Origin of the sequence: Tumebacillus flagellatus, from assembly GCF_000714935.1 — a bacterium.
GTDB lineage: Bacteria > Bacillota > Bacilli > Tumebacillales > Tumebacillaceae > Tumebacillus > Tumebacillus flagellatus.
Map to the genome: position 1 here is coordinate 113,776 of NZ_JMIR01000001.1, position 57,280 is coordinate 171,055.

At 54.3% G+C, this 57,280-nt stretch carries 54 protein-coding genes (1 of these 54 cut by a window edge); 11 read left to right on the forward strand and 43 right to left on the reverse strand.

Annotation, left to right across the window (positions count from 1 at the left end):
* Positions 1–67: 67 nt before the first annotated feature.
* The 4 genes from EL26_RS00565 to EL26_RS00575 all read right to left on the reverse strand — a co-directional run bounded on the left by EL26_RS00565 (position 68) and on the right by EL26_RS00575 (position 3,032).
* Positions 68–1,495, reverse strand: coding sequence for a WD40/YVTN/BNR-like repeat-containing protein (locus EL26_RS00565; RefSeq protein ID WP_038083298.1), 1,428 nt, complete (start codon positions 1,493–1,495; stop codon positions 68–70).
* A 162-nt stretch (positions 1,496–1,657) separates the two neighbouring features.
* The gene (locus tag EL26_RS25215; RefSeq protein ID WP_161780630.1) at positions 1,658–1,822 is read right to left on the reverse strand and encodes a hypothetical protein; all 165 of its coding nucleotides are present in this window, start codon (positions 1,820–1,822) and stop codon (positions 1,658–1,660) included.
* A gap of 85 nt (positions 1,823–1,907) precedes the next feature.
* Positions 1,908–2,585 carry a sulfite oxidase-like oxidoreductase gene (locus tag EL26_RS00570; RefSeq protein ID WP_038083300.1) on the reverse strand — a complete coding sequence of 226 codons (678 nt, stop codon included), beginning with the start codon at positions 2,583–2,585 and terminating at the stop codon, positions 1,908–1,910.
* 57 nt (positions 2,586–2,642) lie between these two features.
* Positions 2,643–3,032, reverse strand: a complete 390-nt coding sequence (locus tag EL26_RS00575; RefSeq protein WP_038083303.1) for a VOC family protein — start codon at positions 3,030–3,032, stop codon at positions 2,643–2,645.
* A 128-nt stretch (positions 3,033–3,160) separates the two neighbouring features.
* Here EL26_RS00575 and EL26_RS00580 point away from each other — a divergent pair, with 128 nt between their 5' ends.
* Positions 3,161–4,237: an undecaprenyldiphospho-muramoylpentapeptide beta-N-acetylglucosaminyltransferase gene (locus tag EL26_RS00580; RefSeq protein WP_038083306.1), complete on the forward strand. Its 1,077-nt coding sequence runs from the start codon at positions 3,161–3,163 to the stop codon at positions 4,235–4,237.
* 206 nt (positions 4,238–4,443) lie between these two features.
* Here the strand turns inward: EL26_RS00580 and EL26_RS00585 are convergent, their stop codons facing one another.
* The 4 genes from EL26_RS00585 to EL26_RS00600 all read right to left on the reverse strand — a co-directional run bounded on the left by EL26_RS00585 (position 4,444) and on the right by EL26_RS00600 (position 8,819).
* A complete protein-coding gene (locus EL26_RS00585; RefSeq protein WP_038083308.1) occupies positions 4,444–6,240 on the reverse strand; it encodes an ABC transporter ATP-binding protein in 1,797 nt (598 codons plus the stop codon).
* Complete coding sequence (locus tag EL26_RS00590) at positions 6,237–7,478, reverse strand: sigma 54-interacting transcriptional regulator (RefSeq protein WP_052035813.1); 1,242 nt, start codon at positions 7,476–7,478, stop codon at positions 6,237–6,239. Before EL26_RS00590 ends, EL26_RS00585 begins: the two co-directional genes overlap by 4 nt.
* Before the next feature lie 72 nt (positions 7,479–7,550).
* A complete protein-coding gene (locus tag EL26_RS00595) occupies positions 7,551–8,111 on the reverse strand; it encodes a GNAT family N-acetyltransferase (RefSeq protein WP_052035814.1) in 561 nt (186 codons plus the stop codon).
* Between the two features lie 105 nt (positions 8,112–8,216).
* Entirely contained in the window at positions 8,217–8,819 is a 603-nt protein-coding gene (locus tag EL26_RS00600; protein ID WP_038083311.1) for a TetR/AcrR family transcriptional regulator, read from the reverse strand.
* Between the two features lie 170 nt (positions 8,820–8,989).
* Here EL26_RS00600 and EL26_RS00605 point away from each other — a divergent pair, with 170 nt between their 5' ends.
* Positions 8,990–10,198, forward strand: a complete 1,209-nt coding sequence (locus tag EL26_RS00605; protein ID WP_038083314.1) for a YhgE/Pip domain-containing protein — start codon at positions 8,990–8,992, stop codon at positions 10,196–10,198.
* A gap of 61 nt (positions 10,199–10,259) precedes the next feature.
* Here the strand turns inward: EL26_RS00605 and EL26_RS00610 are convergent, their stop codons facing one another.
* The gene (locus EL26_RS00610) at positions 10,260–13,319 is read right to left on the reverse strand and encodes a DUF5704 domain-containing protein (RefSeq protein ID WP_052035815.1); all 3,060 of its coding nucleotides are present in this window, start codon (positions 13,317–13,319) and stop codon (positions 10,260–10,262) included.
* A 578-nt stretch (positions 13,320–13,897) separates the two neighbouring features.
* Positions 13,898–15,100, reverse strand: a complete 1,203-nt coding sequence (locus tag EL26_RS23215) for a copper amine oxidase N-terminal domain-containing protein (protein WP_052035816.1) — start codon at positions 15,098–15,100, stop codon at positions 13,898–13,900.
* Positions 15,101–15,294: 194 nt separating this feature from the next.
* On the opposite strand from EL26_RS23215, the gene EL26_RS00620 reads away from it, so the two are divergent.
* Positions 15,295–15,966 (forward strand): hypothetical protein, encoded by a 672-nt coding sequence (locus tag EL26_RS00620; RefSeq protein ID WP_038083317.1) that lies wholly within the window; start codon positions 15,295–15,297, stop codon positions 15,964–15,966.
* A gap of 39 nt (positions 15,967–16,005) precedes the next feature.
* Here the strand turns inward: EL26_RS00620 and EL26_RS00625 are convergent, their stop codons facing one another.
* The 6 genes from EL26_RS00625 to EL26_RS00655 all read right to left on the reverse strand — a co-directional run bounded on the left by EL26_RS00625 (position 16,006) and on the right by EL26_RS00655 (position 21,511).
* The gene (locus EL26_RS00625; RefSeq protein ID WP_038083319.1) at positions 16,006–16,404 is read right to left on the reverse strand and encodes a hypothetical protein; all 399 of its coding nucleotides are present in this window, start codon (positions 16,402–16,404) and stop codon (positions 16,006–16,008) included.
* 17 nt (positions 16,405–16,421) lie between these two features.
* On the reverse strand, positions 16,422–17,900 hold the full coding sequence (locus tag EL26_RS00630; RefSeq protein ID WP_152559129.1) for a WXG100 family type VII secretion target: 1,479 nt from the start codon (positions 17,898–17,900) through the stop codon (positions 16,422–16,424).
* Between the two features lie 831 nt (positions 17,901–18,731).
* On the reverse strand, positions 18,732–19,979 hold the full coding sequence (gene megL / locus EL26_RS00640) for a methionine gamma-lyase (RefSeq protein ID WP_052035817.1): 1,248 nt from the start codon (positions 19,977–19,979) through the stop codon (positions 18,732–18,734).
* A 288-nt stretch (positions 19,980–20,267) separates the two neighbouring features.
* On the reverse strand, positions 20,268–20,726 hold the full coding sequence (locus EL26_RS00645) for an SRPBCC family protein (RefSeq protein ID WP_038083328.1): 459 nt from the start codon (positions 20,724–20,726) through the stop codon (positions 20,268–20,270).
* On the reverse strand, positions 20,727–21,137 hold the full coding sequence (locus EL26_RS00650; RefSeq protein WP_038083329.1) for a hypothetical protein: 411 nt from the start codon (positions 21,135–21,137) through the stop codon (positions 20,727–20,729).
* 68 nt (positions 21,138–21,205) lie between these two features.
* Positions 21,206–21,511, reverse strand: coding sequence for a 2Fe-2S iron-sulfur cluster-binding protein (locus EL26_RS00655; protein WP_038083331.1), 306 nt, complete (start codon positions 21,509–21,511; stop codon positions 21,206–21,208).
* Positions 21,512–21,690: 179 nt separating this feature from the next.
* On the opposite strand from EL26_RS00655, the gene EL26_RS00660 reads away from it, so the two are divergent.
* On the forward strand, positions 21,691–22,632 hold the full coding sequence (locus EL26_RS00660) for an alpha/beta hydrolase (protein ID WP_052035818.1): 942 nt from the start codon (positions 21,691–21,693) through the stop codon (positions 22,630–22,632).
* 105 nt (positions 22,633–22,737) lie between these two features.
* Here the strand turns inward: EL26_RS00660 and EL26_RS00665 are convergent, their stop codons facing one another.
* The gene (locus EL26_RS00665; RefSeq protein ID WP_038083334.1) at positions 22,738–23,709 is read right to left on the reverse strand and encodes an S-layer homology domain-containing protein; all 972 of its coding nucleotides are present in this window, start codon (positions 23,707–23,709) and stop codon (positions 22,738–22,740) included.
* Positions 23,710–23,836: 127 nt separating this feature from the next.
* Here EL26_RS00665 and EL26_RS00670 point away from each other — a divergent pair, with 127 nt between their 5' ends.
* Positions 23,837–24,277 carry a peptidylprolyl isomerase gene (locus EL26_RS00670; protein WP_038083335.1) on the forward strand — a complete coding sequence of 147 codons (441 nt, stop codon included), beginning with the start codon at positions 23,837–23,839 and terminating at the stop codon, positions 24,275–24,277.
* A 186-nt stretch (positions 24,278–24,463) separates the two neighbouring features.
* A complete protein-coding gene (gene dcm / locus EL26_RS00675; RefSeq protein WP_052035819.1) occupies positions 24,464–25,663 on the forward strand; it encodes a DNA cytosine methyltransferase in 1,200 nt (399 codons plus the stop codon).
* 22 nt (positions 25,664–25,685) lie between these two features.
* Here the strand turns inward: dcm and EL26_RS00680 are convergent, their stop codons facing one another.
* From EL26_RS00680 to EL26_RS00705, 6 genes are all read right to left on the reverse strand, one after another.
* Complete coding sequence (locus EL26_RS00680) at positions 25,686–26,645, reverse strand: type II restriction endonuclease (protein WP_052035820.1); 960 nt, start codon at positions 26,643–26,645, stop codon at positions 25,686–25,688.
* 53 nt (positions 26,646–26,698) lie between these two features.
* Positions 26,699–27,967, reverse strand: coding sequence for an LlaJI family restriction endonuclease (locus EL26_RS00685; RefSeq protein WP_038083337.1), 1,269 nt, complete (start codon positions 27,965–27,967; stop codon positions 26,699–26,701).
* A gap of 27 nt (positions 27,968–27,994) precedes the next feature.
* On the reverse strand, positions 27,995–29,593 hold the full coding sequence (locus EL26_RS23220; RefSeq protein WP_052035821.1) for an AAA family ATPase: 1,599 nt from the start codon (positions 29,591–29,593) through the stop codon (positions 27,995–27,997).
* Positions 29,594–29,941: 348 nt separating this feature from the next.
* Complete coding sequence (locus EL26_RS00695) at positions 29,942–30,397, reverse strand: very short patch repair endonuclease (RefSeq protein ID WP_038083339.1); 456 nt, start codon at positions 30,395–30,397, stop codon at positions 29,942–29,944.
* Positions 30,398–30,462: 65 nt separating this feature from the next.
* Positions 30,463–31,755 carry a helix-turn-helix domain-containing protein gene (locus EL26_RS00700; protein WP_038083340.1) on the reverse strand — a complete coding sequence of 431 codons (1,293 nt, stop codon included), beginning with the start codon at positions 31,753–31,755 and terminating at the stop codon, positions 30,463–30,465.
* Between the two features lie 327 nt (positions 31,756–32,082).
* On the reverse strand, positions 32,083–33,270 hold the full coding sequence (locus EL26_RS00705) for a helix-turn-helix domain-containing protein (RefSeq protein WP_038083343.1): 1,188 nt from the start codon (positions 33,268–33,270) through the stop codon (positions 32,083–32,085).
* Between the two features lie 275 nt (positions 33,271–33,545).
* On the opposite strand from EL26_RS00705, the gene EL26_RS00710 reads away from it, so the two are divergent.
* Positions 33,546–34,202, forward strand: coding sequence for an oxidoreductase (locus EL26_RS00710; protein WP_238546025.1), 657 nt, complete (start codon positions 33,546–33,548; stop codon positions 34,200–34,202).
* A gap of 105 nt (positions 34,203–34,307) precedes the next feature.
* Here the strand turns inward: EL26_RS00710 and EL26_RS00715 are convergent, their stop codons facing one another.
* The 3 genes from EL26_RS00715 to EL26_RS23225 form a co-directional block, all read right to left on the reverse strand.
* A complete protein-coding gene (locus tag EL26_RS00715; protein WP_081856882.1) occupies positions 34,308–35,483 on the reverse strand; it encodes an acyltransferase in 1,176 nt (391 codons plus the stop codon).
* Positions 35,484–35,704: 221 nt separating this feature from the next.
* Positions 35,705–36,079 (reverse strand): DUF6864 domain-containing function, encoded by a 375-nt coding sequence (locus tag EL26_RS00720; RefSeq protein ID WP_038083351.1) that lies wholly within the window; start codon positions 36,077–36,079, stop codon positions 35,705–35,707.
* Between the two features lie 34 nt (positions 36,080–36,113).
* Complete coding sequence (locus EL26_RS23225; RefSeq protein WP_052035822.1) at positions 36,114–37,310, reverse strand: acyltransferase; 1,197 nt, start codon at positions 37,308–37,310, stop codon at positions 36,114–36,116.
* Positions 37,311–37,466: 156 nt separating this feature from the next.
* Here EL26_RS23225 and EL26_RS23230 point away from each other — a divergent pair, with 156 nt between their 5' ends.
* Positions 37,467–37,925 (forward strand): hypothetical protein, encoded by a 459-nt coding sequence (locus EL26_RS23230; RefSeq protein WP_052035823.1) that lies wholly within the window; start codon positions 37,467–37,469, stop codon positions 37,923–37,925.
* 68 nt (positions 37,926–37,993) lie between these two features.
* The gene (locus EL26_RS00735) at positions 37,994–38,791 is read left to right on the forward strand and encodes a carbon-nitrogen family hydrolase (RefSeq protein ID WP_038083354.1); all 798 of its coding nucleotides are present in this window, start codon (positions 37,994–37,996) and stop codon (positions 38,789–38,791) included.
* Positions 38,792–39,081: 290 nt separating this feature from the next.
* Here EL26_RS00735 and EL26_RS25220 read toward each other — a convergent pair whose 3' ends face one another.
* From EL26_RS25220 to EL26_RS00760, 6 genes are all read right to left on the reverse strand, one after another.
* Positions 39,082–39,246 carry a hypothetical protein gene (locus tag EL26_RS25220; protein ID WP_161780631.1) on the reverse strand — a complete coding sequence of 55 codons (165 nt, stop codon included), beginning with the start codon at positions 39,244–39,246 and terminating at the stop codon, positions 39,082–39,084.
* Between the two features lie 465 nt (positions 39,247–39,711).
* Entirely contained in the window at positions 39,712–41,172 is a 1,461-nt protein-coding gene (gene hemG, locus EL26_RS00740) for a protoporphyrinogen oxidase (protein ID WP_038083355.1), read from the reverse strand.
* 5 nt (positions 41,173–41,177) lie between these two features.
* The gene (hemH, locus tag EL26_RS00745) at positions 41,178–42,116 is read right to left on the reverse strand and encodes a ferrochelatase (protein WP_038083359.1); all 939 of its coding nucleotides are present in this window, start codon (positions 42,114–42,116) and stop codon (positions 41,178–41,180) included.
* Positions 42,113–43,156 carry a uroporphyrinogen decarboxylase gene (gene hemE / locus EL26_RS00750; RefSeq protein WP_038083362.1) on the reverse strand — a complete coding sequence of 348 codons (1,044 nt, stop codon included), beginning with the start codon at positions 43,154–43,156 and terminating at the stop codon, positions 42,113–42,115. Before hemE ends, hemH begins: the two co-directional genes overlap by 4 nt.
* Before the next feature lie 150 nt (positions 43,157–43,306).
* Positions 43,307–44,824: an L-glutamate gamma-semialdehyde dehydrogenase gene (gene pruA, locus EL26_RS00755; protein ID WP_238546030.1), complete on the reverse strand. Its 1,518-nt coding sequence runs from the start codon at positions 44,822–44,824 to the stop codon at positions 43,307–43,309.
* Between the two features lie 147 nt (positions 44,825–44,971).
* Complete coding sequence (locus tag EL26_RS00760; protein WP_038083367.1) at positions 44,972–45,295, reverse strand: hypothetical protein; 324 nt, start codon at positions 45,293–45,295, stop codon at positions 44,972–44,974.
* A gap of 185 nt (positions 45,296–45,480) precedes the next feature.
* On the opposite strand from EL26_RS00760, the gene EL26_RS00765 reads away from it, so the two are divergent.
* Complete coding sequence (locus tag EL26_RS00765) at positions 45,481–46,404, forward strand: proline dehydrogenase family protein (RefSeq protein ID WP_038083371.1); 924 nt, start codon at positions 45,481–45,483, stop codon at positions 46,402–46,404.
* Positions 46,405–46,515: 111 nt separating this feature from the next.
* On the opposite strand, the gene EL26_RS00770 is transcribed toward EL26_RS00765, so the two are convergent.
* On the reverse strand, positions 46,516–47,049 hold the full coding sequence (locus EL26_RS00770; RefSeq protein WP_038083373.1) for a D-glycero-alpha-D-manno-heptose-1,7-bisphosphate 7-phosphatase: 534 nt from the start codon (positions 47,047–47,049) through the stop codon (positions 46,516–46,518).
* Positions 47,050–47,156: 107 nt separating this feature from the next.
* Here EL26_RS00770 and EL26_RS00775 point away from each other — a divergent pair, with 107 nt between their 5' ends.
* Positions 47,157–47,918: a PepSY domain-containing protein gene (locus tag EL26_RS00775; protein WP_038083375.1), complete on the forward strand. Its 762-nt coding sequence runs from the start codon at positions 47,157–47,159 to the stop codon at positions 47,916–47,918.
* Between the two features lie 178 nt (positions 47,919–48,096).
* On the opposite strand, the gene EL26_RS00780 is transcribed toward EL26_RS00775, so the two are convergent.
* The 10 genes from EL26_RS00780 to EL26_RS23235 form a co-directional block, all read right to left on the reverse strand.
* A complete protein-coding gene (locus tag EL26_RS00780; RefSeq protein WP_038083377.1) occupies positions 48,097–49,275 on the reverse strand; it encodes a thiolase family protein in 1,179 nt (392 codons plus the stop codon).
* Between the two features lie 94 nt (positions 49,276–49,369).
* Positions 49,370–50,461 carry a hypothetical protein gene (locus EL26_RS00785; protein ID WP_038083380.1) on the reverse strand — a complete coding sequence of 364 codons (1,092 nt, stop codon included), beginning with the start codon at positions 50,459–50,461 and terminating at the stop codon, positions 49,370–49,372.
* Between the two features lie 141 nt (positions 50,462–50,602).
* Positions 50,603–51,790 (reverse strand): alpha/beta hydrolase family protein, encoded by a 1,188-nt coding sequence (locus EL26_RS00790; RefSeq protein WP_038083381.1) that lies wholly within the window; start codon positions 51,788–51,790, stop codon positions 50,603–50,605.
* Positions 51,791–51,950: 160 nt separating this feature from the next.
* Positions 51,951–52,832: an NAD(P)-dependent oxidoreductase gene (locus EL26_RS00795; RefSeq protein ID WP_038083383.1), complete on the reverse strand. Its 882-nt coding sequence runs from the start codon at positions 52,830–52,832 to the stop codon at positions 51,951–51,953.
* Between the two features lie 149 nt (positions 52,833–52,981).
* Positions 52,982–53,773, reverse strand: a complete 792-nt coding sequence (locus tag EL26_RS00800) for a DUF881 domain-containing protein (protein WP_038083384.1) — start codon at positions 53,771–53,773, stop codon at positions 52,982–52,984.
* Positions 53,770–54,345, reverse strand: a complete 576-nt coding sequence (locus tag EL26_RS00805) for an RNA polymerase sigma factor (protein ID WP_052035824.1) — start codon at positions 54,343–54,345, stop codon at positions 53,770–53,772. The genes EL26_RS00800 and EL26_RS00805 overlap by 4 nt, the downstream gene beginning before the upstream one ends.
* Positions 54,346–54,573: 228 nt before the next feature.
* Entirely contained in the window at positions 54,574–54,789 is a 216-nt protein-coding gene (locus EL26_RS00810) for a ferredoxin (protein WP_038083387.1), read from the reverse strand.
* A gap of 243 nt (positions 54,790–55,032) precedes the next feature.
* Positions 55,033–55,653 (reverse strand): hypothetical protein, encoded by a 621-nt coding sequence (locus EL26_RS00815; protein ID WP_038083388.1) that lies wholly within the window; start codon positions 55,651–55,653, stop codon positions 55,033–55,035.
* 101 nt (positions 55,654–55,754) lie between these two features.
* Positions 55,755–55,922, reverse strand: a complete 168-nt coding sequence (locus tag EL26_RS25225) for a hypothetical protein (RefSeq protein WP_161780632.1) — start codon at positions 55,920–55,922, stop codon at positions 55,755–55,757.
* 85 nt (positions 55,923–56,007) lie between these two features.
* Positions 56,008–57,280, reverse strand: partial view of an anti-sigma factor family protein gene (locus tag EL26_RS23235; protein WP_052035825.1) — the 3' portion only. 380 nt of this gene lie beyond the right edge of the window; 1,273 of the gene's 1,653 nt are visible here — the last part of the coding sequence; its start codon lies off the right edge, out of view; the stop codon is at positions 56,008–56,010.

A 57,280-nucleotide genomic window follows, 5' to 3' on the forward strand; every position in this document is an offset into this window, starting at 1 on the left:
GAAGCAGGGTCGCATTGTGATGCAAGTTTCACATCGATGATGCTTTTTTCAACGCGCAGTTTTGGTGTTACGATTGCTCTTTCCAGACGAGCCTCGGGGCGAATGCGTAGTAGAGTTCTCCGTGCGGGCCGACGGCGAGGTCGAGCAGGAGCCCGTCGTCGGGAAGCGGGAGCGGCTGCCAAGTGTCTCCGGTCTGGAGCGTGCGCGTGTAGAGTTTGTTTTTGCAGACGGCATAGAGGCGGTCCTGAGCGCAGAAGACTGCTTCCGCGTACAGACAGCCCTCCGGATTGGCGAACGTTTTTCGACCGTCCGTTTTGGAACTCTCTTGAACTGTGAGGGAGAAGTCTCTCTCCTTGGAGGTGATCACGCGTCCGCCGCTTTTGGTCATGAATTTGCCGGGCACTTTCTCCCAGTTGCCGCCCCGCTGGCGGAAGATCCCCTTGGCTCCCCGGACATAGAGCGTGCCATCCGTGTCGAACAGAACTTGTTTCGCTTCGGCGGGAACTTCCACGCGGTTCCACGTCCGCCCTTCGTCGCGGGAGACCTGCACGCCGTCGTCGGAGAGGAACGCGATTTTGGAGCTGTGCGTGTCGGCGTTGATCTTGATTTGGTGCTCCTGCGCGAGAACGGCTTCCCACGATTGGCCTTCGTCGCGCGACCGCCACAGCGTGCCAACGCCGCCGGCGTAGAGACAGCCGGGGCTTTGCCACCACATGCGGCTGACGATGCCCGGCAACTGGATCGGCGTCCAATGCGCGCCGAGGTCGCGGGACAGTTTTGCGAATGGATGCGTGTCTTGCGCCACGCTGAAGTCCCCCCAAGCGAGAATCGTTCGGCTGTCGTCCGGAGAGAACTCCACGCCGTAGATCGTCGGGAGCTGGCCCCTCGTGCTTCCAAGGCTCAGTTTGTCTCCCGCATAGAGCCCGCCGCCGATCAACTCTTTGCGGTAGACAGTCAGTTTGCGACCGTCCTGCAGGCGAAAGTGCACTTGCACCGGCCTGCCTTGCTTATCGGAGCCGGAGACGGCAAGCCGCGCTTGCTTTTGATCGTCCGCGTACAACTTATAGTGATAGCCGACTTCCACACCGGTGCCCGGTTTCAAATGATCTTCCGCGCGGGCGCGGTTCCAAGCTTCCGGCGAATCGTGACCGCCGACGTCGTCCACGTAGGAGTCCTCGCCTTCCGTTTCATGCACCGCTTTGATTTCGCCGTCCTCCACCGTCAAGCGCAAGTGCCGCGTCGTGCCCGGCACGCCGAACTCCTCGTTCCAGAGCCTGCGTTTGCCTCCTTCGCCGCTCTCCCGCTCCATCGGGAAGTCGGAGCTCTGGGCATGCGCCAATTTTGCTTTGGGACTCCATTGCACGGCGCGTTTCATCCCGATCTCCACCGCTTGCTGCAGGGTCAGCGGTTTTTTGACAGGACCGGCTCCTGCGTCGGAAGCGGGCAAGATCAGCAAGCAGAGCCCGAGCAGACAGGCGGATTTCCATCGTCTCATCGTGCTTGCCTCCTCTCTCGTCGTGTACTACAATAACGATGATCGAAAGGAGTCCTGTCCCTGATGAAGAAATCGACCATTCGCGTCATTTCGCTGGTCCTCGCCATCGTGATGATCGTCTCTTTGCTGTATTCGTTGGTGTACTCGCTGTCGTAAGCGAGCTTATGATTTGTACAACATCGCGTAGGAGATCCCGATCAGCACGCCGAACCCGATCAGATCAGCAACATCCAAACCCCATTGGCGGTAGACGAGCAACAGCCCCGCCGACGCGAAAATGGAAGCGATGACGCTGATGTAGTGATGTTTGCGCGTTTTTCCGTTCACCTCGGACTCTCCTCCCTTTCTTCGGGTTAGTATCCAAAAAAAGACTCGTCCCCATACAGGCGGACGAGTCTTTCTTTCAAGCGGGTTACTTCCCTTGCTCTTGCTGTTTTTTCTGTTCGTGCTGGCGAATGCGGCGGGCGACGCGCTCGTAGTATTCATCGGTGTTTTTCTCGCCCTCGTGCCATTCGGGGTCGTCCCGATAGCGTTGCTCCAGCCACGGATCGGCGTAGAGATGGTAGCCGCGCTCTTCCCAGAAACCGGGCTTGTCCTCGGCGACGAACTCGATGCCGCGCACCCACTTCGCCGATTTCCAGAAGTAGAGTTGCGGCACGACGAGGCGCAGCGGCCAGCCGTGATTCGGGGTGAGCGGCTGTCCGTCGTGCGAGTGCGCGAACAGCACGTCGTCCATCAGCAGATCACGCAGCGGCAAGTTGGTCGTCCAGCCCTCTTCGGCGTGGATGACGACGAACTTCGCTTCCGGTTTGACGTTGACTTGTGCCATCACATCTCGAAACGAGACGCCGTCCCACGTGTTGTCGAGGCGCGACCATGTGGTCACGCAGTGGATGTCGGACGTGGAGCGGTACGCCGGAAGCGCGTTGAACTGTTCCCACGTGAACACTTTCTCTTCGTCCACGAGGCCGAAGATTCGGAAGTTCCACGTCGCCAACTCGATGCGCGGCACGGTTCCGGCGTGGAGCACCGGCCATTTGTCGGTCAAGTACTGACCGGGCGGAACGCGGTCTTTGACATTGTCGCTCATGGGTTGCCTCCTTGATTCCTACGCGGATATGTACGCAAAGCCTGCCGGGAAGAACTCCTAGCGGGTGGATTCAAACAGCTCGATCCACTCGCCGTCCGGGCCTGCGAAGAAATAGTAGCGGGAGCCGTTGGGCAGCGTGGTGATTTCGGAGTCGATTTCCGTGACGCCAAGGGACTTCAGACGCTCGACTTCCGGCTCAAGTTTGTCTACGGTGAACGCGATGTGGTGGACTTTGCCCTCGGTCGGGAGGTCCGGGTTGTAGCCGGAAATCAGTTCGAGTTCCGTTTCGTCGGCGCCGGGGAAGCCGAGAAACGCCAATTTGATCACGCCGTTCGTATGGTCGAGGGTGCCTTTGAGGTCCATCCCGATCACATCGCGGTAGAAGTTGATAGAAGTTTCGATGTCGCGGACTTGGACACCGACGTGTTCGATTTTTTTGATGGTCATGGTACGGGTTCCTCCTGCCTGATGGGTAACATAGAAGTTCTCTCCCTATAGTACCATAAACAGGAGCGCATCAGCCGCAGTTGTGGTATCATGACTGTACTCAACACGGGAAACCAGAGGTGTATGCAATGAAGAAAAAAATCGTCCTGACAGGCGGTGGCTCAGCCGGCCACGTCACAGGGAACTTGGCGTTGCTTCCGAAGCTGGAAGCGGCGGGCTGGGAGATGGAGTACATCGGCTCGCACGACGGGATTGAACGCGAGATGATTCAGCGTGTCAACATGCCGTATCACCCGATTGCCGTCGGCAAACTGCGCCGCTACTTCGACCTGAAGAACCTCAAAGACCCGTTCAAAGTCATGCAGGGCGTGTTGCAAGCGTACTCTGTGCTTCGCAAAACCAAGCCGAACGTCGTGTTCTCCAAGGGCGGCTTCGTGGCGGTGCCGGTCGTGATGGGCGCGTGGCTGAACCGCATCCCGGTCGTCATCCACGAGTCGGACCTGACGCCGGGTCTCGCCAACAAACTCTGCGCTCCGTTTGCGCAAAAAGTCTGCGTGACGTTCGCCGAGACGCTCAAGCACATCGACAGCGGCAAAGCGGTGCACACGGGCTCGCCGATTCGCGAAGAGGTGCTGCGCGGCGACGCCAAGCGCGGGTTTGCGTTTACGGGTTTGAAGCAGGGTGATCCGGTGCTGATGATCATCGGCGGGTCGCTCGGCTCGGAGAAGATCAACCAAGCGATTCGCGCCAACCTGGAACCGTTGCTCAAGACGTACCAGATCGTCCACATCTGCGGCAAAGGCCATCTCGACCCGGCGCTGGACGGGAACCCGCGCTACCGCCAGTACGAGTTCGTGAGCGAAGAATTGCCGGACTTGTTTGCGATGACCGATTTATTTGTTTCGCGGGCGGGATCGAACGCGATCTTTGAGTTCCTCGCGCTGAAGAAACCGCATGTGCTGATTCCGCTCTCCCGCGCTGCTTCGCGGGGGGATCAGATTCTGAATGCGAAGTCTTTTGAGAAAGCGGGCTACTCCCGCGTGTTGTTTGAAGAAGACCTCACGACGGAAACCCTGCTGCAAGCGATCGAAGAGACGCAGGCGAAGAAGCGCGAGTACGTGGCAGCGATGGAAACGTCGACCGTCCGCGATGCGGTCGGCACGATCATGAAGCTGATTGAGAAACATGCGAAGAAACGCAACTAACATACGCCATCCAAAAAGACGACCTCCAGGCAGGTCGTCTTTCTCATAACGCGATCAGGTCAGCTTCAGGAGAGGTTAGCTCTGAAAGCGCCCCCTAAAAGTTGGCGACCCTGAGGGGGTCGTTTCTGCACATCAAACAGCCCTCCCTAAAAGATGCGCAATACTACGCTTCGAGGGGCCACCTCGCGATAGGGTCGCTTTTTTCCTCATGCCTCTCCCTCGAATTGCTGGCGGTAGAGGCTCGCGTACAGCCCGCCGAGCTCCAACAACTGCACATGCGTGCCTTGCTCGACCAGCCTGCCTTCCTCAATCACGAGAATCTGATCGGCGTGGAGGATGGTGGACAGCCGATGCGCGATCACCACCGACGTTCGCGACTTCATCAGCTCTTCCAACACTTGCTGGATATACGCCTCCGAGTGCGAATCGAGCGCCGACGTCGCTTCGTCGAGGATCAGAATCTTCGGGTCCTTCAGAATCACGCGGGCGATCGCCATCCGCTGCTTCTCGCCGCCGGACAGCTTGTGCCCGCGCTCGCCGACGACCGTGTCGTACCCCTCCGGCAAACTCTCGATCAAGTCGTGGATGTACGCCGCCTTCGCCGCCGCCACGATCTCTTCCTCCGTGGCATGCGGCCGCCCATACCGCAAGTTCTCCCGAATCGTCGCATGAAACAGAAACGTCTCCTGCGTCACGATCCCGATCTGCTCGCCCAGCGACTTCACTTGCAAATCGCGCAAATCCACGCCGTCCAGCCGCACCGCACCAACGGATGGGTCGTACAAGCGCGGAATCAAATTCGAGATTGTCGTCTTGCCCGAGCCGCTCGGCCCGACCAACGCCACGATCTGCCCCGGCTCAATCGTGAAATTCAGCCCCTGCAACACCGGACGCTCCTTATGATACCAGAACGACACACCCTCAAACTCGATCCGCCCCGCCGCCTCGCGCAATTCCAGAGCACCCGGACGGTCTTGAATCTCCACCGGCAAATCCAGATACTCGAACAAACGATCAAACAGCGCCGCCGACCCGAGCACGTTCACTTGGATGTTCGCAAGCGACGACACCGGCCCGTAGAGACGCGTCAGAAACGCCGTGAACGCAATCACCGTCCCGAGCGTAATCGACTGGTCGATCACCAGATGCCCGCCGTACCAATAGATGATCGCCGGCCCCGCCGTGGAAATCACGTTGATGAACATAAAAAACCAACGCCCGATCAAGCTCTGCCGAATCTGCAACCGCTTCAGCTCTGTCGTCTTGCCCGTAAAGCGGCGCAACTCGTCTTCCTCGCGCCCGAACGACTTCACCAACAGCGCCCCGCTGACCGACAGCGTCTCTTGCATCAGCGACGAAAGCTCGCCCATCTTGGCCTGCGTTTCTTTGCGCACTTTGTAATTCATCTTGCCGACCCGCCGCGTCGGAAGCACGAACAACGGCAACAGAATCAACGACAACAACGCCAACCGCCAATCCAGCCAAAACATCGTCACCAGTGTCGTCGACGCCAGCAGCACATTGTTGATCGACTGCGACATCGTATCGGTCACGACCTGCTGCAAGCCGTTGACGTCGTTGTTGACGCGGGACATGATGTCGCCCGTCTTGGTCGAAGTAAAAAACCGAATCGACATCCGGTGCAAGTGCTGATACATCTGGTTGCGGATGTCGTTCATCACGCCCTGCCCGATCACGGAGTTCAAAAACGCCTGCGCCACCGAAACCAGCCCTGATAGAATCGCCGCCGCCACCATCGCGAGCACCAGCCCGTTCAACAGCGACGTGCGCCCTTGCGGAATCGCCGTGTCCACGACGCCGCGAATCAACAGCGGCTGCAACAGCCCGAAACCGGACGTGAGCAAGATGCACAGCACCACTCCGACCCCTTGTTTCCAGTAGGGGAGGAAGTAGCGGTAGATGCGCTGGAGAGTTTCTTTTTTTAACTCCGGTTTCTCTTGGCCGTCTGCGCCCCAATCCCGATACGCGGAAAATCTGCTCACTCCCGTTCCCCCTCGCGCCCGCGCACCAAACCGTAACGGTGCGCTTTGTTCAAAATCGTCGTGTGCGACGTGCCGAGCTGCTTCGCGACGGTGCGAAACGACCCGTATCGCTCCAGAGCGTCGGCGATCAACGTGCGCTCAAAGTCCTCCACGAGCTCCCTGAGCGACCCGTGCCCCGCCGTCCATCCGCCGCCCGACACGCGCACGTCGGGGAACATCATGTGATACGGCTCGATCAAATCGCCGTCGACGAGATGCACCGAGCGCTCGACCATGTTCTCCAACTCCCGCACGTTGCCCGGAAAGTCGTACTGCATCATCCGCTCTTGGCAGGCGCTCGACAACTCCAACCCGCTCTTGCCGGTCTTCTGCCGCCAATTTTGCAAAAAATGCTCTGCCAACAGCACCACATCTTCGCGCCGCGAGCGCAGCGGCGGAATCTGCACGGGGATGACGTGCAAGCGGTAATACAAATCCTCGCGAAACTGCCCGCTGCGCACCATCTGCAACAAATCGCGGTTCGTCGCCGCAATCACGCGGACGTTGGCGTGCTGCTCCCGCGTCCCGCCGACGCGGCGAAACGTGCCCGCCTGAATCGTGCGGAGCAATTTCGCTTGCAGCGGCAACGGCATCTCTCCCACTTCGTCGAGGAAGATCGTGCCCTTATCCGCCGTTTCGTACAGCCCCGGTTTCCCGCCGCGCTTCGTTCCGGTGAACGCGCCCTCTTCGTAGCCGAACAGTTCGCTCTCCAAGAGATGCTCCGGCAACGTCGCGCAGTTGATCGCGACAAACGCATACTGCTTGCGCTGCGACGCGTTGTGGATGGCGCGGGCGAACAGCTCCTTGCCCGTGCCGCTCTCGCCGAGCAACAGCACGGTCGATTCTGTCTGCGCCACCATCCGCGCCGTCTGGATGCAACGGCGCATCAGGTCGCTTTCGTGCACGATGTCGTCAAACGTGATGTCTTCGCGCCGGCTCTTGAACGATTCGCGCAGCAGCTGCGACTCCCGTTCTTCGGCGGGGAGTTTCTGCACTTGCGTCACCGCCCGCACGCCGTCGATGCCGAGCAATTCGCCGTATACTAGCTCCACTTCGCCCGGCGGATGCTCCAGCCGCACGTAGATGTAATGGCGCATCACTTCCATCGCTTCAATGTTGCATCCGTGCGCCGTCAACACGCGCACCACATCGAGCGTCATCCCGATGCGATCGTTCGTTTCCACCATCCAGCGGATCAAAGACATGCCACCTGCCGTTTCGTATTGGAAAGATTTCCTTCCATTATACCAAAACGCAGTCCAAAAAAATCTCTATTCGTACTTCGGTTGCAACTGCACGCGTTCTTCCCACTCTTCGCGCAGGAGGCCCATGAGAATTTGGTCTTGGTAGCCGTTGATCGTGAAGCGGCGCTTGCGGCGCACGCCCTCGATGACGAACCCGGCTTTTTCATAGCAGCGAATCGCCCGCTTGTTGGCTTCGTGCGTGTCGAGATCCACGCGTCGCAAGTTCAAGCGGCGGAAGAGGAAATACAGAAACTGCTCCAACGCCTCCGTCCCGTAGCCGCCGCCCCAATACGCCCGATCGCCGATCAGCATCCCGATCGTGGCGACGCGTTCAAACTGATCGAGGCCGCTGTAGGAAACCGTGCCGATCATCCGCCACGCGCCCTCCGTTTCCTCAACTTCGATGGCGAACGTCTGCCCTTCTTTCGGGCTTTGGTTGCGCATGCGGTCCACCAACTGATCGCGCGTCGGGATGATGTCGCCGCGCGCTCCGTTGCCCCAATACATCACTTCTTCGTCCAATCGGTATCCGTACAGTACATCCACATCGCCGACTTCCGCCGGACGCAAACGAACTGGTTTTCTCATGTGTCATTCCTCCTTTGTATCTTGGTTGAATTGGCCACTCGACCAACCATTCCCTGCTCATTCATTAAATTTTTTGAGAATTCTACAAAACTCGCAAGACCAGCATCAAGAAAACGCCGACACCGCCAGCGGCCCGCGGTGCAAGATGCGGGCAAGAATCAGCGCCACTTCCTCCACCGGCAAGTCCATGCCGGACTGAATCCAATGCGTGAGCAGCCCGATATTAGCGGAAGCGATGAACGCGATCAAGTAGTCGCGCGGGACGGGAGCGCTCGCGTCCTCCGGCAGATCGTCGAACAGGTGCAGATACAGCCGCTCCTTCATAAACGCCTTGATCTGCATCGGAAACCCGAAGTCCCCGTTCGGCCCGAACATCACGTGAAAAAAATCACCGTTCGACTTGAAGTACGACAGCAATTGCACCATCGGCGGATACACGAGGTCTTGCTCGGCATGCTTTTGCAACTCGCTTGGCTGGAGCTTCACCGCCACCTGCGTCAACCCCTCGAAGATCTCTTGCTTCAACTGTTCCATCAAGTCGGGCACATCCCGATAATGAAGATAAAACGTCCCCCGGTTGATCTCCGCCCGCTCCGTCAAATCGCGGACGGTGATTCGGTCGAGCCCTCTCTCCTCGATCAAGTCAAGCAACGCTTTGCGAAGCAACTGCCGCGTTCGCTTCTTGCGGCGATCCGTTCCTTCCGCCATGCGCGATCCCTCCGTTTTTTTTTCGAAAAAAATCAACACTCATGCCCGCATGTGCCGATTACACGACACAGCAGACGACATTGATCATTGAATGCGAAATCGTTCTCCATATAATGAACAGTGTGCACAGTAATGAACACAATGTCAATTATTGAAGGAGGCATTCCGCCATGACAAACGCAGGCAAGATGCTTCGCAACAAAACCGTCTGGCTTGGCATGATCTTGGTACTCATCGTGATACTGATCCTAGGATTGGCTCAAATCGGGTCGTCCTCCAACCCCGCTCCGAAAAACATGCCCGTCGCGCTGGTCGTGCTCGACCAAGGGGCTCAGCTTCCCAACGGGCAGACGCTGAACATCGGCAAATTAATCCTCGACAACGTGACGAAGCCTCCCGCCGACGGCGAAGAACCGCCGCTGAAGTGGGAGGTGCTTCAAGATGTGAACCAAGCAACATCCGGGCTCGACGAAGAAAAGTATTACGCCACGCTCGTCCTCCCCGCCGATCTCAGCCGCAACGTGGCGTCGCTGTTCAGCCCGCAGCCGCAAGCGGCGGAAATCCAAGTGTCGATCAACCAAGGGATGAACGCGACCGGCGCGAACTTGGTGTCGCAAATCGTAAGCAAGATCGGCGAAGGCGTCAACGCCAACCTGCGCACGCAAATGCTCGGAAACCTCAAAGCGCAAGGCGACAAACTGAACACCGCACAAGCCGCCGCGCTGGCCGCTCCGATTTCGTTCAAGATCGACAACGTCAACCCCGTTCCGTCGCACAGCGCCAACGGCAATGCGCCCGTTGCGTTTACCGTGCTGGCTTGGTTTGGCGCGATCGTCACGTCGGTGCTCTTGATGCTTGCGTCGAACAAAGCGCGTTCCACGGGACGGCTTGGCAACGTCGGCGTGATCGTGACGCAACTGGTGCTCGGTCTGCTGTACGCAGGCGCGGCGGCAGGTTCCACTCTGTTGCTTGCCAAAGGGATGCTGGGGATGACGATTCCCGATGCAGGGGCGTTTTTCTGGACGTTTGCGTTGATCAGCTACTGTTTCTTCCTGATGCAATCGTGTTTGCTGAACTGGTTGGGCATGGCGGGAATGCCGTTGCTCGTGCTGGTGTTTTTCTTCGGGTCCCCGATTCTCGCACTTCCGCCGCAGATGTTGCCGAGCTTCTCGCACGATTGGCTGTACTCGTGGATTCCGCTTCACTTCGGAGCCGACGTGTTGCGCGATCTGCTGTACTTCGGCAAAGGGTTGAACACGGGATCGCCGCTCACCGTTCTCACCGTCACCGCGGGGATAGCGCTGGTTTTGTCCCTGCTCTCGGCGGTTGTGAAGTCGTATGGAGGCAAAGTTGAGGTGCAACAGAACACGCACGCCTAAGTAAAACAAAAAGCGCATCCGGCGAGGGATGCGCTTTTTGTTTTGGATAGCGGGTTCTGAGCTAGTGAGGAACATACGTGCCGAAGTCGTCGTACGAAGACTTGTCGGCGTGGTAGTACAGCACGTCGCCGTCGCGAATTTCAAACACGTGACCTTCCGCGTCGGTGAAACTCGACCGCATCCCTTCCATGCGCCATTGGTTGTCCCACGGGCCGTGGAGGTATTGCAGGTGCGGGTGGTCAGTGTCGCCGTTTTGGATGGTTTCGATGTTGAAGTTGACGATGAGGTAGCCGTTTTTGAGCCAGACGTCCTTCGAGTGGTCGTCAAGGACGTGGGTTCGGGCATATCCTGCCAAGTCGAAGTTCTTCGGCACCGCTTTGACGGCGGCGGGCAAGCTGTATTCGCCGTACCACTTCTGCACGGCGGCATTGGCGAGCGCGGGGTCTCCGGCGTCGTTGTTGTGCACGCCGATAAATGTGCGGGTGCCGCTGGAGAGCAGTTCCCACGCATACGCCGAGCCGATCGGGACGGGCTTTTCGGCTTTGTAGGAATAGTTGTTGATGTAGAGCGTGCGGTTCCCCGCGGTTGCGCGGTCTTGGTTGTTGAAGACGCGGTCGTAGAGGAACGTCGCCGTGTCGGTGAACTCTGCGTTTGTCACGTTGCGCAGCGGCGTGTTCAACACGAATTGACGCTTCAAGGTGTCTTCTTGCGACCCGATTTTGACAAAGGGCTTCGTGTTCGTGCTGTAGTAGAGATCGACATCTTGGCGGCCGGTGCCGTCTTTTTTTATAAACGTGAAGCTCGGCGTGATCCGAATGCCGTCATAGAGGCCGTACATGTTGCCGACCGTTTTGAGGTCGAACTTGAAATGGTAGCCGGTTTTGACGGCGACGTTCGAGTAGCCCGCAAGCGGCGAAGATTTCGGACCGAGCGGCAGTTCAAACGGCGGCGCGACCGTCGGGTTGCGCTTGTCGCCGTTGAAATCGCGGTCGCCGACCCAGTAGCTGCGGTTGGGCAAGATGTCGCGGCTTCCCTTGTACGGACGGAAGACCAGTTCCCAGTTGTAATCGGCGACGTCGGTGACTTTGAAGTCGAAGAGGCGGCCGATCACTTTGACGGGGATGATTTTGGTGGCGATGTGATGCGCGAGATTGAGGTTGGCTTGGTTTTCTTCTTGCGATGCGTTGGTGTAATAGGGATCCCCTTCTTGCACGGGACTGTTTTCGGCGACGGCGCGGAACTTCACATCGTAGTCGCCCTCGTTGACCCAGACCGGAAGAGCAAAGGTGTATGCCTTGTAGGCTTTGGGGATCGTCAGCCATTGACCGGATTTTTTCCATTCGCCGTCCATGTAGACATCGAACGGGAACCAGACTTGGCGCGTTTGGATGTATTCGGCGTAGTCGCGGGTTCCATAGTTCAGGTAGTTTTGGTGCGGGCCGTCTGTCGGGACGGAGACGGTGAAATTCCGGGTCAAAATCAGGGAACGACGGGCCGGGTCCGGCACGGTCATCTGGTTGTGGTCCCGGTCGTCGGAGATGTCACAGTAGCACACGGTCGGCGTATGGACGGTGACGTAGTTGATGTTGTGAATGTCATCGACCACTTCTGCTGCCTGGCTCGGGATCGTCGTGCCGGTCGGAACGTAGTGCACCTTGCCGGAGGAGGAAGTTTGGTATTGGTTGATCTTGCTCGGGTCGATGTAGAGATGATTTTGGTAAAACACCCGGTCGGAGTCTTGGTACTGTTGCGGAGCCGGGATGTCGAGCGGGTTTTGGGTTTTTTCGTCTTGCCAAGAGCTGTCCATCCGCGCTTGCGGCAAGTTGTCGAAGGAAAACGGATCGTTGCGGACTTTGATTTTGGGAATTTGCTGTTCCGCTTCGCTGCGCCAATCTTCGGAAGGCGGATTGGGGCGGCCGTTCTGTCCACCGGAGACTTCTTCAACGCCTGGGATCATGTAGGGGTTCGGGTACTTCGGTTCTTGGAGATGCCACGCTTCGTCCGAGTGGTGGTCCGCGTAGACATCTGGAGCGGCGTAGTTGCGCGGGCTCATCGTGACGATGCCGGGCAGCGCGTAGTTTTGCATGGTGGCATAGGACATTTTGTAGACGTTCAGAGAGTCGACCATCCAGTAGGAATAGTTGCGTTTGACGGTGTAGGGCTGCGGAATCACGACGGTGTCTTCGCGGGGTTGCCACTCATAAACCGGGTTGCCCTGTTCATCGGTGCCGGTTTGGACTTGCTCTTCCCAAGTGAGATGGAATGATTTTTGCACGGTGATCGGGTATTCCTTGAACTTGCTGACTTGTTGGTAGTGATAGTTGTAGAGATAGCGTTTGCCGCCGGCTTGCGTGTAGAGATACTCGTGTGTCGGGACGCCCTGGGTGACGTTGAATTTGTCGGACGACGAACCGGGAGCGGGATCGGCGCCGATCTTGCCGTTGGAGTTCGGGTCGAGGTCTTGTCCGCCGACTGATTGAGCGGGAGGCGGTGCGTTGTAGACGACGACGGTGTGCTCGGCGGTGGCAAGATCGGAACCGCCGTTGACATCGTAGGCTTTGACCGTGACGGACGCTTTGGTGCTTGGCCCGCCGCTCAATTGAATTTTGATCGGCAACCCGCTTCGCCCGTCCGCTTTGCCTGAGAGCGAGCCGGTTTTGTCGCCGGGTTTTACGAATGTGCAGTTGACGGTGTTGGTGATTTCGTACTTGCTCAAGTCCGCTCCCTTGGAGAGCGCGTCAAAACTGAACGTTCCGTCCACTTCTGTTGCGGTGCTGTCCGCCTCTGTCGGGCCGTCGATGGTGGCGGTGACGGAGACGGTGGATTTGGGCTTGTACATCCCCATGATTTTGTTGCCGCCGGGGTCGGCTGTGATCGTTCGAGTGAGCGGGTCGTTGCCGTCGACGACGTTGTCGTGCTGGCTCCAGTCGTCAAACGGGGTGATGTAGCTTTGGTAGAGGACGTAGTCTTGGCCCTTCCATGTGATTTGGTTTTGGAACGAGAAGGAAGCGGTGCTTCCGACGAACAACTCCCCCGGTTTGATATGGTTGACATAGTAGCCATTTACGACGGTGCTGTTGTTGTTGCAAGGGATCGTCGTGCCGTCGGAGAGAAAGCACATGCCGTCGACGGGGACGAAGGGGATGGGAGTTTCTAGGTCGTAGTATTGTGGAAATCCCGAATCGTCACTCCAATTTGCGGATGGATTGACATCTTGAGGTGTGTAAAATATTTTAGTTGACCCATCCGGATAATAGACATGAAAGATAGAGTTCAAATAAACATGATGTTGGTACACCCATCCCCCCTTCCCGATCTTTTTTAACTGTTCATCTACTGCCGCAATGTTGACTTTAAATGTTGTTGTTACGTACCCATTTACAATTTCGGGGTTTGGTTCCTCAACTTTGTGACCCTGATCCCAAACAACATACTCACCGGTTTTTGGATTACAGACTGTATGAGTACCGTTGCAAGTTGGGGACAAATTGATCGTCCAACCTTCTGTGACATAAATTGTTGAGGTTGTATGATATTCGTCTCTCGTTTGGAACTTCCAATTTTCAGGGTCACCGGGTACTAATTGCACTCTTGGCCACGCCTGCGCAATTGTGGGTGAAAAAAGGGAAAACCATAGAATGCCAAAAAGAAAAAGAATTAAGATAGATGCATTTCGTTTTGTAAACATTCAAGGGTCTCCTATTCAAGGCGATCCCATAGTGGCCCATGTTCAAAGACAAACATCGACCCAGCGGAGTCTACCCCTCCAGGGTCTACCTCCCAACTGATTGCGTTTGGATCACTAGCAGAATACATAGTATCGTGGAGGCCTCCATACCACACATTTGGTTCAAATTGTGCTGCCTTATTTGCAGGATCAAGGAAAACGTTTTTCTTTTCTTTATAGTGGTCTACTCGAAACTTGATGTAGTTTCTCATATGAAATGTTCCATTATAGGGATCGTAGTACAACATGGAAGGTTCTACTTGAACACTACCTTCGATCTTAATCTCATTTTCTTTAACCCAGTTTGCGTACTTCGTAACCTGGTAAGACATACTTTCGTATCCCCCGGCATACGTGTCGCAAACTTTTTGCACCCAATCATCCGGCATGTTTTGATAATCTACATTTAGGAGCAAATCGAAGTGAGCTTGGATTTTTTGCGCCCAAGTATTTATGTTCTTCTTGTTAAACTGATCGAACATTTTGAAGGTATCTACGTTGGGTTTTGCTGCTTGGTGTCCAGATACTCGATAAGGCTCCTCATACATCCAGTTCGGCACATCCTCCAAGATGTACAAGTAATCCGACGCATTCTTCGGCAGGTTCGTATGGCGGATCTTGCGGCCCCAGGGGTCGGTGTCGGTGAGTTTGAGGTCGGTGATGTGGACTTTGTCCAGGTCTTGGGGCGGAGGGGTGAACGTGCCGCCGTTGTTGGTGGTGTTTTTGTAGGTGATCTTCACGGCGTTGTTCGCCGCATCCCACTTGACATCGGCACCCAAGTTTTCGCTGACGAAACGCAGCGGCACATACGTGCGGTCGTTCGTCATGACAGACTTGGTGTCGAGCATCACGGAGATGCCGTTGACGGTGGCTTTGTTCTCGCCGACGCGCATGCGAATGTCTCTGCCGGGCAGTTTGATGATCACATACTGCGTGTTCGGCATCCAATCCACAGACGCACCCATGCTTTCCGCTACGAAACGCACCGGCACCATCGTGCGGTCGTTTTCATCGACGAACGGCTTGGCGTCCGGGAAAGCGATCTCTCTGTCATTCATCAAAACATGTATTGCTTGCTCTTGTATTGCATCAGCGTGAGAAGCGGGAACAGGCGTTGCGCCGAGCAACAAACCCGTTGCCGCAAGGGTTGTGAGGGGAAGCATCCATTTTTTCACGAGGTTCAATTCTCCTTATCGTTGCTTTGTAAATAACCGTTACTAACCATAATTTAGTATACATGAAAGCTTCAGACAGTTCGAGAAAAAATCCTCTGTTCACTTTTCATGACAGTTAGTTTTTAGAAGCTCGATGGTCGCTTTATGAGCGCTTTTCCGATGCGGCAGTTGACTTTCGATACAAAGCCTCCCGAATGGAAGCACATGCGAACGCGCTCACGTTCACATGGAAAGGGGCTGCTTCGGAGCGTTTCGTTCAACAAATTGAAGAAAAAATAATCATCCCCGCACTAGGAGCGGCTCTTGAAGATATCGAGGAGCACCCAGAAAAGTACCTGAAAAAATTCGGCAACCTCTTGCTCGACGGAATGGAGGAGTTTTTAGGCATCCCGGAGATTGAGGAGTCTTGGAAGAAACTGACCGACCCAAAAAGTTCGTGGGGAGATCGCATCCAAGCGGGCAGTTCGTTGGTGACGAACATCGGCACGGATTTGCTGATGGTGATCGGCGTCGGCGAAGAGGTCCGAGCAGCGGAACTGCTCGCCAAAGCTGGTGAGAAGTTCGGCCCAGCAATCTTGAATCTGCAACGCTCACTGGCGTACAAGACGCTGGTTGACACAAATGGCACGAACTTCTTCAAGAAGCTCTCCAACGGCAAAACCCTTCTCCGCGGTTTCAACGTCGGTCCGCGCCTCGCGCCAGCCGGAGCTTCACTGGAAGCTGCGGGAGAAGGACGGACGCTGACCGAGTGGTACTCCCAAACCAAGGATACTCTCTACCGTTTCATAGAGAGTGAGATGGTACAACTAAATTCTTTTTGCGATGAGACAATAAAACAGGTCAATTATGGTGGTATCAATCCATAATTGACCTGTTTTTATTTCGTAGCGGTATCCCTCTTTTGGCTACAGTTCCTCATGAATGCCTTTTTCTAAAAACTCTATGCTGATTCGATCAACTTCCATCTCAACATATTTCCCTATCAAATCAGGATAGTCAGCAAAATACTCATCTTCGTCAAGAATAATAATTCCCGCATTAATTGAGTTCTCATCTAAAAGACCCCGAATACAGTACCCAAACCCTTGATCAAGACGTTCTAATTCCTTCTCGTTCTCATAAATTTCACGAACCTTAAACTCATCAAGAATCGTGAATCCTATTGACACAGGATATTTTTGCCCTACTTCTATTTCGTAGGGACAGATGAAAGCAAATCCTGTAAATTCAACACCTTCAATTTCAACAGTTACTTCCTCCTCAACATGAGGATCTAATCTTTTTACTAAAGCCATATATTCCATCTGCTACACCTCATTTCTTATTCTATATCCACAGGATTAATGATAGGGATATTTTTGCCATTGATGGTCTTCCAGAACTTTTTACCGCTCTGAGTATGATAAGTAGTAATTTCACCGTTATTGTTAGTTCCAACAAATTCAAATTTTGCGTAACCGTCCTTGTTAGTTCCCATAAACCTAACATATCCTGTACGCTTTTCACCCTTATATTCGTACTCTACTTTAATTCCGTTTTTTATTACCTCCCTAGCTCCATCTAAGTATACATCTGCATTTTTGTACAGATCACCAAATTCTTTTCCATGCTTGTCAAAATGTCCTTCAAGCTTTGCACGGTCAGCAAAATCAGACGGAATTTTACCTACCCTCTCAACACCACTCGTCACTGGCTTGTTAGGCTCAAGTTGACCCATTTCAGGCGGACGTTCATCTGGAATTTTTTCCAACTTGGAGCCTCGAACATCCAACGTAGATTCAATATTAGGAAGTTCAGATTTCCTGCTCATGATATAGGAGTAATACGTCTCAGCTCCGTTTGGCACCTTTTTCGGCCATAAGACTTTTTTGGAAACCTTCTTTTCTTGTCCATCCTTGAGTGGAAGAAAATCCTCTGGATTCGACATCATCAGAAAGTAAGTTGGGTAATCAGGTTCTTGAGTAATGTCTTTCCCCTGTTGCTTCAAGGTTTCGAATTTGTTCATTATGTCCATGACCTGAAAATAATGGGTCACGGAGCGCTCAATTTGATCGTCCGTTGCATCGCCAAAACGATCCTTTATATAATAGTCAATAATATCGTCTTCAGCTTTCGTCCCCCGTAACTGATCGGGAACATCTAGATTGTACACCATCACCCGCGCCAGAGCCATGAGGTTCTTGTGACGTTCTTGCGGTGAGTAGACTTTCTCTTCCGGCTTGATGTAATCTTGAAGCTGTTCAGGATGGCGCATGTAATAGCCCCGCAAGGAATCCGGAAGTCCGTCAAGCGCAACGCTGGCGGCACTTCCAAATCCCGTCACATGCTGAAAGTGCAACCGATTCTGAAAGTACATGAGTTTCTCAATAGCCTGTGCCGCTTGACCGTCTATAAGATTAGCCTCTGACTCCGCTTGTTGACGAAGAGAATTCGCTTGGTATTGTTGTTCGCGGTAACTGTCCCACTGTTCTTCCGTCTCGGGTCTCATGTGTGCTAAGTATTGACTGATTTGATTGGCCTGTTGACGCAAGCGAATGACTGTCTCCATCCGAACCGCTAACTGATTTAGGATCCCTGCCGCCGAATCTAGTGTGTTGCTTACGGTATGGTAGTCCTCGTGGAGATGCTCTGCACTTATTCCAAATGCCCTCGCTGCATCCCCTTTCCAACCTCCCTGTCCCTGCGCCAATTCTTGGGCTCCAGAAGCAAATCGGCGGGCTGAGTACCTCAGATTAAAACTAGCCCCTGAAAGAGAACGAGCAAGTGATCGCAAGTTTTCTGGATCAGCAAATAAGCTCAATCAAGATTCCACCTTTTTACACAAATTGAATCCCCTCTTTATTGTAAATCATGATTTTATCACTCTCAATATTTCTACAAGAACTACTACAAAGTAAAATCCCATTGGGATACTCCCAACAGGTCATAGCGGAGACGGATATACAAATCAAATTTGGTGGGTCTTCTACCGCGACCCTTTTCTGTAATGTGAAGGTCTACTCCGTCGAAAACGCGGTTTAACAGGACGTTTTTTCACGTTTTGCTGTTCAATCGCTTGTAGGCATCAATGACGTTGGAAATGTTGGTTTGGATTCGGGCATGATCCACAACCAGTTTTGGTTGTTTCTCTTCGTGCCGATCAAGGTATGCAACGCGACGCTCCAAATCCTCCAACTCCGCTTGATACTTCGCGCGACGATCCTCGAATTCTGCTTTGCTGAATGTACCATCCAATACCAACTCGTAGGCACGTTCCAGTTTCCGTTGAATACTCTCTCGTTGTTGTTCGACTTGTTGCAGCTTCCCTCTTCACGCGGTTGGTTTTGTCACGAAAAGCGGAAGCCCCTTGCAAAAACATGGAACTCACCAAACGCAGAGTCATTGGGTCCACTTGGAACATGAGAGCAACTCCTCGAACACTAATAAAAATACCCAACAATTATATATGAAAATTACAAAATTTCACAAGAAACCACACTCCGTAACAACTCCACTGGCCCCATGCCACATCATTCGCCCTTTCATCACACTTACCGCCTTTGTTTTTTGGCAGAAAAAAGAACCTCGCCCGCACCGAGGAGGTTCTTGTGTTACTTGTGCAGCTCTCCTGTCTGCCCCACATCCGAGAAAATCACGCCGCGCTGTGCGGCCCTTTACCCTTATCGGAACCAGTGGCGACCGGCTCCGAAATTTTCGCCAACGCCTGCTCCAAGTCGGCGATGATGTCTTGCGGATGCTCCAGCCCCACCGACAAGCGCACCAGACCGTCGGCGATGCCCATCTCGTCGCGGCGCACGTCCGCCGGAACGACGGCGTGCGTCATCGAAGCCGGGTGCTGGATCAACGTCGTCGCTTCGCCCAGCGACACCGCCAATTGCGCGAGGCGCACGGAGTTCATCAGCGTGCGTCCGCCTTCGAGAGTCTCCACTTCAAACGCGATCATCCCGCCGGAGCCGCGCATCTGACGCGCGATCAGGTCTTTTTGCGGATGGTTTTCATCACCCGGGAAATAGACGTTCGTGACTTTGGGGTGTTGGTGCAGGAATTCGGCGACTTTCTTCGCGTTCTCGCAATGGCGTTCCATGCGCAGCGAGAGCGTCTTGATTCCGCGCAGGATCAGCCACGCTTCCATCGGAGCCATCACTGCGCCGATGTCTTTGAGCGTGGAGAAGCGCAGTTCGTCGAGGAACGCCTTGCGCCCGACCGCGACGCCGGCGATCAAGTCGCCGTGTCCGCCGAGATACTTCGTCGCGCTGTGCACCACGACGTCCGCGCCGTGCTGCAGCGGTTGTTGCAAGTACGGCGTCATGAACGTGTTGTCCACGACGAGTTGCGCTCCCCCCGCGTGCGCGATGTCGGCGACCGCCTGCAGATCGACCACTTTCAGCGTGGGGTTGATCGGGGTTTCCACGTAGACCACTTTGGTCTCCGGGCGCATGGCGGCACGAACTCGTTCCATGTCCGCCATGTCGACGAGATCGAATTGCACGCCGAATTTTTCCTTGAGCATCGTGAGCAGGCCGTACGTGCAGCCGTAGAGACCGTCGGAGCAGAGGATGTGGTCGCCCGATTTGATCATCGCGATCAACACCGCCGAAATCGCGCCCATGCCGGAGCCGAACGCCAGCCCTGCTTCGGCGCCTTCGAGTTCCGCCATCGCTTTCTCCAGCACCTCGACCGTCGGGTTGGCGATGCGCGAATAGATCATGCCCGGCTCTTCTCCCGCAAACCGCGCCCCGCCCGTTTCGGCGTTCGGGAATACGTAGGTGGACGTCATATAGAGCGGAACCGTCAACGACCCGAATACTTCAGATCGCGGATCGGCCGTATGGATGCTTTTCGTTTCGAACCCTTGGATCTCTTGGAACTCTCGTGCCATTCGAATCTCCCCCTTGGAGTTTTCGTTTTTATTCTTGTATGTAAGCGGTTGCAAGGATCGTGCCAACGTGCGGAATGGCGCAGCAGTGCGGTTTTTTCAAGGGGGAAAGGGCTGAGAGTGGCACGATTTTATTCCAGCGGCACGATTTCGTTCCGTTTTTTCAGAAGGCGAGGGTAAAAAAAGACCCGACTCTGCGGGGAGCCGGGTTTTTCAGCGGTCAGGCGGGATTTGTGTTTCGTGTTTGTTACGTTTTTCATACGTTACGTTGGAGTGGTTCGTTGAAGACCTTCATCGACTCTCCCGCTCCACCAACTTTTTGAGCCGTGAGAGGCTGCGCTTCGTGACGGCATACATAACGGGCGTCATCAGCCACGGATCGAACGCCCACCGCCACGGCTTTTTCAGTTCAAAGCGAAACACGGACCGCACAACCGTCCGCTCCGCCCCGTCGCGCAGATACGTCCATGATCCCGCTCCGCTTTCGATCGGGAGTCCGTGCGCTTGCACCAGGCGCACCACCGTTTGGCGCAGGGGCTGCACCGCCAGATATTCCATGTCGAAGCGATACCCCCACAGCATCCGGCCGCCGACGGTAAACGTCGCGCCCTTGGTCGGATGTCCGTCCTTGGTGAAGCGGCCGCCTGTCACGCGGAAATCCCACTCGCCCCGGCGGGTCGGGTCCTGCATGAGCGCCCAGACTTCTTCCACGGGCGCGTGAATTTCAATTTCACAAGTGACGCGCGCCATCTAGCGGTGCTCCTGCAACGCCTGCCGGAGTTGTTCCGCATCTTCGCGGGACAGACCCTTCCACGGCAAGAAATACACGTTCCCCGTCTCCTTGCTCGTCAGCATCCATCCGCCGGCGGCACGAGTTTTCGCCTCGCGCTCTTCGACTTGAAGTTCGTTCCAGCGGAACTGGACTTTCGGCAGCATCGCCCGCTCAATCGTCAGCCCCTGCGCGTCGGTGCGCACGGCGACGTGGACGTACTTGAAATGCAAAAACGTCGCCAGCGCGAGATAGACCACGACGAGGATGATCAAGTCCATCGTGATTCCGTGGTTCCAGATCTCGCGGCTGATGAGCAGCGTCGCGAGAAAAAGCACCGTCACCGCCGCCAACCATGCGTAGCCCGGCTTGCGGTCATACGTCAATCTCATGTCGTTCACTCCTTCGAACCTTACAAGACAGGAAAAAACCGCACCCAAGTCAGGCGCGGTCTCTGCCATTAGTCGCGAGCCGGGTGGTCAACTTCCAAGTTGCCGTTGCACTCGACTTGGCACGCGAGACGCACGCCGTCGTCGATGCGGAACAGGAGGAAGTCGATCTCTTCAACGGTCGGATCGTTGACGTTCTCTTCGCCCTGGAGGATTTTCACGGAGCATTGGCCGCACTCTGCGCTTGCGCAACCCCATTCCATTTCGATGTGGCGCTTCTTGCATTCTTCGAGCAGGTTGGAGCCTTTCGGAATATCAATGGTGACGGTCTCGTCCGTCTCTTCCAAGTGAATGGTAACTTTTACGGTATCAGCCATGTCGTAGGACCTCGCATTCGTAGTTGTGTCGGTTTTCATACTTGTCCAGTGTACCACTATTTGGACGAGATTACACGAGAGATAGCTTACAGATTCGCTTCGGCAGGAAAAACAGGGGTTGGAGCAGAAATGAAGGTAACACAATCTTGTGAAAATTCTTAGGAAAATCAGGTGACTTTATGGAATCGATACCTCTCTTACAACCGTCGTTCTCTCGCCGCCGCAAGCGCCGAGTTACGCCGCTGCGTGTCGGGATTGCGGTGCTTGTGCTGGTGCTGCTTGCCGTTCCGGGATTGAGCGGGTATGTGTGCTACTCGTTGACGCACCCGGCGAAAAAAGCGGTGGAGATCAACCCGCAGATGATGGGGCTTACGTATCAAGACATTGAATTTGCGTCGACGGACGGAACGAAACTGCGCGGCTGGTTTTTGCCCGCCGGGACGAATGACAAGCTCGTGATTATGGCGCATGGGTACACGGGAAATCGCGTGGGAGATAAGCCTGCGATGCCGTCTGCAAAAGCGCTGGTGCAGCACGGGATTTCCGTGCTGATGTTCGACTTCCGCAATTCCGGGATGTCGGACGGGAGCATGACCACTGTCGGGGCTGAGGAAAAAAATGACCTGCTCTCCGCCCTGAAGTTTGCAGAGTCGAAAGGATACGGCTCGCACGGGATCGGGTTCATGGGGTATTCGATGGGAGCTGCCACTTCTCTTGTCGCGGCGGCGGATGCTCCGGAAGTCAAAGCCGTGGTGGCGGATTCGCCGTTTGCCGACTTGACGAGCTACCTGCACGAGAACCTGCCGTTCTGGTCGCATCTGCCGGATTGGCCGTTTACGTCGCTGATCCTCTGGGAGATTCCGCTGGTGACCGGGCATGAGACGTCGGAAGTGAGCGCTGTGAAGGACGCGGAGAAATTGCGGGATCGGCCGATTTTGTTTATTCACGGGCAGAGGGATAAGGCGATTAACGAGAGCAACAGCGAGAAGGTGATCGACGCGATTCACAGCGGGAAGACCGAGCTTTGGTCGATTCCGGCGGCGGATCACGTCGGGACGTTTGAGCTGGAGCCGGTGGAGTATTTGGATCGGGTGACTGCGTTTTTTGAGAGGAATTTGTAGATTGGGTTGGATGAGTAGGAAAAAGGCATTCCGTTGTGTGGCGGAGTGCCTTTATTGTGTGTGCCTGCGGGGTTCGTGCAGGGTGTTTTTTTTGTATCCATCGTGTTAGTCAATCACGTAGACGTCCACGTCTTGGCGTCCGAACTGGACGGCGTCGGTGTAGCTGTTTTTGTAGAGATCGACGCGGGCGGACTTGATGTTGCCGCCTGTATCCCCTGCGATGCCGTAGCCGTAGCCGGGGATGTACAGATGCGACCCGAGCGGAATCTGGTTCGGATCGACGGCGACGAGTCCTTCCCGCGCTTGCAGCCCGATGGAGGACAGATTGCCGCTGTAGGTGTACGCCGTCGCTACAGCGCCCTGTTTATTGAAGAACGGCAAATTGCCACGGGAGACCGGAACGAGATTCGCGCCCTTGGGACGCGGAACCAGCGAGCGGGAGAGGAACGACACGACTTCCTCGCGCGTGGCGATGTCTTGCGGTTTCAGCTCGTTGGCGCTCCTGCCGGACAACATGCCCTGCTGGATCGCGTAGGCGAGCGGTTTGACCGCCCAGGAACTGATCGAACCCCGGTCGGCGAAATTGTTGATCGCCTCACTGTACGCCGCATAGCTCATCTTGCGGGCGACTTCGGAATCGCGGCCGAGAGCGCTGACGGTCATCTTGACCATCTCTTCGCGTGTGAGTTGATCGTCGGGTTGGAAGAGGCCGTTGCCCTTCCCACTCGTGACGCCCAGCCGATAGGATGCTTCCGCGTAAGGCGCAAACCATTCTCCCCGCTGGACGTCACGAAACGTGCCTTCATAGTTGTCCGCCGAAGGGGCGGGAATTGCTTTGGCTTTTAGAAGCAAAGTGGCAAACTCAGCGCGGGTGATTGGAGCGGTCGGGCGGAAATAACCGTTTCCATCACCGCCGACGATGCCGCGGTTGTACAGATCGAGGATTTGCGACTGGGCAAACGAGTTCTGGATGTCGCGGAACGGAAAGGATGTTGCCGCTTCGGCCGGAGTGGCATAGGCCGTCAAACAGATGGCGACGGTGGCAGCTGACAGGCAGAGTTGAACGTACTTTCTCATTACAGACCTCCTAAAACGAGTTGCGCGTGGTACAAGGAAAGTATTCGGAAGGTTGTCCCTTTTTACGGGGGCTGTACGATTGTGTATAATGAGTAAGAGTCTAACATACGAAAGGCAGGTACTACATATGAAAAAAGCAATCATCGAGCTGGAAAAAGGCGGCACCATGGAATTTGAAATGTTCGACGAGCACGCTCCGGGCACCGTTGAGAACTTCGAGAAGCTCGCAAACGACGGCTTCTACGACGGCCTCACCTTCCACCGCGTCATCCCGGGCTTCGTCGCTCAAGGCGGCTGCCCGCACGGCACCGGCACCGGCGGCCCGGGCTACACCATCAAGTGCGAAGTGAAGAACAACCCGAACCAACACAAGCGCGGCGCGCTGTCGATGGCTCATGCGGGTCGTGATACTGGTGGTTCGCAGTTCTTTATCGTGCATGATCGCCAGTCTACCGCTCATCTGGACGGGAACCACACCGTGTTTGGGCAGATCCTGTCGGGGGAAGAGTTTATCGATGGGATTAAGCAAGGGGATAAGATGAAGAGCGTGAAGGTTGTAGAGGCGTAAACATTCGTCTACTCCTCTAGAGCACAGTGACTCTAAAGTGCATTGGACAATGTCCGATGCACTTTTTTACATGGCTAGTATCAAAAATAGTTCTAGTGATTATTTAGTCTAACTCTAGCAACACTCTATATCACTATGCTATTTTGTGATAAAATGAGGACAAATAGTCCTAGAGGTGATCCTAATATGAAAGAGATACACGAATACATACGTGAAAAACGTATGAAATTAGGTTTGACACAAAAGGAATTTGCCGATGCCTTGGGTCTTGGCAAATATGGAGACAGAACCCTGCGAAGATGGGAGAACGGAGAAAGTAAGCCTTCGAAATTAGAAGTGCAGTCTATTCGATCATTTCCAGATGAGCCTCCGTTCCCTAATCGTGATCTTAGTGAATCAAAGTTTACTACTATAGATTTATTCGCGGGAATTGGAGGGATCCGTTTAGCCTTCCATCGACTAGGTGGGCATACTGTTTTCTCATCTGAATGGGATAAGTTTTCTCAGAAAACTTACCGAGTTAATTTCGGAGAAATCCCCCACGGGGATATCACTCAAATTCACGAAAGAGATGTCCCTGACCATGATATATTGTTAGCGGGTTTCCCTTGCCAACCGTTTTCTCAAGCAGGATTAAAAAAAGGTTTTGAAGATACGCGAGGTACATTATTTTTTGACATAGCAAGGATCATTTCAGAAAAACGCCCGAAAGCATTTCTGCTCGAAAACGTTAAGCAATTAAGGGGCCATGACAAAGGTAACACTTTGCGAGTTATCAAGGAATCATTAAAAGACCTCCAATATACAGTTCATGTTGAAGTGCTCAGAGCAGCAGATTTTGGTGTTCCGCAGAATAGGGAAAGGATCTTTATCGTAGGCTTCAATAATGATTTCGGAGGTGTACTTACTCCCTTTAAATTTCCTAAGCCAAATCACAAACCCACTCGTGTTGGTGACATTCTTGAAGATTTTGTTGACGAAAAATATACAATTTCAGATGCTCTTTACCAAGGCCATCTCAGACGCAAAGAGGAACACAAGCAAAAAGGAAATGGATTTGGTTTTTCATTATTCAACCGAGAAAGTCCATACACAAACACTCTTAGTGCTAGATATTATAAGGACGGTAGTGAAATCCTTATTGAACAAGAGGGCGGTCAAAATCCAAGAAAACTAACACCTCGCGAATGTGCCAGACTTCAGGGATTTCCTGATGACTTTATTATTCCTGTTTCGGATACTCAAGCTTATCGGCAATTCGGCAATTCGGTCTCTATTCCAGTAATCGAGGCAATTGCCCAGGAAATGATATCGGCTATGAAGGTATCGAAAATGATAGATGATTCAAAGGATCGTAAACAAAACGAAATCCCAGTGTATGCTTAAAATCAAAAAAGAAGCGACCCATCTAGTCGGGTCGCTTCTTTTTTGATTTAAACATGTTCATATGTTCATCCCACATACATCTTTCAGCACTGGTTATTCCCTCATTCTGTGATCTTTCTCGATAGTCGTTGTATTTCTCCAAGAACTGTTCATCACTATAAACACGTCGCTTTTTCCGGTTCCAATATTCCATGATATCTAATAAATCTTCAATTAGATTCCTAAGCCCAAGAACTCTTTGATTTTGCTTATACTTTGTTTCCTTTATCCAATCTCTTACTACAATTCTAACATTATGTTCGTACAGACTGTCTATGATCTCATTAGAGATTTGCTCATCTAAGGTGATCAAATACATCATGTGCGCTCCAGTTCGACTTCGTTCTTCTGGAACCTCTTGCCATCTTTCTCTTAATGAAGTTTTCATAGATATCAACGCACATTTGTGCTTTTCCAAGTGATATTCTAGCACTCCGGGTACAACAGAATCAACAATTTTACTTAATCCTTGCTCCTCGAACTTCTTTTGTCCAATATAACCTTGAGGATCAAATCGTATCCCAGACATTAAAAACAGCTTATGCACGGTGTGCTCGAATTCTTTCCCAGCTCTTGATCGTCTAGAGTTCGTATTACTCTTTCCCAATTCAATTATGTGCTCATCATACTCAGAGAGAAGTACGCTAACTTTCTCCAAGAAAGTATCTTTATCACGGATATCAATTTTATCTTCGAGATTCCGAGATTCGGACAACAAGTCCTCCATTACAAAGACATTGAACACCTTTTCTGTTTCTCTGAGATTAGTCCATAACTCTTTACGCATTCCTTCAAGAAAATCAGTAGGGGTATTTAAAAAGTAGCTTTTAGGTTTTTGATCATACCCTGAGTTTGAAAAAACCATGTCCACCATCTTTTGAGTGTCGACAAAATACTTATCCCTTGTTTGTTTTATATGCTTTTTAAACTTTGCCAATTCCATAATGAACACACACCTTTATTAAACTATCAAACAACAAGAAAGTAATCAACATATCATTCATTCAAAGTGATTAGCTCATTCAATTTACTCCGGATATCTACCAATAGACCCCGTTTAGAATACTCGGACAAGGCAATATATAGATTCAAACTTACAGCCTCTATTCTGCCCAAATCCGGCCTTCCCTTTATCTCCGAGTTCCCGTTGTATTCAAATAGTTTATCACTAAAAGTTGGGAAAATCAAAACGTTCCTGTATGAGTTTTCTACAGCCGACAAAGAATAGGCATAAAAATACTGCTTAACTAAGTCATGCCAACCAGGCAAGTTTCGTTCCGTCTCGTAGTATTTTGCATCAAGCACAAACAGAACTCCATCATGACGATAAAGGATATCTGGAATTTGGCGTAATTTCTTTCCGGTGTTTTTTCCCTTCCAGTTCCAAATAGGTTCAGGTATATATTTCTTCAATTTAGTATATTCGTTCTCAAATAAGTACCCGCAAATATGCTCCCATACATTATGGAAGAAAGGAGTAGCTAATGTTTCAATCTTATTCGAGTTCTCTTCTTCGTTCGAACCAAGTAAGAAACTCCTGAGCATTTGGATCAATTTTATTTCCCGATCTATGTTCGTTGCAGATAACTCAGTCTTAAGAATAGCATCGATGATATTATCATCATACGAAACAGCAATTGAATCCATATCAAACCCATCTAACTCTGGTCCCCATAGCCACCCATAATATTTAATACATTTTTGAATAGCAAGATTATGAATAAGCTTAAGTCTATTTAATTTATCACTGTTAGTCTTCCGTACCAAATACTCTAAATAGTAAGGCTTATTCCTTACTATATACGGGTCGACAGACCTAGTGGTAGCTGCCCAATCAATGTTTGGGCCTGTTCCGACCTTTTTTATTCTTGTCTCACGATTTATCAAACCATAAGTGGTAAAATCCCTTAGTAACCATAACGCTGCCCCGAGTCCTTCTCTTTCCCCAAAGCCACCGCCAAACAGCAACTCATTTTCCTCATAATCCAAATTGTGTTCCTCTCTATATCGAAGAAGTGTGATTGCGAGGTTTTTCACATGCTGGACTATGACCGAATCATTCTCTGGAATCTTGTACCCTTTCGGGAAAACCACTAACAGTTTTTTAGAGCTGACGATAATGCCCGTAAACAAAAATGTGATTGACTTTTCGACTTTCTTACATAAACCTCTTTCAAAAAGGTTTTTGAGGTCAAACTGCTCCTTTTTTACTAGGTCAATATCATATCTACGCTGCTCAATAAAATAACTGATCGTGGGACTCACGCTACTACCTCCAACGTCGCTCAAACTTTATTCTTCAACTTTTTCCGTTTCTTTAGAATTTCTAATTACCCTCGGGATGATTTCAATAGAAGGTATAATGTTCTCGCCGTTATAATAATTCTCAACCAACTCAGCGAACGTATTTACATTCCCGAAGAATTCTCTTCGATGATATCGAACAACATCATCCCACAAATAGATCAATAGTTTAGATGCAATAGAATCTGGGTTCGAAGGCTCTCCGATCTTCAAGAAGTATGGCCCGATATGTTTATCCTCGTTTATTCCCAATCTACCTAACTTGTCATTTATACTTCTGACAAAGTACTCCCAAGTGAATTCTCGTCCTGAGTACTGGACAATTTCATTTCTGTGTGGAACCGAGGAATCAAACTTAATAGGCATATACCTAAATTTCCATCTTCTTTTAAAAGCAGAGTCCAAAACGAATACACCCTGATCCGCGCTGTTCATAGTAGCAGAGATACTTAAATTAGACGGAATATATACTTCTGGAACCCCCAAATATCTCAATAAATGCTCGTCCGTGTTTATTCTATATTCGCTCTCGCCACTCGCCTTTCTGTCTAACAATTGGAAGAGGTCTCCAAAAACCGAAGCTGCATTCGCTCGATTAATTTCTTCAATTATTAGAAGATGCATTTCTTGTTTTTTTTCCAAAGCATTTCGAAGTATCTTGGCAAAGGGTCCGGGAGTAAATCGATAGTCAATTAGCGGTTCACCGTTAGCACCTTCTGAAATGATTCCATCTGCACCTCGATAAACAGGAACTGGCTTATAAGTACCGACAAAATCGTAATAGGTGTATTCAGGATGAAAAGTAACACGAAGAATATTATTATTATTTATAGAATTGTCATTTTCCAATAAGAAACTCTTCCCAGTACCCGGAGCACCATAAACAATTAAATTACTACCCCCAATAGCTCTTTGCTCCGGAGGAGCGCTTTTAGGTTGTTCCTGGTCCCCCTCTATAGTCCCTTCTAAAACTAAAGATTCCAATTTATCGATAAGTACCATGGATTCAGATAATAAGGTCGAGTTTTCAACGTATAATTTTGCAATCTCTGCAATGTATGTTTGTGTAACAGCCACTACTCCAAGAAGACTTAAAACCGGTGAAACAAAGTAATCTTGTCTTTCGATTGTTTTAGAGCCGTTCCACCAGTTATAATCGGTTAGGAATTTCCACAAATATCGAGCATCATCTTCATTTTCAGATAAATACTCATTTATCATTTTTCTCAACTCATCTCCACTAACCTTCCCATCCTTTAGGCCTTTGACAACAGTATCCCATAAATAAGAACGATTAATACTTTTATTTATAATCACCTCTAATAGTTTTTTATATTTCTCCAACTCCACAACATATTCAGTCAAGTATGCTGCTAGAATAAACCAATGATTAGGTAGATATATCTTTTTATCCCCAGAACTCCTTGTAAGGATCGCAGTGTACTCGAAAAATTGAATAGTGTCACCACCAAGGCAGTTAGAAAAGGTCCTTTTAAAGCTATCAGTAAGTTTAATGTCCCCAAATATTTTTGCCCGATTTAATTCAATTCGGCAATTTGATGCCAATACACCTAGATCTTTTAACATAAAATTTCCCCCTTGTGTGTTCTTGGAATGCTGATTGAGTTTCCTATCAAGTTTTCTGAAATTCCACTACTATGTATTGATAATTCTACACAGGAATTATAAAAGTGTCATCCAGTGAATTCATATGTTCCTCCCAAAGTGGAGACTTTCTAAAAGTCATACAGCAAGATTCTCATCTCTAATCATCTTTTCTAAATGATTTATACAAAAAAACCTAAGCACGATTGGAAAGAGCCTAGGTTTACATCCATTTGATCAATCTCATTAATCTACTATGAAGGCGACATCCACTTCCATCCAGCTACATCTTCCTCAGCTCCAGGCTCCCTGATTTGAGATCTGCTACTATTACTTGATGTTCTTGGTGTCAAAACCTTTAACTAATCCCTGATATTTCAAATACATTATAATATAGCTCACTTTTTCAAGAGCATACTCAAAATCTAACTTGAGAGAGTGTTCCCATATCCGAACTATGTTCCAGTCCATCCTCGAATAATATTCGGATACCTCTTGGTCTCTTAATCTATTTCTCATTATCTTGTTCTCCCAAAACTCCCGATTCGTATTTGGAATCCGACAATGCAACTTACACCCATGCCAGAAACAAGAGTCAATGAAAATAACCAGCTTATACTTCTTGATCGCAATATCAGGTTTTCCATACAGACTTTTGACATTCCGGCGAAACCTGATTCCTTTGTGCCACAAAGCCTTGGAAAATCGGTTTTCCAATTTTGTATTCGTGGATCGTATAGCACTCATGTTTCTGCTTCTGACTTCTTTAGATAAGTTATCAGCCATAGAGTGACACCCTTCTTTTTATATACGTTCTTTATAGAATGTCCAGATTTAGTTCCTCTACATCATTACAAAACCACCTCCCACCTCTCTTTTTCCTTCCTCCCAGTCATCCACATCTCTTTCATCGTCCTCAGCGCACTCTGGCAATCATGATTCACATCATACCAACAAGCCAACTCGTGCATCGTCTCTTCGTACTCCACCTGGCACTCCGTCAGCTTAAAACAATCCGTAGCCTGCCGCAGATACTTCTCAGCAACGGCTTGCTGCCCGCGTACCTTGGCAATACCAGCCAATGTTCTCGCAACCCAAGCCTGATACACATGCACCGTCGGCAACAACACCCTCGCGCTCTGACATGCTTCTTCCGCGAGATCCAGCCTACCGCTCGCGAGATATGTCCGTCCAAGCTCCGTCATTGCCACACCAGCATCTTCCTCACGCTTCATTCCGCGAAACTCCTCCGCCGCTTTCTGCAACCCCTCAACTGCCTTGTCGTAGTTCCCTTTTTCCCGCTGAATCACGGCGAGCCGCAATTCGAGCACAACTTTCTCCTCGCGATCATTCACAGCCTCATAACACCACGTCGCCCTCTGGGCAAAGTCTGCCGCTTGCTCGTACTCTCCGTCCTCATGCGAAGACTTGGCGAGCTTCATATAAAGCGCCCCCAGCCCCTGCAAATCCTCCCGCTCTTCAAAAAGCGGCACAGCCCGTTGCAACGTGGCGACGGCCTGCTTCAAACCGCCCGCTTTTTGCTGTACCTCGCCGAGCGCCAGCAACAACGAGCACTGCAAATGCACGTCCCGAATCTCATACGCCTCCAACTGAGCCAGCCCTTTGGACAGGTAATGCTCCGCGATCTGATACCGTTTCCGCTTCAACTCCACCTGCCCGAGCATATGCAACACGCGAACGGCCATCACCGGGCTGCCTTGGTTGGAGTTGGCGTAATCGAGGAGCAACTGGAACGTCTCTTCCGCTTCTTGCAACTGGTGAAGTTGCAGAAGACAGAACCCGTAGTCATAGCGAATCATGAAAAAATCCAATTTCCCGTTGTTCCGCTCAATCACGTTCTTGATCAAAGGCAAAGCGGCCGCGTATTCACCGGACGCGAGGATGCCTTTCGCCAGCTTGTACTCGCTGACGAGCACCATGTTCATCTCTAAGTTACCAATCAACTCGTCCACCGGGATCTCCAGCTTTTCCGCCAGCTTGGTCAAGATGTGGTACGAGGGCCTCGCTTTATCTCCCTCCACCTGCGAAAGCATGGACGGCGTGCAGATGCCCTCGGCAAGCTGGGTTTGGGTAAGTCCTTTTTTCATGCGTAAAATGCGCAGGCGTTGACCGAATGTTTCCATGTGACAGCTCCTTTTCGATTGTCTCATAGAAACAACAATAAACCGATAAGGAGTTCATTAGAACAAACGCATTCCAAATAAGTTGCCACCTTCTATACCTGCAACTACAATTATTAAGTTATTCTCTCTCCTTCCTCAAACAGCAAAAATCCCCTCATGCTTAACGACGAGGGGATTCAATCACTTATTATTAGAAACTGTGCGGAGCAATAAAACAGCTAGAAGGTTCCGGTGGACGTGTTTCTGCGCTTTTCACAACCTTAGAACCACTCATAAGGAAACCAAGCGCAGCAACCGCCAGAAGTCCTGCAACCCATGTCTTTTTCATTAGAATCCCACCTCTTCTAAGAATTCGCTTTTGGTGTTCGAAAAAATTCTTACCTTCTCATAGTAGCTCAAAGCCATTTCAGCATTCCCTTTTAACGCGTAAAACTCAAGCAAACATTTTGATGCAAAATATCGAATTTGGACGTTGGCGCTTCCATCTTGCACCAGTCGATCTGCGAACGATGGATCGTCAAAAGCAACGGTCTTCATGATCTGCAATTTGCCCCAATAGAGCGGATAGTCTTTAGCCATGTTTTCATGGGTTTGGATCACGCTTCTTGCCGACTCAAACTCACGGAGTTTCAGAAGAGTTTTCACGTAGTCTTTCACCACATGTACGAGAATGTCCTCAAATCCCTCTGCATACTTCATCGCTTGCTCAAGCGCATTTGCAGAAGCTCGATAATCACCCGTCTCAAATTCAAAATGCGCGACGTTGATATAGGCCGTTCCGATTTGTTTGCTGTTCTCTGTCCGCTGAAAATACTCCAACGAGCGATAGGCGTACTCTCGTGCAAGTTTGATCTCTCCACGCATCTCCTGTATCCTCATACGCGTGTAGGCGATCATACCCAATGCTTTGAAATTCGTTGCCGCAACCCTTTCCACATGTTGCAACATCTCTTCTGCACCGCTGAATTCCTTGCGAATGCAATACGAGATCATCAAGTTTTCCGTAATCGGATGCAACAGGGTGGTATCTTCAAACTTTTCATACACCGATTTCGCCAATTCCAAAGCTTGCAACCAAGTCTGGTGCGCATCGTCGTACTTCTGTTTTAAAAACTGAACTCGTCCGAGGTTTTTCAAACTATAGGCACGTTCCGTAGCGCCTTGTGCGAGACGAACCAATTCGAAAGCGATACTCTCCGCTCGTTCGATCATCACTTTCGTTCGTGCCTTCCCCTTCAAAAACGCCTGCAACTCCTGCTCTTGCTTCACCGTGTCCAACTGCTTCAAGCGCACGACCGTCATCCCTAATCCTTCCGCGATTTTTGTAAGCATCGCGGGGGCGATCGGGCGTTCGCCGTTGGTCATGAGCCGGAGATACTCACGGCTGATTCCCAAGCGAGCGGCAAAGGCGCGAATCGTAAAGGCGTCGCCCTTCTCGCTCATGATTTCGAGTATCCGTCGAACCAAGGGAATTCGGTTCAAGTCGGTCTCGATCAGATGCTCGACCGTTGACATCGAATACTAGACCTCCGTTTTAGTTTATATGCACATAACGTAAGATTATTATAAAAATAACAACTTCATAATTATAATCATTCCGATCTAATTTGCCTATATGATTCAGACAACTTCTGATACAAACTGATACTTCTATTTATAACATAAATAACTCTAATGCAACCAACCTTTTTCCCACTCCCCCCTACCCAACCCCGCCTAAAGTTGATAGAGTAGTCTCAAAACCATACACATATACTACCTGTGGATAACTCACCTTGGAGATGATACAGATGAAAACCGCATTGCTCGCGGGCGCTACGGGCCTCGTTGGAGGGCAGTTGCTTCAAGAACTCCTGCACCATCCGGAGTACGGCGAGGTCATCGCGTTCGTCCGTCGCCCGCTGTACGTGCAACACCCGAAACTCAAGCAAGTCACCGTCGACTACGACAACCCCGCGTCTTATGCCGACCCAATCCAGACCGCCCACGACATCTTCTGCTGCCTCGGCACCACCATCAAAACCGCCGGGTCGCAGGACGCGTTCCGCCAAGTCGACTACACCTACCCGCTCCAACTCGCACAACTTGCCCTCGGCTCCCCGAACCTGCAAAAATTCCTGATCATCACCGCCCTCGGCTCCAACCCTGCCTCGAAGATCTTCTACAACCGGGTCAAGGGCGAAGTGGAACGCGATCTGCAAGCCTTGGCGTTGCCCTCCCTGCATATCTTCCGTCCGTCGTTGCTCCTCGGCGACCGGCAGGAATTCCGGCTCGGCGAACGAGTCGGCTCCGTGTTCTCCCGCGCCCTCGCCTTTGCGACGCCGAAAAAATACCGCCCCATCCAAGCCCTCACCGTCGCCCGCGCCATGCTGCGAGTCGCCCAAGAAGGCCCGTCCCAAGGAGCACACGTCTACGAATCCGACCAACTCCAAACCCTCGGACGCTGAAATGCTGAAAAAAGCCGGTTCCCTCACACACGAGGAAACCGGCTTTCACCACCATGCCCACTTCTTCACCACAAGGCACGTAGACGTATGCTTTTTTCCCAAACCCTACCCGTTCGCCTGCACGCCGCCCGCCACTCCAGACGCGGCAGAACGCCCGTTGCTTTTTTTCTTCCCGGCCGTGCCCACCAGAAGCGAGCCGACCACCGGAATCCGGCTGATCAACATCGTCGCCACCAGCGACAGCGCGACACAGGCGATCACCGCGACGACCATCTTCCAGACCGGGTACAGCCCCGGTATCCACTTCTGCACCTGATAATACAGCTTGTCCAAGAAAAACACATGCAACAGATACGTCCCGTACGAATACTTCCCGAGCAGGTTCGAAACCCGGGTCACGACGTTCTCCCGCCAACTCAGCCGCACCGCCGCTTGATACAGCAGCACGAACGCCGACAGGGTAAACAGGATCATCGACGCCTTGAACGAATGCGAAATCCCCAGATCGATCTGCCCGCCGTGGATACTCTTGGTCAGCTCCAGCGTCACCCAGCAAAGCGTCACGCCGAACACCATCAAGTTCCAGCGCTGGACTTTCTCCACCCATGCCCGCCATTTCGTCACAGACATCGCCGCGACGCCGCCGAGCACGAAGTACAAGCTCCACACCGGGAACGTGCGATCCAGATGGTTCAACACCCCGCGCACGCCGAACACGTCCGACGTCCACACGCCGCTGTGCCCGATCAACGCTTGCGTGCCCCAGATGAACAGCGCCGTCAACACGACGAGCAACGCAACCACAGCCCGCTCCCGCTTGAAATACGGCTGCACTCTCCGAAACACCGCCCGAAACAGCGGGTACAACAGATAAAACTGAAAAATCATCGCGACAAACCACAGATGATACGCCCCCGACCCGCTCAGAAACACGCTCGGGAACTCGCGCCACGAATGAGCCGCATGGTCCGCGCCCCAGAAGTAGTAGTAATACACCGTAAACGCCAGATACGGCACCACCACCTCACGCACGCGCTTCACCAGATACGAGCCCGTCCGCAACTCTTCGTAATAGTTATAGAAAATCACCAGTCCCGTCAAAAACACAAACATCGGCACCGCAAACTTCACCAGATTGAACAGCACCGCCATCACAGACAGGTCGTCCGCCGTCACGCCCTCCGCGCGGGAAAACATCCCGATGGCATGCTGCACGACCACCCCGACAAACGCCATCGCCCGCAGGTGCGGAACTTCCTGCAACCGTACTCTCGTCTCCATATTCACGCTCCGTGAGTAAATTCTGCACAAATCGACAATTCAACTTCCTCAGTGTACTTCCATTCCCCACCCGCTTCAATACCCAATCCCAATCCGCCAAACACCACTCCCCACAAAAAACGCCCAGCCCCGAACCGCGAACCAGGCTCGCGGCCGACACGCCTACGAATGGTTTATGACGAAAAAGAGAGGAAGCTCTCGGCTCCCTCTCTTCTTCTCCGTCAACGCGATCCCCGGACGACTTTCCCCAAGTACCACGTGTAGGTAAACACTTTATACGAACTTTTCGGCGCGGCGATGTAATACTGAAGCAGCAGTTTGCGCTCGTTGTAGATGCCGACTTCGATCGGTTTCTTGCTTCCGGTGCCGTAGCGGTTGTTGAAGTTGATGAACAGCAAGTTGCACTCGCTGTCATTCTTCGCCTCGCCTTCGACCATCCGTCCGTTCTCTTCGTCCTCGCGGTCTTCGAACACACAGCGCACCGTCAGTTTGCCGTCCCCGTCGTCAAGCGCAAATTCGAGCGTCTCGTTCTCAAACACCATGACGCTTCCGCTGTCCAGCACTTGGTACTCTCCGACTTTCACTTTCAAATCCATCACCGCGCACAACCCCCTGGCAAGCTATCAGTTTCTAGTTGATAGAGTCTATGGCGCCGGGGGGGTTTTTATGCAGATCCAGCGGGATTCGTTTTTTCTTCTTGCCGGTGGAGCCGACGATCAGCGCACCGAGGAACGGGATCTTGGAGATCGCCGCCGTCACCAGCACCGCCAGCACCGTCGTCAAGAGAATCGCCGCCACCGCTTTCCACGTGTTGTTCAGCAAAGCGATCGGCTTCACCCACTTGTACACGATGTCGAGCAGGAACGCATGCGCCAAGAACGTGCCGTAGGAATACTTCCCGATCAGATCCGACGCTTTCGTCAGCCAGTTGGTTTTCTCGCTGAATCGACGAGCCCACTGGTAGAGCAGCACGAACGAGGAGAGCGTGAACAAGATCATCGACGTCTTAAACGAGTTCGAGATCCCGATCCACAGCGCGACGTCCTTCGGCGGTTTCGCGCCCGGCACGATCCCCGTCGCCAACTGGTACGTCACCCAGCCGAGCGTCACGGCGAACACGAGCGTGTTCCAGCCTTGCACTTTCTCCATCCAAGCCCGCCATTTGCCGATCGACATCGCCGCGATGCCGCCGATCACGAAGTAGAGAGTCCAGACCGGGAACGTGCGGTCGAGGTATTTGAGCACCCCGCGAATCCCCCAGACGTTCGAGGTCCACTCCCCGCTGTGCCCGATGATCTTCACGGTGCCGTAGATGAACACGACGATCAGCAGTCCCAGAACCGGAATCACGACGCGCTCCGACTTCATCACCGGCTGCAACGCTTTGAAGAGCAGCCGGAAGATCGGATAGAGCAAGTAAAACTGGAAGATCATCGCGACAAACCACAGATGATAATAACCCGATCCGGTCAGCAAGACGCTGAGAAACTCATGCCACGAGTGGCCCGCCGCGTCATACGCCCAATAGAAGTAATAAAAAACCGACCAGATCACATACGGCACGATGATCTCCCGCACACGTTTGTACAGGTAGGAACCGACGCTCAATTGCTCATAATAGTTATAGAAAATCACAAGTCCCGTAATAAAAACGAACATCGGCACCGCAAACTTCGCCAAGTTGAACAGCACCGACAGCACGACCAAATCGGAGAGGTTGATCCCCGGCGTGCGCGTGAGCATCCCGATTCCGTGCTGCGTGACGACGGCGAGAAACGCGATCGACCGCAGATGCCCGATTTCTGTAAGCCTGACTTTTTTCTCCATGAAGTTCCCCCTGGCTTGAGCTGAGCTTGTCCAAGGTTTATCGTATCTTGTTTTTCGACATAGTTCAACAAAAAGTCACATTTAGATTACCCGGACTCCCTTTGGGGGAAAATACCACTGCTTGGAAGCAACCTCTCTGCAAGGGAGCATCTCCGTATGAGAATGACTGGCCGTCGCCTGAAAGCGTACCTCAACCCTTACACCGTCAACCCAATTCATCCCCGCAACCCGTGGATTTCCCTCTGGTGGTCGGCGTCGTTCCCCGGCTTGGGGCACATGGCGCTCTGCCGCTATGTCAAAGGGGTGATTCTCATGTTGTGGGAGCTGTTTATCAACGTGCACGCACACTTGAATGATGCCGTCCTCTATTCGTTAACCGGACAGTATGCGCTGGCGAAACAGGTGCTCGACCCGCGGTGGTTCGGTTTTTTGCTCGACTGGATGGTGGTTCGTCCGCGCCGCAAGAACCACCGCAAAAGCGCGATCACGACCGAGTTGTTCCTGCTGGTCCACTTCCAAGCACACCTTGAAGACAAAGTCCGGCAAACCCTCTGGAGCAACTCGGCGCTGGGGCTTGCCAAACTCGACCGCCCGACTCCGGAAAAAAGAGCCTGAGACGCGAGACGTCCGGCTCTTTTTTGTGCTACTCTAAAGCTATTCTCAAGAAAATCGGAGGAATCAGCATGAGTCAACAACTGCGTCTTGCTCTCTTGCAGATGGACATTGCGTTCGGTCAACCGGAGGCAAACCGCGCCAAAGTCCGCGAGTGGGTCGCCGAAGCCGCTCGCGGGGGAGCCGAGTGGGTCGTTCTGCCGGAGATGTGGAACACCGGCTACTCGCTGACCAACATCACCGAAATCGCCGACCGTGACGGGCAAGAAACGATCGCGCTGATGAGCGAACTCGCCCGCACGCACAACCTGCACATCCACGCGGGTTCTGTCGCCAACCTCGTGGACGGCAAAGTCTACAACTCCACGTTCGTGTTCAATCCGCAGGGCGACGTGATCGGCACGTACTCCAAGATTCACCTCTTTCGCTTGATGGACGAGGAGAAATACCTCGAAGCGGGCAACGAGATCGGGCTGTTTGAATGGAACGGCGTGCAGGTCGGCACGATGATTTGCTACGACCTTCGCTTCCCGGAGTTGACCCGCACGATGTCGCTCGCGGGCGCACAGATCGTCTTCCTCCCCGCCGAGTGGCCGCATCCGCGCTTGAACCACTGGCGGCACTTGCAAATCGCCCGCGCCATCGAGAACCAGATGTTCTTCGTCTCGACGAACCGCGTCGGCACCGCCGGCGAGACCGAGTTCTTCGGGCACTCGATGGTCATCGACCCGTGGGGCGAAGTGCTCGTCGAGGGCGACGAGACGGAGCAAATTCTCTACGCCACCGTCGATTTGGGAATCGTGCCGGAAATCCGCAGCCGCATCCCGATCTTTGAAGACCGCCGTTCGGAATTGTACACCCAAAAATAGCCGCTTGTACCTGTCGAAGTCCGGCTTGTTTGCATCTCTTATCGTGTGGGAGTTCACAAAACCTCTCTCACAAAAGGAGGGTTTTGCATGTACGGTACTTTCGGCGGTTACACCCGTTGGGCGGTTGTGTTCTTGATCATCTTCGTTCTGTTCATCCTGCTCGTTCCCTACTGCGGCGGCACCTACTAATCCGGTCTGCGGATCGCGGCCGCGCAAAAAAGCCTTCCGTCTCCTGAGCGGAAGGTTTTTTTGTGTGTGAGCAAGATGTCGTCCTGGTTTGGGGTCTCTCTCTACAGGAGATTATGCCATTCCTTATTCGCCGCGATGAAGGAGTAGCAGTCCGGGCAAAGTTGCCCGGCGCTGTCGATATAGTTCTTGCGTTCGTACGACGGAGTTTCTTCCGTCACGTCGGTTTCCGCATGACAAAGCGCGCAACATTCCAGTTTCGGTGCCATGGTTTCCATCCCCTCCTGTATCTCTATTGGTTTTGATTATACGCAAGGGCTTCCGGCAATACAAGCGGAATTTTCTAAACATTTCGTGAATATCATGAATCTTCACCAAACTTCTCCACGGACGAAATCAGCTGCCTCACACGTGCCAAGAAGTAGCATGTGCTTCCATCCCCGCTCTTATGCAAAAAAAAAGGCCGCGTCACGACGACGCGGCAATGGACAGATAAAAAGGGGTTAGGGTGAAACTACCAAAAGCAATGAACTGGTCAGTGGCTGGCACTGTATGTGATCGCCGCGTTCAGGCGTCGCGGCGGAATCACGTGAGGGGAAGTGGGCTTCCTTGATACCTATACTACTCCGCAATTGTGGCACAATTGTGGGAAACCGGGGGCAACTCTGTAAAAAACTGCCCCTGACACAAATGTGTCAAAAAAGCCGCGTCCCCATGAGGGCGCGGCTTCGCTGTTAGAGATCTTGCAATAGCTGTTCGGCGGTGCTCAAGCCCTGTCCGATGCAGTCCGGGATTCCGAGCCCGTAGTAGCCGGAACCGGCGAAGTACACGCCCGGCAGTTCCTTGCGCGACGCCTCGACGAATTCCTTGACGCGGTCGAGGTGGCCGACCGTGTATTGCGGCATCGCTTTGCGCCAGCGGGTGATGCGGGTGAACAGCGGCTGTGCGTCGACGCGCATCGTGTCGTAGAGATCCTTGCGAACTTTCTCGATGATGTCGTTGTCCGACTTGTCGACGATCTGCTCGTCTCCGGCGCGGCCGACGTAGAAACGCATCAACGTCTTGCCCTTCTCCGCCGTGTGCAACCACTTGTTCGACGTCAGCGTGCAAGCGGTGATCGTGCGGCCTTCCTTGCGCGGGACGACGAAGCCCGCCGAGCCGTCGACGAGGTCCGGGTCGACAGCTCCCTTGCCAAACGCCATGACGACGTTGGCGACGGAAACGTACGGAAGTTGCGTCAGGTAGGCTTTCTGCTTGAACTGCTCCGGCAGCACGCGGGCGCAGTCGTAGGTCGGAGCGGTCAGAACGACCGCATCGGCAGACAGCGTCTCGCCGGTTTCCACGGTGACGGAATAGGGCGCGGCGTTCTCGCCCTCTGCCTTCTCCACTTTGCGCACGGCGACTCCGGTGCGAATCTCCACGCCGTTTTGCTCCAGCACGTACTCCAGACGCTCGATCAGACGGTAGAGCCCGCTGCGGAAGGAGAGGAACACGGAATTCGGGATCGGACGCGCGCCAAGCTCCGGATTCGGGGGCGTTTTTTGCTCCGCTTTGGCTTGGGCGGCTTGGGCGAGCATGCCTTTGATCAGCGAGCCGTACTTCTGCTCCAGCCCTTCCAAGTGCGGGAACGTCGAGCGCAAACTCAAGTTGCGCAGATCGCCCGCGTAGATGCCCGCCAAGAGCGGCTCCGCGAGGTAATCGACGACTTCCTTGCCCAAGCGGCGTTCGAGGAACAAGCCGATCGATTGGTCCCCTTTGACTTCCGCTTTCGGCTTGACGAGATCCAGACCGGCGCGGATCTTGCCTCGCCACGAGAGCAGGCCCGTGGTGGCAAACGGCACGAATTGCGTCGGGACGCCGACGTTCATGCCCGCCGGGATGCGGTGGAGTTTTTTGCGGTGCAAGATATAGGTTTTGCGCGAGGACGGGTTCTGGCCGACCAGTTCGTCGTCGATGCCGAGCTCCCGAATCAAGTTCAACGCCGCCACTTTGCGGGCGAGAAACGAATCGGGGCCGCGCTCCATCGTGAAGCCGTCGATGCGCTCCGTCTGCACTTTGCCGCCGAGTTTGTCGTCCGCTTCAAACAGCGTGACTTTGACGCTCTTGCCGGCGGCGCGGGCTTTGGTGTCGATGTAATACGCCGTCGCAAGGCCGGTGATGCCTCCGCCGACGACGATGACTCTCTTCTCTTCCATGCTGATCAGTCCTTATCTGCTTGTTCGAGGACGGCAGTGGCAACGGCGCGCAGAAATTCCTCTTCGTCGTTCGGCGAAGCGGCCCGCACCAGTTGGATGCCGAGCTCGTCTGCCAGTTGCTTCGCTTCGATGTCGACGTCATAGAGCACTTCGAGGTGATCGGAGACGAACCCGAACGGGCAGATCACAAGCGACTTCACGCCCTGTGCCGCCTGTTCGCGGATCACGTCGAGGATGTCCGGGCCAAGCCACGGTTCCGGCGTGCGGCCTGCCGATTGCCAACCGGTAAACCAGTTCGCGTGCCCGATCGATTCCGCGACGGCGCGCGCCGACTCTTCGATCTGCTGCGGGTACGGATCGCCCATCTGGGTGATGCGCGCCGGGAGCGAGTGCGCGGTGAACACAACCGGCGTCTGTTCGCGCAACTCCGCCGGAATCTCGTCGAGCGCCGCTTGCACGCGGCGGGCGGTCGAGGCGAGGAACAGCGGCTGCAAGTGCCAGTCCTTCACATAGGAAATCTTCGCCGGGCCGCCCCACTTCTCGCGGGCTTTCTCGGCGTATTCGATGTAGCTTCCCACGCTCATCGCAGAGTAATGCGGCGCCCAGACGACGCCGATCGCTTCGGTGATCCCGTCGTCGTGCATTTGCTTGACCGTTTCTTCTATATAAGGATGCCAATGCTTCATCCCGATGTAGACGCGGTATTCGGCGTTCGGTTCGAGCTCCGTGAGCATCTGTTCCAAGCCAACCACTTGGCGGCCGGTGATCTCGTTGAGCGGAGAGAGCCCGCCGATCGCGTCATAGCGGGCGATCAGGTCGTGAAGCTGTTGCGGCTCCGGCGGACGGCCGCGGCGGATGTGCGTGTAGTAAGGCAGCACTTCCTCAACGGCGGTCGGGGTTCCGTACGCCATCGAGAGGATGCCGATGACTTTTTTCCGGCTCATCGTTCGCTCAGCCTCCGTTTGCTGTAGTCATGGATGAATTGGGTCAAGTGCGTAACCGCCGCTTCCGGCACGTCCGGGAACAGACCGTGGCCGAGGTTGAACACGAAGCCCGGCTGTTTCAGCCCTTGGTCGATGATCTTCGCCGCTTCCGCTTCCAGCACGTCATACGGTGCCAGCAGGTAGACCGGGTCGAGGTTGCCTTGCAGGGCGAATTTGTCGCCGACGATGGAGCGCGCATGGTCGAGCGAGACGCGCCAGTCGACGCCGACCACTTCGATGTCGAGTTCCGTCCATTGGTCGAGCAAGTGCGACGTGTTGGCCCCGAAGTAGATCTTCGGTGCGTTCAGGTCTTTGAGTTCGGAGAAGATGCGCTTCATGGTCGGGAACACGTAGCGGCGGTAGTCGTCATGGGAGAGCGCGCCGATCCACGAGTCGAAGATTTGAATCGCCGAGCAGCCGTGAGCGACTTGCGCTTTCATATAGGTGATGATCATGTCGCCGAGCTTGTCCATCAGCGCTTGCCAGAGCTTCGGTTCGGAGTACATCATTTTTTTCGTTTTGTGGTATTCGCGGGACGGGCCGCCTTCGACCATGTAGGACGCAAGCGTAAACGGCGCGCCGGCAAAGCCGATCAGCGGGACGTTCAGTTCGTTTTTCAAGATGCGGATCGTCTCCAGCGTCGCCGGGAGGTCGTTCTCCGGCTCCAGCGGGCGCAGCGCTTGCACGTCGGCGAGCGAGCGGATCGGGTTGTCGATCACCGGGCCGATGCCCGCGACGATGTCGACGTTGACGCCGAGCGGTTTGACCGGCACCATGATGTCCGAATAGAGAATCGCGGCGTCGACGTTGTGCTGGCGAACCGGCGAGAGCGTGACTTCCGCGCAGAGATCGGGGATTTCGCAGATTTGCATCAGCGAGTATTTTTCCTTGATTTTGCGGTAGTCCGCTTGGTAGCGGCCCGCTTGGCGCATGTACCATACCGGCACATGATCGATCGACTCCTTGCGAATCGAGCGTAAGAACGTATCGTTAAAGGTCATGAAGGTCACCATTTTTCGTTATGTATTTACTTTCCATGCACATTCTACCCTAACGAGTCTGTGAATTCAAATGAAGGAATTGTGTCGCGATCCGAAAAAAAACAGCCCCAACCCGTTGCCGGGAGGGGCGTTTTTGAAGTCTGGTTCCAATTAGAAGCGCTCGACGACGCACTTCGCTTGGGTGAATTGCAGCAGGTAGTCGTAGCCGCCTGCTTTGGAGTCGGTGCCGGACATGTTGAATCCGCCGAACGGTTGGACGCCTACGAGCGCGCCGGTGATCTTGCGGTTGAAGTACAGGTTGCCGACGTGGAATTTCTCGCGGGCTTTCTTCAAGTTGAAGCGGTCGTTGGAGAACACGCCGCCGGTCAGACCGAATTCGGTGCCGTTGGCGATCGCCAGCGCGTCGTCGAAGTCTTCCGCCTTGATGATCGCGAGGACCGGGCCGAAGATTTCTTCTTGCGCGATGCGCGCGTTGCGGTCAACGTCGGCGATGACGGTCGGCTGGATGAAGAAGCCGTTGCCTTCCGCTTTGCCGCCGCCTGCGAGCAGTCGGCCTTCGCCTTTGCCGATTTCGATGTACTTGAGGATCGAGTTGTACGCCGATTCGTCCACGACCGGGCCGAGGTTGACGCCTTCGATGTGGGACGGGCCGACGGTGAGTTTCCGGGTCAGTTCCGCGACGTGGTTGACCACTTCGTCATAGATTTCCGCATGCACGATCGCACGGGACGCAGCCGAGCACTTCTGGCCGGAGAAGCCGAACGCCGAAGTGACGATCGCTTGTGCCGCTTCGAGGGCGTTTACACCCTTGTCCACGACGAGAGCGTCCTTGCCGCCCATCTCGGCGACGACGCGCTTGAGCCAGATCTGGCCCTTCTGCACTTTCGCCGCGCGTTCGTAGATGCGAATGCCGACTTCCTTGGAACCGGTGAAGGAGATGAAACGGGTCTTCGGATGGTCGACGAGGTAGTCGCCGATCACGGAGCCGGAGCCGTTGCAGAAGTTGACAACGCCGCCCGGAAGACCTGCTTCTTCGAGCAGTTCCACAAATTTCGCCGCGATGACCGGAGTCGGGGTCGCCGGCTTCAAGACGACGGTGTTGCCCGCCACGATCGCAGCGGTGGTCATGCCGACCATGATCGCCAGCGGGAAGTTCCACGGCGGGATGACGATGCCCACGCCCAGCGGCAGGTAGACGAGTTCGTTGTCTTCGCCTGCGATGCGGGTGAGGTTTTGGTCTTCGGAGAGGCGAACCATCTCGCGCGCGTAGAATTCCATGAAGTCGATCGCTTCTGCGGTGTCCGCGTCTGCTTCCGCCCAGTTCTTGCCGGCTTCGTAGACGAGCCACGCGCTGAATTCGTACTTGCGGCGGCGCATGATCGCAGCCGCTTTGAGCAGGATGCGGGCGCGTTCCTTCGGCTCGACGTCTTGCCACCATTCGAAGGTGGCGAGAGCAGACTGCATCGCTTGTTCCGCGAGGTCTTGGTCAGCTTTGGAGACGACCCCGATCACTTGGTCCTTGTTGGAGGGGTTGATGGAAGTCGATTTGTCGGCAGTGGTGATTTTCTCGCCGCCGATGACGAGCGGATATTCGCGTCCGAGTTCTGCTTCCACTTTTTTCAGAGCGGAGAGCATCTTCTCACGGATGTCAGGTTGGGTAAAGTCCATGAACGGCTCATTGCGGTAAACGTCTACAGCCACTGTAGTACCCCCAATAGTATGTATTCTGGTTGATTCCAGAATTAATTGTAGCGAAGTTCTATAGGCGAAGCAAGTAGACGGGCATCACAAGATGCCCGTCTGAGGGAGACACTTTTACCAGAAAAACGGCGGTACACCGTACGGAACCGGCGGGAGCGGACGGATCACCGGGAACGGGCCGTAAAACGGCGGGCGGATGATCGGCCCCGGGAAGAAGCGCAGTTCATATTCGATCTCGTCGCCGCTGTTGGTTTTGGCGCGGAAACTGCGCGGGTAGGGGAATTGCTGCGGCATCGGAACTTCATAATAGGATGGGTAGTGCGCGGGTTCGAGCGGGAGTTGCCATTGTTGCGGGACGATCGTTTGTTCTTGCGTCATGGCGAATTCGGCATCGATGTCGTTGCGGTACGCGTACGGATTCCAATAGTTTTGCGACATGGGAGAGCTCCTTTCAGTTCGTAGAGTCACCATACTCTATGTGGCAAGAGCCCGCTCTGCGCAAAACGTGAGGAAAATTGGGCGCATTCTATTGACGACGGACAGGAAGTTATGTGCTATACTGATTGAGGATTTGTCCTTTTTGTGTCTATTCGTTCATCTTTCATAGAGTGAGGTTGATCACAATGTCTTTCTACAGAAAGCTTGTTCTGTCCGTTTCTGGCAACAAGGTAGTAAGCGGTTTCATTAAAAAATACGGCATGAAGCTCGGCGCAGCCCGCTTCGTCGCGGGGGTCACTCTGAAAGAAGCGATCGAGCAGGTCAACTTGCTCAACCAAGACGGTTTGGTCGTCACGCTCGACCACTTGGGCGAGTTCGTGTTTGACGAGCAGGAAGCGTTCGCATCGACGCGCGCTTGCTTGGACGTGCTCGACGCGGTGAAGCAATCGGGCGTGAAATCGAACATGTCGCTCAAGATGACGTCGCTCGGCCTCGATTTGAGCAAGGAAGTGTGCATGAAGCACATGCGCATGATCTTGGACAAAGCCCGCGAGTACGACAACTTCGTGCGCATCGACATGGAAGACTACGCGCACATCGACATCACGATGGAGATCTTCGACGAGTTGAAGCGCGAGTACGGCAAGCACGTAGGCCTCGTCATTCAGGCGTATCTGTTCCGCACCGTGGACGACATGAAGCGCTTGGAAGAGACGTACGAGCACTGCAACCTCCGTCTGGTCAAGGGCGCGTACCTCGAATCCCCGAAAGTCGCGTACGCCGACAAAGCCGACGTGGACAAAAACTACCTCAAAATCATCGAGATGCACCTGCTCTCCGGCCACTACACGGCGGTGGCGACGCACGATGACAACGTGATCAACCACACGAAAGCGTTCGTTCAGAAGCACAACATACCGAACGATCGTTTTGAATTCCAGATGCTCTACGGAGTCCGTCCGGAAACGCAGCGCCAGTTGGTCAAGGAAGGCTACACGATGCGCGTGTACGTTCCGTACGGCAACGACTGGTACGGCTACTTCTCCCGCCGGATTGCCGAAAGCCCGGCGAACGCGTTCTTTATCTTGAAGAACATGTTCCGCAAGTAGGACAAGCGATCGAAAAAGGCATAGCCCATGGAGGCTGTGCCTTTTTTGTGGAATCGTTCCCTAGATGCAAAAAGGCACATTCCCACAGCGGGGTGTGCCTTTTTTGCCGGGTCAGGTTGTGGTTGGTTCCTGTTTCAAGATCCATTCTGCCGCTTCCACCAGCGTTTTCACACTGTGCGTCGCATGCGGGTCGGTTTTGCCATTGGCACCGATAAAAACGGTACGGGTGCCCGCTTTCCGCCCCGCCTCCACGTCCGTTTCGCGGTCCCCCACCATGAAGCTGCGGCTGAGATCGACGTCGTACTTCCGGGCGAGGTCGAGGATCATCTTGGGCTCCGGCTTGCGGCAGGCGCACTTGGCGTGCGGCTTGTGCGGGCAGTAGGCGATCTCGTCGATCACCGCGCCGTCTTGCTCCAACTCGCGTTCCATCTTCTCATGGATTCGATGCAGGTTCTCTTCTTTCATATGGCCGAGGCCGATGCCGCCTTGGTTGGTGACGACGAACACCTGATAGCCTCCGTCGCGCAGGCTTTTGATCGCCGTGCCCACGCCGGGGAAGAGGATCAGGTCTTCCGGCGTATTCACATAGGTCACATGGTCGTTGATCACCCCGTCGCGGTCCAGAAACACAGCCGGTTGGCTCATCGGGGCATCCCTCCTTTCAGTTTGGTGTCACGCGATTAGCATGTGCCGTTTCTTGGTTGGGTACGCTACACTCTGACAGGCATTCCAATCAGGAGGGAGTTACGCTCATGAAAGCAAAACGTTGGCTGTCCTCATTCCTTGCGCTGGCGGTGCTTCTGACGCCACTCGCGGTTCACGCCGAACCGAACGATCAATTGTCTCCGAGCGAGCATCGCGAGCTGAAGGAGATGACCGATCGCAGCGGCGGCACCATTCAAGTCAAGTGGGACGAGAAACTGGGCACGCCGCGCTTCATCTCCGGCAAACTGTCCAAGCCGCTCAAAGGCGAGCCGGCGGACATGGCGCTCTCGTTTCTCGAATCGATCAAGCACCTCTACCATGTCGACAAAGCGAAGCGCTCGTTCGCGCTCAAACGCGTCGACCACGACGAGCTCGGCATGCAGCACGTCCGCCTCGCGCACGTCGTCAACGGCATCCCGGTCTGGGGCGACGAAGTGATCGTGCACATCGACAAGTCCCGCGTCGTGCGCTCGATCAACGGCCAATTCACGCCCGACATTGAGAAAAACAGCGAGCGTTTGAAAAAGCCCGGCATCGACGCCAACGCCGCCATCCAAGCCGCGCTCGCCGACGTGAAAGTCCCCAACCCGGACGCCCCGCCCAAAGCGGAACTGCACTACTTCGCGCACCCGGAGCCGGACCAAATCAACCTCGTCTACATCGTCAACGTCTATGACACAAAAGCCCCCGCCGACTGGAAGGTGTTCGTCGACGCGCTGACGGGCGACGTGCTCTACAAGTACAACGACCTGAAAACCAAGAAAAGCCACGCCCCGCAAACGCAGAAATCTCTCAAACCCAAACAGTAAGTCAAAACAGCAAGCCAAAAAACACCCTGCCCGCAGTCTCCCACACTGCGGCAGGGTGTTTTGGCGTGAACGCCCCTTACCGAATCCATTTACAGCGACCCGGTGCAGTAGCGTGACAGGACCTTGCGACCCGTTGCGCAGAATCCATCTCCTGCGCCCGGATGTTTTTGGGCAACCGTTAGACGCGCTCCACCAGCACGGCAAGCCCAAGCCCTCCGCCGATGCACAGCGACGCGATGCCGCGCTTCAAATCGCGGTGGTGCAGTTCATGGACGACCGAGCCCGTAATGCGCGAACCGGTGCTGCCGACCGGATGGCCCAGCGCGATGCCGGAGCCGTTGACGTTGACTTTGGAGGAGTCGAGTTCAAGCAGGCGCTCCACGGCGATGTATTGCGCCGCGAACGCTTCGTTGATCTCCCACACGTCGATGTCGTCCACGGTGAGACCGGTTTTCTCCAGCAGTTTGCGAATCGCCGGCACCGGGCCGTACCCCATCAACTCCGGTTCCACGCCCGCTGCAGCGCCCGCCACGATCTTCGCCAGCGGCTTCAAGCCGAGCTCTTGCACTTTCTCGCCCGACACCAGCACGAGCGCCGACGCGCCGTCGTTGATGCCCGACGCGTTGCCTGCCGTGACGGTGCCGTTTTCCGACTTGAACGTCGCTTTGAGCTTCGCCAAGCCTTCCATCGAGATGTCGGCGCGCGGGTGCTCGTCGCGGGTGACTTCGACCGTCTTGCGGCCGGACTTCGCCGTCACCGGCACGATCTCGCGGTCAAAACGGCCCGACTCGATCGCCGCCAGCGCTTTGCGATGCGACTCCATGGCAACCGCGTCTTGCTCTTCGCGGGTGATGCCGTACTTCTCGGCGAGGTTCTCCGCCGTCACGCCCATCAAATCGCCGGAAAGCGGGTCGGTCAAGCACTCCCACAGCGAATCGTAGACGGTGCTGTGCTGCATGCGCTGGCCCCAGCGGTTTTGTTTCAAAATGTACGGCGCGTTCGACATGACTTCCACGCCGCCCGCCACGACGACGTCGGCAAACCCGGTTTGAATTTGCATCATCGCGTCGAGCACCGCCTGCATGCCCGAACCGCATTGGCGCTGGATCGTATAACCGGTGGTCGTATGCGGGAATCCGGCCTTGAGCAGCGCGGTGCGCGCCGTGTTCGGCTCGTCGGTGCGCTGGATGCAGTGGCCCAGAATCACTTCTTGCACTTGGTCTTGGGTCAGACCGGCTTTTTCAACGGCAGCGGTCAGAACTTGCGCCGCCAATTCGTGCGGCATCGTGTCTTTGAGCGATCCGCCGAACGACGTGATCGCCGAACGAACGGCCGATAGAATGTATACGTCTCTCATCGATTTTTCGCCTCCTCCCCATTCTATTCAACAAAAAAGGCCCCGACCCCTTCGTCGAGACCCTCCCCCCTGCACCATTTTTAGAACGATGCGTTCAAATTGCCCGCAGGTGCCGCTCGGCGGACGGTTCCGTTTTTGCCGCCTGCTCCACCGACGCAGCCCGCAGGACCGCATCGCGGTAGATCTGCAGATTGTCAAAATACCCGGTGTGCGCCAGCCCCCATGCCAGTCCGTTGTCCGTCTGAACGTTCTCCACGCCCCAATAGTGCACCAGCGGCCCTGCCAACGGGTCGCGCAAGTCCCAGTAATTCGTCCAGCGCAACTCGGTCAGCCAATCCTGCACCGTGCTGCGAAGCACCGTCCCTCGCGGTCCTTGCGGCTGTGGCCATCGGCGGCGAAATCCGTTGACATGGTCGAGGATCAAGCGCTTCACATACTCGCCCTCGCCGATCTGCTCGGACAGATAGAGCGCCGTCAGATCAAGCGGTGAGCCCAGCGTGATCAACTCGTACAGCTTATGCCGCTTCGCCGCCAGCACCGCATCGTCGTTCATGTACAAATTCAAGCGGTTCAGCGCATCATAGAGCACCACGCTCCCCAACGAGTGCCCGATCAGAATCACGCGGTCATAATCGAGGTTCAGCAGCGTCAGCACTTTCTGAAGCGCGCCTTGCAGCACCTCTTCGCGCACGCCGTGCCACTTCGAGCGCAAGTCGCTTGCCGTATACACCGCCACATCGCCCAGCGTATCGACGACCAATTCCTCGGCTTTCCCCATCGCCAAGCGGTACGCGCCGTCCAGCCACGCTGGCATCAGTTTCTCGCCCAGGCTCCCGAGCCGGCTCATTCCCCGCAACGCCCAGCCCACTTCCGGCCGATCGACCCCGTTGGAGGCAGCCTCCAGCCACTCTAAAATCTCGCGAAACGAAATCTGCCGCTCGACCAGCGGCGCCCAATAGAACTCGTGCAAATCGACTTCCCATCCCGGAAGTTCGCGGTCGGTGAGCTGCACATATTCCTCCATGCCTTGGGCTCCGTGCAGGCGGCGATGGGTCAACTGCACCCCCTCCCCGCGGCTGTCCTGCAGGGATTGGACAAGGTTGCGTGCGAAGAGGTCGAGCGTATCCAACTCCCCCTGTTCCCCGACTCCGTGCGTGATCAAGATTGCGACTTTGGTGGTTTTCATCCCCTGACCCACTCCCCTCTCTGGACTTAGAAGCTACTCTCATACAAATGACCTACAGCTCGTCCTTTTACAACCTGAAGCGATAAGAAAAAAGTCCCGACTTCGAGGAGTCGGGACTTCGTTTGGTCGGTTGTCTTCATTCTACGCCGTCTCTCCCACTCCCATGTCGTTGTGCGCCGCGGCTCCCGCAAGCTCTACGCGTTGAATCACATCCTGGTAGATACACGGATTCTGCCAGTAGCCCAAGTGCGCAAATCCCCACTCTTGGCCGTTGTGCACTTGAATGTTCTCCACACCCTCGTAGAAATCGAGGTGCCCGCCGATCGGGTCTTTGAGGTCGTAGTAGTTGGTCCAATGCAGATGCTGGAGATGATTTTGCAACGTGGAGGAAAGTTCGGGCGTGTGCTCGTCTTCGGCCGTTTGCACATCGCGGCGGCGAAACCCGTTCAGCGAGTTCAAGATCAGCCGCTTGACGTACTCGCCCTTGGGCACATGCTCGCGAAAGAAAAACTTCACTTTATCAAGCGGCGATCCGATCGTGACCAACTCGAACAGCTTGCGAACGTCCTGCGCCAGCTGCTCGTCGTGGTTGGCGCGCAAGTTCAACAGGTTCATCGCATCGTAGGCGATGACGCTGCCGAGCGCGTGGCCGACGATCACGACTTTGTCATAGTCTTGGCGCAAGAGCGCGGTCAGCTTCTCCGCCGCGCCTTCGAGCACCGTGCGGCGGGTCTCGTAGAATTTCGATTTGCGGTCGCTCGACGTGTAGATCGCCACATCGCCGACGTAATCGACGATCATCTGCTCCGGTTTGCCCATCAGCAAGCGGAACAGCGGCTCCAACGTCTTCGGCAGCAAGCTTCCAAACAAGCGGGAGAGCCCGTAGAACAGCCGCACCGCAATGCCTATGTGCTTCAAATACCAGCGGCGTTTGAATTTGCCGTTGCGGTAAGCGTCGGCGTACGCGTCGTCATGCTCGTAGCGTCGCGCCAACTCTTCGTTCTCCTCATAGAATTTCTCAGCGCCGTCCGAGGCGCGAATCAACCACTGCACCACTTCTTGAAACGAGATCACCCGCTGCATCGTGTGCGCCCAGTAGTACTCGTGAATGTCCAATTCCATCGAGGAATCTTCTTGACGGGAGAGTTTGATGTAATCGTGCATGTCGCCCTGAAGCCGCATGCGGTGGTGCGTCAACTGGATGTGGGAATCCGGAGAGGTTTGCAGCGACTCGACGAGGTTGCGCGTGAAGACGTCCAACGTTTCGTAGACACCCTGTTCGCCCATGCCGTGGATGATCAAAATGCAGATCTTTTTCTTGTCCATCATAAAACCTCCCTCCCTAAATGTAAATCACAGCTTTTCATGACGCTTCGTCATTTGAAGCTTGTAATATAGAAGGGAGTTTGCCGTCAACTTTTACAACCTCTCCTACGAAAAAAAAGAATCCCTCTAACATGAGGGACTCTCTTCGCACATGGGGGTCTGTCTACTTCAAACCCGCCATCCGCTCCAACTGCGTGAGCACCGCCATCAAGTCGTGATCGCCCAAGCCGTTCGCTTTGGCGGCAACGTAGGTCTGGTGCGCCGAAGACGTGACCGGGAGGGAGGCTTCCGTTTTTTTCGCGGTGTGGAGGGCGAGGCCGAAATCCTTCTCCATGTGTTTGAGCGCGAACGCCGCCGGAAATTCGTCGGCGAGGATGCTCGGGGTTTTGCCGAGCACGATCGGAGCCGCCACCGCCGTCTGCGCGATCGCTTTGAGCAGCGTTTCGCGGTCGAGGCCGGCTTTGCTGCCGAGCACGAGCGCTTCGGACAGACCTTGCAAGAACACGCCGAGCATCAAGTTGATCGCCAGTTTCGCGTTGGCGCCCTGCCCGTTCTCGCCGAAGTGAAACGACGCTTTGCCGAGCACGTCAAACACCGGCTTGTGGGCTTCGTACGCCGCTTCGTCGCCGCCGACGAGGATGACCAGCGTTCCGTCCTTCGCCGGGCCGACCGAGCCGGAGACGGGCGCTTCGAGGAACTTGGCACCGCGCGCGGCAAATTCCGTCGCTGCTTTCTGCACCGGTTCCGGCCCGACGGTGCTCATGTCGATCACCGTCTGCCCCGCCGTGATGCCGCTGAGCACGCCGCCTTCGCCGAACAGCACTTCTTCGAGCGTCTCGCCGTCCGAGACCATCGTGATCACCGTGTCGACGCCTGCCGCGAGCTCACGCGGGGAGTCGGCGATCTTCGCGCCCATCGCGGCAAACGGTTCGGCTTTGGAACGGGTGCGGTTGTACACCGTCACGTCAAATCCCGCGTTCAACAGCCGCGTCACCATCGGCTGTCCCATGTTGCCAAGCCCGATCCAACCCAATTTCTTCGTCATCTATGTCTGCCTCCTGCATCGGTAAGAATACGAGAATGTACAGTTTGTCCTCTCCCGATTGTACCACACTTCCCGATCACGAAAAAAAGCACGCAAGGCACGAAAAAAAGCCGCTCCGGCAAGTTGGCCCGGAAGCGGCTCTCGTTTCTCTAGTTGTTCATCGTGATGGTGACGAGATGTGACTTTTCCAAGTTGACGTCGATTGCCTTCTCGTTCTTGAAAGTCATCAGGACGGAGGAATCTTGGTTCAACGTCTTGTACAATTTCTCGCTGTCTCCGATGACTTTGATGTTGAAGGGAGACTGGATGCGGCGCTCGCTTACTTCGGTCAACGCCCCGCGCGTGATGATCTCCGTATACGGTTTGACGAGGATGCCGTTGAGCGACACAATTTGCCCGCCGCCGGTGTAGATCTCCTGCACGAGACGGTGCAGATCGTAGTTCGACTCGATCTCACTCTGCGACGCGCCCTTGCGAATCAGCATCTCCTGCTTGTCGTTGACCAGAATCTCGACGCCTTCGCCGATAAACTGGCCGTTTTGGTGCGGAATCGTCTGCCGCAGCAAACGGTCGCTGGAATCGCCCTTCTTGAGCGCGATTTCTTGAGCCAACTGCTGGCTGGCGTTAAACCCGCTCAGCGTCTCGCGTTCCTCGGCGACCAACCGATCGTTCGAGGACGGCGGCAACAGGTTCCACACCAAGAGTACGGCCAGCGCCGCGCCCGCCAAAGCGACTGCGAATTTCAAGGAACGCACCGAAAAACTCCGACGGCGCTTCTTGGCGACCGGCTCTTCCCGACGCGCTTCTGCCAAGATCCTCAGGAGCAGTTCTTGTTTCAAACCGGGGCGAGGTTCCCTCTTCGGCAGGTTGGCGATCGATTCCTGTAAGAATTCGAGGTCATGGGATGACTTCGGCTGTTGGTTGGACTTACGGAAGTTCATGTACCCACCTCCTTGGACGGTAGAGGGTGGAGCGAAATGGGAAACGTCGGGTCGGAAGCCAGCATCGACCGCAATTTCCGCAACGCGCGGAAGTGCGTCACTTTGACGCTGGTCTCGCTGCAACCCATGATATCGGCGGTTTCCTTGACGGAAAATCCTTGGATGCCCCGCAAGACGATCACCGTGCGGTACGTATCCTTGATCTGGTCGAGGGCGTGTTGAAGCTTGCGCATCGCTTCCTTCTCTTCCAAGACGTCCTCCGGCGAATCGCCGGTCTCCGGCAGTTGCCAGAGAAATTCGTCCTCCGTGCTGGGAAGCGGCTTCTTGCGCACAATCCAGTTGCGAATCGTGTTGCGCGCGATGGCAAACAGCCATGTGCGCATCTCCGAATCCCCTCGAAAATTCGCCAAGCCGCGGTACGCTTTCACAAAGACTTCCTGCGTGAGATCTTCCGCATCTTGTTTCCGGCTGATCGAGTAGGCGACGAAATTGTAAACGTCCTGAAAGTACCGGTCATACAGATCGTGGAACAATTCCTCTAGCGCTCTGGAGCCTTCTCCCGGTTCAAGCATGCACACTCACTCCCCCAGAAGCCAGTTCCCCATCTCCACACCGTTATCGCCCAATTAGACCCTGCGGTGGGTTAAAGGTTACACCTGACGTTCAAAAAATGTATATCAGAAATATTCGCTCATTTGTTTGTAAAAACCTGTCTCTTGAAGGAGAAACTTGCAGGCGAAAGTCTATAAAAAAACCGCCGTAGCACGGCGGTTTTTGTGTGTTTCATAGAAAAATGGGAATTAGTCTTCCCACTTAACGGATTCGGTCGGGCAGCCGTCTTTTGCATCGAGTGCATCAGACAGGAACTCTTCCGGAACTTCTACGTAGCCTTCGAGGCCACCCGGCAGTTTTACGAATGCGTAGCCGTCATCATCGGATTCGTACACGTCCGGGCAGGTGCTGTAGCAAGCGCCGCATGCGATGCAGGTATCTTTGTCAACGAAAGTCTTTGCCATTTGAAATACCACTCCTTCAATGTCTTCTGAGAGAGATTATAAATCATCTCTTTAGAAACTGCAAGAATTCCACACGAAATTCTCCCGTTCTATTGTGGCACAAACGGGCAGGAGGTATCCGTATGGGAGTTGCAGGGGTGGTATGCTGTCATTTTCTCATGTTTTGGCAGTTAGTAAACACTTGCCTATAGTATATCACATCTTCCCGCAAATGAGAATCGGTCTCAGCTCACTTTTTTACATTTACAGGTGGCTCACCGTCCACGCGTTCAAACGGTACGAGCCGTCCTTGAGCACTTCGACTTCGTAGACGGCCGTGTTGGGGCCGCTCAGCGGGTCGTCGGGGTGCTTTTGAGTGATCGTCCAAGTGAACTTGTTCTTGCGCGCCAGCACGGCGTCTTGGGCCGGATCGAACCCGCCTGCCATGCCTTCGCGGGCGACAATCGTGACCGTTTGGTTTTTTTCGCGGTAGAACTCGGCGGTCAGCGAGCGGGCGAGGTCGAGCGAGTAGCCTTTTTTGCGGAGCAATTCCGTGACTTCGGCGGTCGTGGAGACGCCGGTGACCGTCTGCGCGGCGTCGGCCGGCAAGATGTAGCCTTGCGGGTGCGTGAGGCGGCCGAGCTTTTCGCGGATCTCCGCTTGGATTTGGTCGTCCGTTTTCCCGGCGGACGGGGTCGGTTCGGCGTCCGTTGTGCCAGGCAGGCCCGTTTCCTTGGGCAGATCGGACGGCGACGGGGTTTGGCTTGGAGCCGGAGCCGGCGCGGACGGCTTCGGCTCCACGGTTTCCAGAGAACAGCCGGTCAGCAGAAGCGACAGCGCGGCGGCCGCGGCCAAGAACACGGTCGGCTTGGGTGGGGTTCGCATAAGCTCCCTCCTGTCGATTGGACATGATCGTATGTCCTAATCGTATGCAGGACAAGCAAAAAGAGACCTCGACCGAAGTGCGGGGTCTCTTTTTTACGGACTCAATGGAGAATCTGGAGGCGTTTGATCGTCTGCCATTGGTCGAAATTGTGCTTGCCGCCGACCCCTGCGCTGCTTTTGTGCTCTCCTTGCGCGTCCGTCGCATAGGCCGGAACGGAGATACTCAAAATCGCGAGGACGAGGACGGCGAGTCGGATGCGTTTTTTCATGGCGCCTACCTCCAATGCGGGTGGATACTTGTAGTATGCACATGCACTGGAAATTCATGTATCCCTCGGATCCGCCAAGAATCTGTTAGTGGCGAATCACCGGCATTCCGTCCAGCGTCCACGAGTAGTCTCCGTTCAAGCGCAGGCGGAACGAGAACGCAAAGCGTTTTTGCACGACGCCGGACGCGGTGTAGGTCGTCATGTCGGCACCGACGACGGTACGGCCCATGAACAAGCTCTCTTCGACTTCGATGTTGGAGAAACTCACAGGGGTGTTTTTCTCCAAGGATTCGAAATAGGCGAGGATCGGTTTGTCGGTCGGCTCTTGGGAATCCCGCGACAGGGTGCGGGAAATCTGCACCGGTTGCCAGATGCCGTCCGCGCTCGTGTCAAACGGCTGCGCGAGTTTGACGAGGAATTCTTGGCCGCCTTGGGTGACGTTGACGCGGTCCGGGTAGCCGGAGATTTCGGTGACGACGGCGGTTGGAGCAAATCCGATATCGGTGAGGACGTGCTGCACCACTTGCACCGGAACGGTCGCCCAGCGGGCGGAGGTGTCTCCCTCACGGACTTGTTGTTGCAGTTTTTCGTTCAAGATCGCGGGCTTCTGCTGGACGGACCCGACGATCAACGGCAAGGGCGGACTCTCGGCGGAGAGAGCTCCGGCGACCAGGCCGTACAATTTCCCGCGGTCTTGCAGCGCGGACGAGGCGGCCGCAAGACCTGTGTGCGACGACGAGTCTGACGGTTTCGACGCACCTGCCGTCAGTCCCATGTGGTCGTCATCGCCTGTGCCCGCGACGACCACGCCTCCGGCATGCGGGCCGGAAGCGTCGGGGGATTTCGAGTCAGAGCTCGACGAACCGATGCTTCCTGCCGGTTGGGAGGACTCGGGTTGAGAGACGGTTCCTGCGGAACTGCTGCCGCTCGCGGACGAACTGCCGAGGGAACCGGCGGAACTTGCCGCGGCTCCTGTTCCTGAAGTTGACGAAGAGCCTGCGGAAGTGGAGACCGAACTTCCCGCCCCGTTTTGCAAACCGGCAACTCCTGCGCTCCAGCTCCCGGAGCCAGATGCCCCAGCGATTGCACTTGCCGCTCCAGAGGCCCCTGCCGCTCCACTGTTCGAGACTGCAGATCCGGAAGTCCCCGCACCTCCTGCGTTCGAACCTGCAGATCCAACAGTCCCTGCTGCTCCTGCGTTCGAACTTCCCGAACCGGAAGCTCCAATTGCCCCCGCGTTCGAACTTCCCGCTCCGGCGGCTCCCGTTTGCCCCGCGCCGTTCGCGTCCCCTGTCTGCTTCACAGACGCGGAATCTCCCAGCGCGACGAGAGGATTCCCCTGCCCGTTCGCATTCGTC

Bases quoted from the DNA above. Each gene is read 5' to 3' on its own strand.
- EL26_RS00805 (WP_052035824.1), bottom strand. From the start codon at position 54,345: ATGCTTGAACCGGGAGAAGGCTCCAGAGCGCTAGAGGAATTGTTCCAC.
- EL26_RS00700 (WP_038083340.1), bottom strand. From the start codon at position 31,755: ATGGAAACATTCGGTCAACGCCTGCGCATTTTACGCATGAAAAAAGGA.
- EL26_RS00595 (WP_052035814.1), bottom strand. From the start codon at position 8,111: ATGAGAAAACCAGTTCGTTTGCGTCCGGCGGAAGTCGGCGATGTGGAT.
- hemH (WP_038083359.1), bottom strand. From the start codon at position 42,116: ATGAGCCGGAAAAAAGTCATCGGCATCCTCTCGATGGCGTACGGAACC.
- EL26_RS00680 (WP_052035820.1), bottom strand. From the start codon at position 26,645: ATGGAATTGGCAAAGTTTAAAAAGCATATAAAACAAACAAGGGATAAG.
- EL26_RS00790 (WP_038083381.1), bottom strand. From the start codon at position 51,790: ATGATGGACAAGAAAAAGATCTGCATTTTGATCATCCACGGCATGGGC.
- EL26_RS00775 (WP_038083375.1), top strand. From the start codon at position 47,157: ATGAAAGCAAAACGTTGGCTGTCCTCATTCCTTGCGCTGGCGGTGCTT.
- EL26_RS00660 (WP_052035818.1), top strand. From the start codon at position 21,691: ATGGAATCGATACCTCTCTTACAACCGTCGTTCTCTCGCCGCCGCAAG.
- EL26_RS00580 (WP_038083306.1), top strand. From the start codon at position 3,161: ATGAAGAAAAAAATCGTCCTGACAGGCGGTGGCTCAGCCGGCCACGTC.
- EL26_RS00785 (WP_038083380.1), bottom strand. From the start codon at position 50,461: ATGAAAACCACCAAAGTCGCAATCTTGATCACGCACGGAGTCGGGGAA.
- EL26_RS00610 (WP_052035815.1), bottom strand. From the start codon at position 13,319: ATGTGCTTTCTCTCCGACGGCACGACGATCCCTTGCAACAACAACAGC.
- EL26_RS00760 (WP_038083367.1), bottom strand. From the start codon at position 45,295: ATGTCGCAAAACTATTGGAATCCGTACGCGTACCGCAACGACATCGAT.
- EL26_RS00645 (WP_038083328.1), bottom strand. From the start codon at position 20,726: ATGGCGCGCGTCACTTGTGAAATTGAAATTCACGCGCCCGTGGAAGAA.
- EL26_RS00800 (WP_038083384.1), bottom strand. From the start codon at position 53,773: ATGAACTTCCGTAAGTCCAACCAACAGCCGAAGTCATCCCATGACCTC.
- EL26_RS00780 (WP_038083377.1), bottom strand. From the start codon at position 49,275: ATGAGAGACGTATACATTCTATCGGCCGTTCGTTCGGCGATCACGTCG.
- EL26_RS00710 (WP_238546025.1), top strand. From the start codon at position 33,546: ATGAAAACCGCATTGCTCGCGGGCGCTACGGGCCTCGTTGGAGGGCAG.
- hemE (WP_038083362.1), bottom strand. From the start codon at position 43,156: ATGACCTTTAACGATACGTTCTTACGCTCGATTCGCAAGGAGTCGATC.
- EL26_RS00815 (WP_038083388.1), bottom strand. From the start codon at position 55,653: ATGCGAACCCCACCCAAGCCGACCGTGTTCTTGGCCGCGGCCGCCGCG.
- EL26_RS00810 (WP_038083387.1), bottom strand. From the start codon at position 54,789: ATGGCAAAGACTTTCGTTGACAAAGATACCTGCATCGCATGCGGCGCT.
- hemG (WP_038083355.1), bottom strand. From the start codon at position 41,172: ATGGAAGAGAAGAGAGTCATCGTCGTCGGCGGAGGCATCACCGGCCTT.
- EL26_RS23225 (WP_052035822.1), bottom strand. From the start codon at position 37,310: ATGGAGAAAAAAGTCAGGCTTACAGAAATCGGGCATCTGCGGTCGATC.
- EL26_RS00665 (WP_038083334.1), bottom strand. From the start codon at position 23,709: ATGAGAAAGTACGTTCAACTCTGCCTGTCAGCTGCCACCGTCGCCATC.
- EL26_RS00575 (WP_038083303.1), bottom strand. From the start codon at position 3,032: ATGACCATCAAAAAAATCGAACACGTCGGTGTCCAAGTCCGCGACATC.
- EL26_RS23220 (WP_052035821.1), bottom strand. From the start codon at position 29,593: ATGTTAAAAGATCTAGGTGTATTGGCATCAAATTGCCGAATTGAATTA.
- EL26_RS00620 (WP_038083317.1), top strand. From the start codon at position 15,295: ATGGAAGCACATGCGAACGCGCTCACGTTCACATGGAAAGGGGCTGCT.
- EL26_RS25220 (WP_161780631.1), bottom strand. From the start codon at position 39,246: ATGGCACCGAAACTGGAATGTTGCGCGCTTTGTCATGCGGAAACCGAC.
- EL26_RS00600 (WP_038083311.1), bottom strand. From the start codon at position 8,819: ATGGCGGAAGGAACGGATCGCCGCAAGAAGCGAACGCGGCAGTTGCTT.
- EL26_RS25225 (WP_161780632.1), bottom strand. From the start codon at position 55,922: ATGAAAAAACGCATCCGACTCGCCGTCCTCGTCCTCGCGATTTTGAGT.
- pruA (WP_238546030.1), bottom strand. From the start codon at position 44,824: ATGGACTTTACCCAACCTGACATCCGTGAGAAGATGCTCTCCGCTCTG.
- EL26_RS00765 (WP_038083371.1), top strand. From the start codon at position 45,481: ATGTCTTTCTACAGAAAGCTTGTTCTGTCCGTTTCTGGCAACAAGGTA.
- EL26_RS00625 (WP_038083319.1), bottom strand. From the start codon at position 16,404: ATGGAATATATGGCTTTAGTAAAAAGATTAGATCCTCATGTTGAGGAG.
- dcm (WP_052035819.1), top strand. From the start codon at position 24,464: ATGAAAGAGATACACGAATACATACGTGAAAAACGTATGAAATTAGGT.
- EL26_RS00650 (WP_038083329.1), bottom strand. From the start codon at position 21,137: ATGAGATTGACGTATGACCGCAAGCCGGGCTACGCATGGTTGGCGGCG.
- EL26_RS00770 (WP_038083373.1), bottom strand. From the start codon at position 47,049: ATGAGCCAACCGGCTGTGTTTCTGGACCGCGACGGGGTGATCAACGAC.
- EL26_RS00605 (WP_038083314.1), top strand. From the start codon at position 8,990: ATGACAAACGCAGGCAAGATGCTTCGCAACAAAACCGTCTGGCTTGGC.
- megL (WP_052035817.1), bottom strand. From the start codon at position 19,979: ATGGCACGAGAGTTCCAAGAGATCCAAGGGTTCGAAACGAAAAGCATC.
- EL26_RS00695 (WP_038083339.1), bottom strand. From the start codon at position 30,397: ATGGCTGATAACTTATCTAAAGAAGTCAGAAGCAGAAACATGAGTGCT.
- EL26_RS00655 (WP_038083331.1), bottom strand. From the start codon at position 21,511: ATGGCTGATACCGTAAAAGTTACCATTCACTTGGAAGAGACGGACGAG.
- EL26_RS23230 (WP_052035823.1), top strand. From the start codon at position 37,467: ATGAGAATGACTGGCCGTCGCCTGAAAGCGTACCTCAACCCTTACACC.
- EL26_RS00570 (WP_038083300.1), bottom strand. From the start codon at position 2,585: ATGAGCGACAATGTCAAAGACCGCGTTCCGCCCGGTCAGTACTTGACC.
- EL26_RS00715 (WP_081856882.1), bottom strand. From the start codon at position 35,483: ATGGAGACGAGAGTACGGTTGCAGGAAGTTCCGCACCTGCGGGCGATG.
- EL26_RS00565 (WP_038083298.1), bottom strand. From the start codon at position 1,495: ATGAGACGATGGAAATCCGCCTGTCTGCTCGGGCTCTGCTTGCTGATC.
- EL26_RS00705 (WP_038083343.1), bottom strand. From the start codon at position 33,270: ATGTCAACGGTCGAGCATCTGATCGAGACCGACTTGAACCGAATTCCC.
- EL26_RS00795 (WP_038083383.1), bottom strand. From the start codon at position 52,832: ATGACGAAGAAATTGGGTTGGATCGGGCTTGGCAACATGGGACAGCCG.
- EL26_RS00720 (WP_038083351.1), bottom strand. From the start codon at position 36,079: ATGGATTTGAAAGTGAAAGTCGGAGAGTACCAAGTGCTGGACAGCGGA.
- EL26_RS00735 (WP_038083354.1), top strand. From the start codon at position 37,994: ATGAGTCAACAACTGCGTCTTGCTCTCTTGCAGATGGACATTGCGTTC.
- EL26_RS00670 (WP_038083335.1), top strand. From the start codon at position 23,837: ATGAAAAAAGCAATCATCGAGCTGGAAAAAGGCGGCACCATGGAATTT.